This window comes from Algorimicrobium echini (genome assembly GCF_900115185.1).
Taxonomy (GTDB): Bacteria; Bacteroidota; Bacteroidia; order Flavobacteriales; family Flavobacteriaceae; genus Algorimicrobium; species Algorimicrobium echini.
Genome location: NZ_FOVN01000001.1, coordinates 461,135 through 518,805, shown reverse-complemented (window position 1 = coordinate 518,805; position 57,671 = coordinate 461,135). Strand labels below are relative to the sequence as shown.

General features: G+C 34.1%; 43 protein-coding genes (2 of these 43 running past the window's edge). 30 read left to right on the top strand and 13 right to left on the bottom strand.

Annotated features, from left to right (window positions below; translation table 11 throughout):
* Positions 1 to 1,714 carry the 5' portion of a TonB-dependent receptor plug domain-containing protein gene (locus BM239_RS02400; RefSeq protein WP_092206046.1) on the bottom strand. It extends 101 nt beyond the left edge of the window, so only the first 1,714 of its 1,815 coding nucleotides appear in the window; its start codon is at positions 1,712 to 1,714; the stop codon falls past the left edge of the window.
* A gap of 80 nt (positions 1,715 to 1,794) precedes the next feature.
* Here BM239_RS02400 and BM239_RS02395 point away from each other — a divergent pair, with 80 nt between their 5' ends.
* The 6 genes from BM239_RS02395 (at position 1,795) to BM239_RS02370 (ending at position 7,771) form a co-directional block, all read left to right on the top strand.
* Positions 1,795 to 3,288 carry an aminotransferase-like domain-containing protein gene (locus BM239_RS02395; protein ID WP_092206045.1) on the top strand — a complete coding sequence of 498 codons (1,494 nt, stop codon included), beginning with the start codon at positions 1,795 to 1,797 and terminating at the stop codon, positions 3,286 to 3,288.
* Between the two features lie 126 nt (positions 3,289 to 3,414).
* On the top strand, positions 3,415 to 3,921 hold the full coding sequence (locus BM239_RS02390; protein ID WP_143094873.1) for a DUF2975 domain-containing protein: 507 nt from the start codon (positions 3,415 to 3,417) through the stop codon (positions 3,919 to 3,921).
* Between the two features lie 2 nt (positions 3,922 to 3,923).
* Positions 3,924 to 4,130 carry a helix-turn-helix domain-containing protein gene (locus BM239_RS02385; RefSeq protein WP_092206043.1) on the top strand — a complete coding sequence of 69 codons (207 nt, stop codon included), beginning with the start codon at positions 3,924 to 3,926 and terminating at the stop codon, positions 4,128 to 4,130.
* 63 nt (positions 4,131 to 4,193) lie between these two features.
* A complete protein-coding gene (locus tag BM239_RS02380) occupies positions 4,194 to 5,450 on the top strand; it encodes a Y-family DNA polymerase (protein WP_092206042.1) in 1,257 nt (418 codons plus the stop codon).
* 27 nt (positions 5,451 to 5,477) lie between these two features.
* The gene (locus BM239_RS02375) at positions 5,478 to 5,918 is read left to right on the top strand and encodes a LexA family protein (protein ID WP_092206041.1); all 441 of its coding nucleotides are present in this window, start codon (positions 5,478 to 5,480) and stop codon (positions 5,916 to 5,918) included.
* 41 nt (positions 5,919 to 5,959) lie between these two features.
* A complete protein-coding gene (locus BM239_RS02370) occupies positions 5,960 to 7,771 on the top strand; it encodes a sodium:solute symporter family protein (protein WP_092206040.1) in 1,812 nt (603 codons plus the stop codon).
* A 148-nt stretch (positions 7,772 to 7,919) separates the two neighbouring features.
* Here BM239_RS02370 and BM239_RS02365 read toward each other — a convergent pair whose 3' ends face one another.
* The 7 genes from BM239_RS02365 to BM239_RS02335 form a co-directional block, all read right to left on the bottom strand.
* The gene (locus BM239_RS02365; protein ID WP_092206039.1) at positions 7,920 to 8,213 is read right to left on the bottom strand and encodes a F0F1 ATP synthase subunit delta/epsilon; all 294 of its coding nucleotides are present in this window, start codon (positions 8,211 to 8,213) and stop codon (positions 7,920 to 7,922) included.
* Positions 8,214 to 8,290: 77 nt separating this feature from the next.
* On the bottom strand, positions 8,291 to 9,799 hold the full coding sequence (gene atpD / locus BM239_RS02360; RefSeq protein ID WP_092206038.1) for a F0F1 ATP synthase subunit beta: 1,509 nt from the start codon (positions 9,797 to 9,799) through the stop codon (positions 8,291 to 8,293).
* A gap of 170 nt (positions 9,800 to 9,969) precedes the next feature.
* Complete coding sequence (locus BM239_RS02355; protein WP_092206037.1) at positions 9,970 to 11,616, bottom strand: SGNH/GDSL hydrolase family protein; 1,647 nt, start codon at positions 11,614 to 11,616, stop codon at positions 9,970 to 9,972.
* Between the two features lie 4 nt (positions 11,617 to 11,620).
* The gene (locus BM239_RS02350; protein ID WP_092206036.1) at positions 11,621 to 14,347 is read right to left on the bottom strand and encodes a TonB-dependent receptor; all 2,727 of its coding nucleotides are present in this window, start codon (positions 14,345 to 14,347) and stop codon (positions 11,621 to 11,623) included.
* Positions 14,348 to 14,503: 156 nt separating this feature from the next.
* A complete protein-coding gene (gene glmS, locus BM239_RS02345; protein ID WP_092206035.1) occupies positions 14,504 to 16,351 on the bottom strand; it encodes a glutamine--fructose-6-phosphate transaminase (isomerizing) in 1,848 nt (615 codons plus the stop codon).
* 3 nt (positions 16,352 to 16,354) lie between these two features.
* Entirely contained in the window at positions 16,355 to 17,998 is a 1,644-nt protein-coding gene (locus BM239_RS02340) for a BamH family beta-barrel-assembly machinery protein (RefSeq protein ID WP_092206034.1), read from the bottom strand.
* A gap of 21 nt (positions 17,999 to 18,019) precedes the next feature.
* Positions 18,020 to 18,829, bottom strand: coding sequence for a glycogen/starch synthase (locus BM239_RS02335; protein WP_092206033.1), 810 nt, complete (start codon positions 18,827 to 18,829; stop codon positions 18,020 to 18,022).
* Positions 18,830 to 18,935: 106 nt separating this feature from the next.
* Between BM239_RS02335 and panC the strand changes: the two genes are divergently transcribed.
* From panC to BM239_RS02275, 12 genes are all read left to right on the top strand, one after another.
* Positions 18,936 to 19,784 (top strand): pantoate--beta-alanine ligase, encoded by an 849-nt coding sequence (panC, locus tag BM239_RS02330; RefSeq protein WP_092206032.1) that lies wholly within the window; start codon positions 18,936 to 18,938, stop codon positions 19,782 to 19,784.
* 13 nt (positions 19,785 to 19,797) lie between these two features.
* The gene (gene panD / locus BM239_RS02325) at positions 19,798 to 20,148 is read left to right on the top strand and encodes an aspartate 1-decarboxylase (RefSeq protein ID WP_092206031.1); all 351 of its coding nucleotides are present in this window, start codon (positions 19,798 to 19,800) and stop codon (positions 20,146 to 20,148) included.
* A 3-nt stretch (positions 20,149 to 20,151) separates the two neighbouring features.
* The gene (locus BM239_RS02320) at positions 20,152 to 21,126 is read left to right on the top strand and encodes a lysylphosphatidylglycerol synthase transmembrane domain-containing protein (protein ID WP_092206030.1); all 975 of its coding nucleotides are present in this window, start codon (positions 20,152 to 20,154) and stop codon (positions 21,124 to 21,126) included.
* An 86-nt stretch (positions 21,127 to 21,212) separates the two neighbouring features.
* Positions 21,213 to 22,361 (top strand): alpha/beta hydrolase, encoded by a 1,149-nt coding sequence (locus BM239_RS02315; RefSeq protein WP_092206029.1) that lies wholly within the window; start codon positions 21,213 to 21,215, stop codon positions 22,359 to 22,361.
* 88 nt (positions 22,362 to 22,449) lie between these two features.
* Complete coding sequence (radA, locus tag BM239_RS02310) at positions 22,450 to 23,811, top strand: DNA repair protein RadA (protein ID WP_092206028.1); 1,362 nt, start codon at positions 22,450 to 22,452, stop codon at positions 23,809 to 23,811.
* Between the two features lie 10 nt (positions 23,812 to 23,821).
* Positions 23,822 to 24,433, top strand: a complete 612-nt coding sequence (locus BM239_RS02305; RefSeq protein WP_092206027.1) for a hypothetical protein — start codon at positions 23,822 to 23,824, stop codon at positions 24,431 to 24,433.
* Positions 24,434 to 24,583: 150 nt separating this feature from the next.
* A complete protein-coding gene (locus tag BM239_RS02300) occupies positions 24,584 to 29,221 on the top strand; it encodes a LamG-like jellyroll fold domain-containing protein (protein WP_092206026.1) in 4,638 nt (1,545 codons plus the stop codon).
* Positions 29,222 to 29,363: 142 nt separating this feature from the next.
* Positions 29,364 to 32,768, top strand: a complete 3,405-nt coding sequence (gene ileS / locus BM239_RS02295) for an isoleucine--tRNA ligase (RefSeq protein ID WP_092206754.1) — start codon at positions 29,364 to 29,366, stop codon at positions 32,766 to 32,768.
* 4 nt (positions 32,769 to 32,772) lie between these two features.
* The gene (locus tag BM239_RS02290) at positions 32,773 to 33,156 is read left to right on the top strand and encodes a TraR/DksA family transcriptional regulator (RefSeq protein WP_092206025.1); all 384 of its coding nucleotides are present in this window, start codon (positions 32,773 to 32,775) and stop codon (positions 33,154 to 33,156) included.
* 57 nt (positions 33,157 to 33,213) lie between these two features.
* Positions 33,214 to 33,837 carry a DUF4097 family beta strand repeat-containing protein gene (locus BM239_RS02285; RefSeq protein WP_092206024.1) on the top strand — a complete coding sequence of 208 codons (624 nt, stop codon included), beginning with the start codon at positions 33,214 to 33,216 and terminating at the stop codon, positions 33,835 to 33,837.
* A 54-nt stretch (positions 33,838 to 33,891) separates the two neighbouring features.
* Positions 33,892 to 34,506 (top strand): lipoprotein signal peptidase, encoded by a 615-nt coding sequence (locus BM239_RS02280; RefSeq protein WP_092206023.1) that lies wholly within the window; start codon positions 33,892 to 33,894, stop codon positions 34,504 to 34,506.
* 49 nt (positions 34,507 to 34,555) lie between these two features.
* Positions 34,556 to 35,371 (top strand): M23 family metallopeptidase, encoded by an 816-nt coding sequence (locus BM239_RS02275; RefSeq protein ID WP_092206022.1) that lies wholly within the window; start codon positions 34,556 to 34,558, stop codon positions 35,369 to 35,371.
* Between the two features lie 2 nt (positions 35,372 to 35,373).
* On the opposite strand, the gene BM239_RS02270 is transcribed toward BM239_RS02275, so the two are convergent.
* The 4 genes from BM239_RS02270 to BM239_RS02255 are packed head-to-tail and all read right to left on the bottom strand — an operon-like array spanning position 35,374 to position 38,222.
* Positions 35,374 to 35,937, bottom strand: a complete 564-nt coding sequence (locus BM239_RS02270; protein WP_092206021.1) for a 5-formyltetrahydrofolate cyclo-ligase — start codon at positions 35,935 to 35,937, stop codon at positions 35,374 to 35,376.
* A complete protein-coding gene (locus BM239_RS02265) occupies positions 35,924 to 36,922 on the bottom strand; it encodes a succinylglutamate desuccinylase/aspartoacylase family protein (RefSeq protein WP_092206020.1) in 999 nt (332 codons plus the stop codon). Before BM239_RS02265 ends, BM239_RS02270 begins: the two co-directional genes overlap by 14 nt.
* Before the next feature lie 2 nt (positions 36,923 to 36,924).
* Positions 36,925 to 37,800: a 30S ribosomal protein S6--L-glutamate ligase gene (rimK, locus tag BM239_RS02260; protein ID WP_092206019.1), complete on the bottom strand. Its 876-nt coding sequence runs from the start codon at positions 37,798 to 37,800 to the stop codon at positions 36,925 to 36,927.
* A complete protein-coding gene (locus tag BM239_RS02255; RefSeq protein ID WP_092206018.1) occupies positions 37,797 to 38,222 on the bottom strand; it encodes an ATP-dependent zinc protease family protein in 426 nt (141 codons plus the stop codon). Before BM239_RS02255 ends, rimK begins: the two co-directional genes overlap by 4 nt.
* A 135-nt stretch (positions 38,223 to 38,357) precedes the next feature.
* Here BM239_RS02255 and uvrC point away from each other — a divergent pair, with 135 nt between their 5' ends.
* From uvrC to BM239_RS02205, 10 genes are all read left to right on the top strand, one after another.
* Positions 38,358 to 40,151, top strand: coding sequence for an excinuclease ABC subunit UvrC (uvrC, locus tag BM239_RS02250; protein ID WP_092206753.1), 1,794 nt, complete (start codon positions 38,358 to 38,360; stop codon positions 40,149 to 40,151).
* Positions 40,148 to 42,379 carry a patatin-like phospholipase family protein gene (locus tag BM239_RS02245; protein WP_394333909.1) on the top strand — a complete coding sequence of 744 codons (2,232 nt, stop codon included), beginning with the start codon at positions 40,148 to 40,150 and terminating at the stop codon, positions 42,377 to 42,379. Before uvrC ends, BM239_RS02245 begins: the two co-directional genes overlap by 4 nt.
* Before the next feature lie 259 nt (positions 42,380 to 42,638).
* On the top strand, positions 42,639 to 43,799 hold the full coding sequence (locus BM239_RS02240; protein WP_092206016.1) for a homogentisate 1,2-dioxygenase: 1,161 nt from the start codon (positions 42,639 to 42,641) through the stop codon (positions 43,797 to 43,799).
* Between the two features lie 83 nt (positions 43,800 to 43,882).
* Positions 43,883 to 45,046, top strand: a complete 1,164-nt coding sequence (gene hppD, locus BM239_RS02235) for a 4-hydroxyphenylpyruvate dioxygenase (protein ID WP_092206015.1) — start codon at positions 43,883 to 43,885, stop codon at positions 45,044 to 45,046.
* Between the two features lie 142 nt (positions 45,047 to 45,188).
* Entirely contained in the window at positions 45,189 to 45,971 is a 783-nt protein-coding gene (locus BM239_RS02230) for a DUF3108 domain-containing protein (RefSeq protein WP_092206014.1), read from the top strand.
* A 4-nt stretch (positions 45,972 to 45,975) separates the two neighbouring features.
* On the top strand, positions 45,976 to 46,893 hold the full coding sequence (locus tag BM239_RS02225; protein WP_092206013.1) for a tryptophan 2,3-dioxygenase family protein: 918 nt from the start codon (positions 45,976 to 45,978) through the stop codon (positions 46,891 to 46,893).
* Entirely contained in the window at positions 46,851 to 48,164 is a 1,314-nt protein-coding gene (locus BM239_RS02220) for a M23 family metallopeptidase (RefSeq protein ID WP_245758175.1), read from the top strand. The genes BM239_RS02225 and BM239_RS02220 overlap by 43 nt, the downstream gene beginning before the upstream one ends.
* Positions 48,165 to 48,172: 8 nt before the next feature.
* Positions 48,173 to 49,813, top strand: coding sequence for a glucose-6-phosphate isomerase (pgi, locus tag BM239_RS02215; RefSeq protein WP_092206012.1), 1,641 nt, complete (start codon positions 48,173 to 48,175; stop codon positions 49,811 to 49,813).
* 166 nt (positions 49,814 to 49,979) lie between these two features.
* On the top strand, positions 49,980 to 52,532 hold the full coding sequence (locus tag BM239_RS02210) for a TonB-dependent receptor (protein ID WP_092206011.1): 2,553 nt from the start codon (positions 49,980 to 49,982) through the stop codon (positions 52,530 to 52,532).
* 101 nt (positions 52,533 to 52,633) lie between these two features.
* A complete protein-coding gene (locus tag BM239_RS02205) occupies positions 52,634 to 53,074 on the top strand; it encodes a hypothetical protein (protein ID WP_092206010.1) in 441 nt (146 codons plus the stop codon).
* 72 nt (positions 53,075 to 53,146) lie between these two features.
* Here BM239_RS02205 and BM239_RS02200 read toward each other — a convergent pair whose 3' ends face one another.
* Positions 53,147 to 54,199, bottom strand: a complete 1,053-nt coding sequence (locus tag BM239_RS02200; RefSeq protein WP_092206009.1) for an endonuclease/exonuclease/phosphatase family protein — start codon at positions 54,197 to 54,199, stop codon at positions 53,147 to 53,149.
* A gap of 143 nt (positions 54,200 to 54,342) precedes the next feature.
* Here BM239_RS02200 and BM239_RS02195 point away from each other — a divergent pair, with 143 nt between their 5' ends.
* Both BM239_RS02195 and BM239_RS02190 read left to right on the top strand, forming a co-directional pair.
* On the top strand, positions 54,343 to 57,099 hold the full coding sequence (locus tag BM239_RS02195) for a carboxypeptidase-like regulatory domain-containing protein (RefSeq protein ID WP_092206008.1): 2,757 nt from the start codon (positions 54,343 to 54,345) through the stop codon (positions 57,097 to 57,099).
* Positions 57,100 to 57,136: 37 nt separating this feature from the next.
* Positions 57,137 to 57,671 carry the 5' end (the start) of a DUF5689 domain-containing protein gene (locus BM239_RS02190; protein ID WP_092206007.1) on the top strand. The gene runs 863 nt beyond the window's last position, so the window shows 535 of its 1,398 coding nt (coding positions 1-535); its start codon is at positions 57,137 to 57,139; its stop codon lies beyond the right edge, outside the window.

Below are 57,671 nucleotides of genomic sequence, written 5' to 3'. Positions count from 1 at the left end.
CTGAAAACTCAAAAGCCTGTAGTTGGTAGTTTACACTAGCATCATATACATTATAACTTTCGCCAATAGTACGCTCTGCGTAACGATATACAATAGATTGTGATAGGTTTTTGAAAAACTGACTCTTAAACGTTGCTACAAATTGATGTTTTAACGAATTAATAGAATAGCGTGAAAAGTTAGCCGATACATCTTTTAAATCATCTTCCAGAAAGGTGTAATTTAAGCCAATGTTCTGCGTGAAATTTGCCATAAAAAAGGCGTAATTGCTATTGACTTCAAAACCTTTAGTATTCAACTCTGCTATGTTAGTGGCTTGCCAAGGATCAGATTCATTAGCTTTAACGTAATCAATCAATTTTTTGGAATCTCTATTAAAAAAAGCAGCAGATATGCGGAGTCCGTTATGGTTAAATTTAACACCTAGTTCTTCCGAAATAGCTTCTTCAGGATCTAAATTTTCGTTACCCAATTCTGTTGGACTGGTATAGTATAAATCTGTATAGGTAGGCACACGATAGGTATAACCCACGTTTCCATAAATTTGAAAATTATCCCATACTTGATAACCGATATCTACACCAGGAAAGGCATGAAATTTAAAATCAGAGAAATAACTCACAGCAATTCCAGGTGTTACAGAAAGCGCATTATTTAATAATGAAAACCGATGCTCTAAAAAGAGGTTGGTAGTAAAACGCTCATGATTTCCTAAATTATTACTCGCAATAAAGGTTTGTGAAAAATCGACACCAAAACCCGTTATACCTAATCCGGATTTGTAGGATGCATTGACTTCAGCTGCAATTTTATTGGTTTGGTGTAAATTTCTATAAACCGATGGATTATCCCGAATAAACACATACATATCTTGGTTTCTGCGCCAATATAAACGTGGCTTCCAAGTAAATTTATCCGATTTTATTTCAGTTGAAAAACCGACTAAACTCGTCTGTGTTTCTTCATATTGATCTTTGGCAGCTGGTGAAGCATAGAAACCATTGGCTCCAAATTTGCGTTCTTGGTAATTACCTATAAACGTAATAGGTAATTTATTTTTATTGAAAACACTTTTTACAAAATAACTCTGATTGTCATAATCGTTATTATAGCGGTAACCATCAGAAATATTACGAGACACCTGTATGATATGGGACGAGTTCTCCAAGTTGCTTCCAGCGGTAATATCGGCATTTTTCTGACCAAAAGAACCAGCCTGAACAGCAAGCGACACCATATCATCTGTTTGTTTTTTGGTAACAATATTAATAGCGCCTGTGAATGCATTTTGCCCAAATACACGCGCTGCAGGCCCTTTTATAACTTCAATGCGTTCAATAACTTCCAAAGGTAAAGCCATATTTAAGGTATGATGTCCTGTTTGTGCATCTTCTAATTTCATACCATCAATAAGTAACAATGTTTGATCAAAACTACCACCTCGAATGTATAAATCGGCTTGGGTACCATCGGCTCCTCGGCGTCTCACATCTACTCCTGCAACTTGTTGTAATAAATCAGCAACATTCGTGGTTGCGCTATTTTTAATATCGGTACTGGTAATAATAGTAATGGTTCTAGAATTTTCTTTAAATGGCAAATCAATTCTACTAGATGTTATAACAACGGAATCTAAAGCTTGTTGAGATGGCTCTTGAGCATGACTTATAAATGAAAAAAGAACAAGAAAGCTAACAAATGGGAATATTTTCATAATACTGATAATTCGAGTTTTTTATAAGGGTGCAAAAGTCGTAACTTTCCGGATTACTAAAGTAGTCCAGTTTTAAAACAATGAGTAGTCCGGTTAATCATTTATTAAAGAAATTAATTCATTTCGAAAAATCGCAAGTAACGGCTGTATATATTCAAATTTCACAGCAAATTATAAATGCTATTCAGAGAGGTTATTTAATTGAAGGTACGGCTTTGCCAGGAACACGGATATTAAGTAATCTACTAGCTATAAACAGAAATACAGCAGTTGCGGTGTACGAGGAATTAGCATCTCAAGGTTGGGTAGAGATCATGCCTAATAAAGGCACTTTTATTTTAATGCCAGAACAAAAAACGGCGCGTATAAAAGCCACATCTCAAGGTTTAGAAAAATTACACGATTACCCAAAAACCACTGGTTTTCCGTTTCAATCGTCGTTTAATTTAGCATCAACAGAAGAAATAGCCGTTAATAAATATGTAATTAATGATGGTCAACCAGATTTACGGTTGCATCCTACGCATCAATTTTCTAGGTGGTATAGTGCATCTATGAAACGCGCATCGTTAATTTCTAAATGGAATCAGACCAATGAGCAATCTGCAACAACCTTTAATTTACACTTAAGTAATTATTTAAACGCCACGCGTGGTTTTCACATTAAACCACAAAATATTATGAGCACACGAAGTACGGAAATGAGTTTGTATATCGTGTCCCAAATTTTAATAAAACAAGCCGATGTGGTTTTGGTAGCCGATTTAAGTCACTATAAATCGAATATGATTTTTCAACAAGCAGGTGCCAATATCATCACCATTCCAGTAGACGAGCATGGGATTGATGTAGACTATATTAAAATGCATTTTACCAAGCGCAGCATTAGGTGTGTGTATGTTTGTGCCCATAGACATTATCCAACAACCGTAACATTGAGTGCTGAAAGACGTTTAAAATTATTGCAATTAGCAAAGACCTATCAATTTGCAATTATTGAAGACGATTTTGATTATGATTTTCAATTTAACGGCTCTGCCATGCTGCCTATGGCAAGTTCGGATGCGTATGGTGTGGTTATCTATTTAGGAAAATTAGGGCAATCGTTTTTTCCAAGTTTTCAAATTGGCTTTGTAGTGGCACCAGAGACGATTATTAACGAAGCGAAAAACTATTTACAAATATTAGATAAACAAGGCGATTTAATCCAGAAACAAATGCTTTCTGAGCTTATTTCGGAAGGCGAAATTCATCGTTTAATTAAAAAGAATATTACCGTTTATAAACAAAGGCGTGATTATTTATGTAAAACCTTACAAGCGCACTTTAACTCTATTGCTACTTGGGAACTACCAGCAGGCGGTTTGGCCATTTGGTTACAGTTTGAACCACATATTTCGCTTGTTGAATTGGCTAATAAAGCAAAAAAGAATGATTTGTTTTTACCTAAGACCATACTGTATCAAAATAAAAACATTTGTGCTATCAGGCTTGGATTTGGTCATTTAAATGAAACCGATATCGGAATAGTTGTCCAAAAACTAAAAACAAGTTATAATCTTGTGGTAAGTTAACAGTAGTTGATTATAGCATACCAACACCTTTAGCAGTTTTTTATAATTTTTGATTAAAATCATAATTAATTATTGTTTTACGATAATTTTTATACATTTGTTATTGTTAAACAATAATTTTGAACTATGAGAAAACTAATGATTTTAAAATCAGTAATCGATTTTATTTGGATTTTGAGTTGTATTCCTATTTTAATTTTAGGCTTTGCTTTCAGTATTTACATGTTTTTTAATACCGAAATATTAGAATTAACCCGGTTTACTGGATTTGAAATAGAAGCACCAGTGTGGCAAAAACAACTCTTTATTATTTTAGGTTATAGCATTGTTTGTGGTTTTATATACGTTATATTTTTATTTCGAAAAACATTGCGTCTTTTTCAACAACGTAGACCATTTGACAGCTATGTTATAGAGACCTACAATAAAATGGGAAAAGTTTTAATAGGATTAAGTATCGCTAGTATGATAGGTGTTTTTATTTTGAGAATTGTTTTTACTAGTAAAATAGAGTTCACTTTGGGCTTGAGTCCTTATTTATTAATTATGAGTTTAGGCTTGTTTTTTATGGTTTTAAGCGAGTCATTTAAAATTGCCAAACAGGCACAACAAGACAGTGAATTAAGTATATAATTATGGCTATACTTATAAATTTAGATGTGCAATTAGAAAAACGCCAAATGAAAAGCTATGAATTAGCAGACCATATTGGTATTACTACAGCGAACTTATCAATTTTAAAAACTGGAAAAGCACGAGCTATTCGGTTTTCTACTTTGGAGGCTATTTGTAAAACCTTGGATTGCCAGCCTGCCGATATTTTAGAATATGTTCCCGATTAATTTTGTGAATTACTTTTAAGAGTACATTTCAACTAAAAAACAATTTCAGCTATCTTTGTATTTATGTATGCACTGGTAGATTGTAATAATTTTTATGCGTCTTGCGAACGCACTTTTAATCCGAGTTTAAACGGAAAGCCTATAGCTATTTTAAGCAATAATGATGGCTGTGTTATTTCAAGAAGTGACGAAGCCAAAGCTATAGGACTACCAATGGGAGCACCCATTTTTAAATGGGAATCTTTTTGTAAAGCACATCAAATTCATGTGTTTTCATCTAACTACCCCTTGTATGGTGATATGAGTAGTCGGGTGATGAAAATTCTACAACAATTCACTCCAGATGTTGAAGTGTATAGTATTGACGAAGCATTTTTACAGTTTAAAGGTTTTGAAAACTATGACTTTCAAGACTATGGCAGTCAGATGCGGAAACGTATTTTAAAATGGACTGGTATTCCAACTAGTGTTGGGATAGCACCAACAAAAGCCTTGAGTAAAGTGGCTAATAAAATAGCACGAAAATTTCCGAAAGAAACCCAAGGTGTTTATGTTATGGACTCTGAAGAAAAACGCATTAAAGCTTTAAAATGGTTAGCTATTGAAGATGTTTGGGGAATTGGCCGCAGATTAGCTAAACGTTTAAAAGAAAAGCAGGTATATAAAGCGTATCATTTTACACAACTTCCAGATGACTGGGTGCGAAAGCATTTTTCGATTACCGAATTAAAACTCAAAAAGGATTTAGAAGGCATAGAAAGTATGCTTTTGGATGAGGTTGAGAACAAAAAAGCCATTGCAACAACACGAAGTTTTGAATACACGTTTTCAGATATAGATAATATTAAAGAGCGTATTTCAACTTTTGCCACTAGTTGTGCCGAAAAATTACGAAAGCAACAATCTAGCTGTTATGTCATACTTGTAACAATAAGTAGTGATAGACATAAAACAGATGCACCACAACATCGTGCGAGTAAAATAATTAACTTATCTTACCCTACAGATTCAACGTTAATTATAAGTCACGAAGCGGTTAAAGCGGTAACAGAAATTTTTAGAACAGGCGTAAAATATAAACGAGCAGGTGTCATTGTTATGGGTTTAGTACCAAATGATAATTACCAGTTACATTTGTTTGAACATGAAAACCCGAAGCATAAACCATTAATGGCAGCCATAGATTTGTTGAATAAAAAATATCAAACCCATAAAATTAAGCTAGGCAATCAGGATCTAAATCGTACTTGGAAAATGCGTCAAGAGCGTTTGTCACCGAGATATACAACCAATATGAACGATATTTTAAAAGTGCGGTAAAATTAAATAATAAATAATAAAAAAGTTATGCTACTCCATACATCCAAAAACTTAACATTTTACACACCAGATTTATCAGAAAATTCAGGTGCTGTTTTTTTAGATACTGGTATTTCTGCAGGCTTTCCATCGCCAGCAGAAGATTTTAAAGAGGAACGTTTATCCTTGGATACCATGTTGGTTAAAAATAAGATGGCTACATTTTATGCACGTGTATCAGGGCAAAGTATGATTGATGCTGGTTTAGATGATAATGATTTATTGGTTATTGATAGAAGTTTGGAACCAGAAAACAACCGTATTGCGGTCTGTTTTTTAGATGGTGAATTTACGGTAAAACGCCTCCGTGTGGAAAAAGATGGTGTGTGGTTGCAACCAGAAAATGCCATGTATCAACCTATACAGATAACGGAAGATAATGAGTTTATTATTTGGGGCATTGTAACCAATGTGATTAAAAAAGTATAAATTACCACTTGATTCATTTCCAATAAAAACATGATATATCCATGGTAGAATTATCAGTACTTGATATTACGTTAATCCTTGTATTTTTTGCAATTACCCTTTTTATAGGAATCTATGTTTCCAAACAATCTGGAAAATCGGCTTCCGAGTATTTTTTATCTGGACGAAATATGCCTTGGTGGTTGTTAGGGGTTTCCATGGTAGCAACAACCTTTTCTACCGATACACCCAATTTAGTAACTGATATTGTAAGAACCAATGGTGTGTCCGGAAATTGGGTTTGGTGGGCTTTTCTACTAACAGGTTTACTAACCGTATTTGTATATGCCAAGTTATGGCGAAAATCTGAAGTCAACACCGATATTGAGTTTTATGAATTGCGTTATGGTGGAAAACCAGCACGTTTTTTAAGAGCCTTTCGCGCTATTTATTTGGGTATTATCTTTAATATTTTAGCCATGTCTGCCGTAACATTAGCAGCCATAAAAATTGGAGCTATTATGCTGGGTTTACAACCTTGGGAAACCGTTATATATGCTGGAACCATAACCGTTATATTCAGTGCTTTAGGAGGCTTTAAAGGCGTGGTTTACACGGATTTTATTTTATTTTTCACAGCCATGGCTGGTGCTTTAGGTGCTGCCTATTATTTAGTTAGTTTACCAGAAGTTGGTGGATTAAATGCCATGTTGCAACATGAACATGTAGCCGATAAATTAAATATCCTACCAGACTTTACCAATACCGAAGCTTTAATTACCTTATTAATTATTCCGTTAGCGGTACAATGGTGGAGTTCTTGGTATCCAGGAGCCGAACCAGGAGGAGGTGGTTATATTGCTCAACGTATGTTAGCAGCAAAAAATGAAAATCATGCTATTGGAGCAACCTTCTTTTTTAATATTATGCATTATGCCTTACGGCCTTGGCCATGGATTATTGTAGCATTAGCATCATTAGTAGTATTTCCAGATATAGCCAGTATTCATGAGGCTTTTCCTTTAGTAGCTGAAGATAAATTAGGTCATGATTTAGCCTATTCCGCTATGCTAACGAAGTTGCCAAGTGGTTTGCTAGGTTTGGTATTGGCCTCGTTGGTAGCTGCCTATATGAGTACCATTTCCACACACTTAAATTGGGGAGCATCCTATATTGTAAACGACTATTATAAGCAGCAAATTAATCCAAATGCTTCCGAAAAACAATTGGTAACTGTAGGTAGAGTCGCGACCATTATTTTAATGGTTTGCAGTGCATTATTAGCTTTGGTTCTAACCAATGCTTTACAATTATTTGATATTATTTTAATGTTTGGAGCAGGAACGGGTTTGATTTTTATCTTACGTTGGTTTTGGTGGCGCATCAATGCCTGGAGCGAAATTTCGGCTATGTTTGTATCTGGATTTGTTTCAATAATTTTGAATTTTACCGATTTAGGAATCTATTGTTTTGGTAACGATGCACTTATGCCAGGTTGGGCAAAATTCCCAATGATTGTGTTAGTAACGACTATTATTTGGGTTGCGGTAACATTCCTAACACCATCAGAAAACCAAACAGTGTTACAGAAATTTTATAAAAAAATTCAACCAGGCGGTCCAGGTTGGTATAAAGTTGTTAACGACGCACGTAACGATAATTTAGAATTGATAGACACTAAAGAAGGATGGAGTGTGCCATCAGGTATTTTAGCTATGTTGGTTGGCTGTGCACTGATTTATAGTGTGATGTTTGCTACAGGTTATTTTATTTATGGTGAATATGGTCATGCCTTAATTTTAACTGGAGCAGTTATCATTTTTACTTATATTCTTATTAAACTATGGAGAAAAATTAAAGTGAATGTTCTTTAATTTAAAATTATATTATTACCCTTTCCAAGTCATTTAGTATTCAGGGAATGAGGTAAAACTAATTAAACGTTTTCTATAAAAACTTAAAAAGACCTTACGCATTGTAAGGCCTTTTTTATATTTTAATTAATGAAATTGAAATTAGCTTTTAGTCAGCTAATATAATTACTTTATTGTCTTTCATCTCTAGTGTACCAGAATTGATTTTAACGGTCAGTATTTTCTTATTATCCTTTTGTGGAACAACAGATGCATGTAACTCATCAACTACCAATGTGCTTTGAGAATTCGTATTAATTTTAATAGTACCTTCTTTTAAAAGCGAAACGATAGGAGCGTGGTTCTTAAGCATTTCAAATTCACCGTTAATTCCAGGTAAAATAACAGAATCTACTTCCGAACTAAATAATGTTGCCTCTGGCGATACAATTTCTAAATACATATTTTATAAATATTCAGTATTCAGTATTTAGCAATCAGTTGCTACTGCAAACGACTACTGCAAACTGGATACTAGATTTAAGCTTCCGCTAACATTTTCTCACCAGACTCAATAGCTTCTTCAATGGTTCCTTTAAGGTTGAAAGCTGCTTCAGGAAGGTGGTCTAATTCACCATCCATAATCATATTAAATCCTTTTATAGTTTCTTTAATGTCTACTAAAACGCCTGGAATACCTGTAAATTGTTCAGCTACATGGAATGGTTGAGATAAGAAACGTTGAACACGTCTAGCACGTCCTACAGCCATTTTATCTTCTTCAGAAAGTTCTTCCATACCAAGAATTGCAATAATATCTTGTAATTCTTTATAACGTTGTAATAACTCTTTTACACGTTGTGCACAAGCATAATGCTCATTTCCTAAAATATCAGCAGTTAAGATACGTGATGTAGAATCCAATGGATCTACAGCAGGATAAATACCTAACTCGGCAATTTTACGAGATAATACGGTTGTAGCATCTAAATGCGCAAACGTTGTTGCTGGAGCCGGATCCGTTAAATCATCCGCAGGTACATAAACCGCTTGTACAGATGTAATAGAACCTCTTTTTGTTGAGGTAATACGCTCTTGCATAGCACCCATTTCAGTAGCTAATGTTGGTTGGTAACCTACAGCAGAAGGCATACGTCCTAATAATGCAGATACCTCAGAACCAGCTTGTGTAAAACGGAAAATATTATCTACGAAGAAAAGGACATCTTTTCCTTGGCCTTCGCCAGCACCATCACGGAAATATTCAGCAATAGTTAAACCCGATAAGGCAACACGAGCACGTGCTCCTGGAGGCTCATTCATTTGTCCGAACACAAAAGTAGCTTTAGATTCTTTCATAGCAGCTTTATCAACTTTCGTTAAATCCCATCCACCATTTTCCATAGAATGCATAAAATCTTCACCATAACGGATAATACCAGATTCTAACATTTCACGAAGTAAATCATTTCCTTCACGTGTTCTTTCACCAACACCTGCGAATACAGAAAGTCCACCGTGTCCTTTTGCAATATTGTTAATCAACTCTTGAATTAATACTGTTTTACCAACACCAGCACCACCAAATAAACCAATTTTACCACCTTTTGCATATGGCTCAATTAAATCGATTACTTTAATACCTGTGAATAAAACTTCGGTCGAGGTTGATAAATCTTCAAATTTTGGTGCTTGTCTGTGAATTGGTAAACCATCATTACCAGCTTTTGGTAAATCACCAATACCATCAATAGCATCACCAATTACGTTAAAAAGACGTCCGTAAACATCTTCACCAATAGGCATTTGAATTGGTGCACCTGTTGCAACAACTTCAGTTCCTCTGCTTAATCCATCTGAAGAGTCCATCGCGATGGTACGAACCGTATCTTCACCAATGTGAGATTGTACTTCTAATACTAATAAGGATCCATCTGCTTTTTTGATTTCTAAAGAATCGTAAATTTTTGGAAGTTCGATACCAGCTCCGAATTCAACATCAATAACTGGACCTACAATTTGTGCAACTTTACCTGTAACTTTTGACATTACTTATGTGTTTAATATTATGCAATTTAATTCAATGAAAACACCTACTGTTTTCGCGCTGCAAATATATGAGTTTTAATTTAAAAACCATATTAAAAATATCGGCTTTTTTTGTCATAAAAAAAGCCCTCTAATTGAGGGCTTTTTAATACTTATAAAAATGCTTGTTTTTAGCGTAATGTTGGAGGGTAATTTGTTGGTAGTGTTCCAGCATCAATTAAGTTGCCAGAGGCTTCAAAATTACTGCCATAAGTAGCGTCAATGGCTTTCATCATTTCGTTAGCAACAATGGCATATCCTCTTGCTGTTAAGTGAATACCATCCAAGCTTATTAAACCACCTTGTACTAACGCCGTATTATAAATGTAGTTTCCAGACGCATAGCCTGTGGTAGCGGCTTCGTCTAAAATACCTTTAAAATCAACTAATGCTAATCCATTGTCTGCCGCAACGGTTTCAATGGTTGCATTATAGGCATCAGTGGCTGTTTTTATAGCTGCTTGCTCACTTGGTATTAAAGCCCATTTGTCTGCTAATGGTAAAGTAACACCTTCTACAGCAAATTGTCCAGCAACGGCTGGTGATAATCCTTGACTGGCTAAAAATGCGGCGTAATCTTCATTAACTTCGCCTATTATAGAACTACTTGGTAAAACAAATAAATCATTAGCTGTTGCTTGTCTGGCTTGACCATATGTTTGGCCTAATAATCCGGCTACTATTGGAGCGGCTGCTGGAGGTAAACCAAATTGCGCTATAAATGCTGGGAATGTTGGACTGGCCAATAATGCACCTGTAATTTGTGCCGAAAGATCAGTTAAGCTTTCATCTTTTAAAACTACCGCATTTGCTTGTTCAGTTGAAAAAACAATAACGCGGTCCTCTTCTCCTAAAGCTATAAAAATCTGATTTATTGCACCATAAACATTATTTAATGTAGGTATTTGGGAAGCAAAATCAGGGTTTGAAGGGTCTAATGGATTATAAGGAACCGTTGTAAAATGTGCTAAACTGGTAATATAAGGGACATTAGTAACAACACCTTTAGCATTATTAGTTCCAATTAATGCTCCTATTGCTGCTCTAAATGAAGTGTCAAATACAATAGGGTCTGTGATATCGTTTCCTCCGTATGTGGATGGATCAAAATTTCCAGTTTGATCAACACCTGTTCCACCAGAAGTTGCATAACCCAACACATCATTTCCGCCTATTTCAGATAAAGTGAAAAATGTTGGACTTTCGTTAACTGCATCACCTAGAACTGTTGCCATTGGATTAGAAGCCATTCTGCCAAAATATGGATTTGCAAACCCATATCCTGCAACTCCTAAATGAAAACTTTTTAAGCCTGGAATACCATAGTTGTTAAAAGGTCCTGAAAGGACATTTGTTGCTTCTGTTGTTGACATGGCATTTAATGGTGTAGGACCTGTTCCATTAAAAAACAAACGAGGTCCGAATTGCCGGTTTCCATCAGTATCAAATAGTGGCATTCCATTAAATAACAATCCGCCAACATTATCTGCCATTAAAGGCTGCGTGAATGAACCACCTCCTGCTAGCGCAAATTTTTGAGATAGCATATTAGGAAATGAATTGTTTTGTGCTGCAATAAATAGGGCGTTATCTGTAAAACCAGCAGAAAATGAAGCACCAACGGCTATATATTTAGAAAAATTAGCCTCTCCAGTTACTAAAGCTGGTTTTGGTTGTTCAACATTAGATGATGCATCATCATCACTACTACATGCAGATAAGGTAATTGTTGCTGCAAGTAGACAAATATATTTGATATCTCGTGTTATCTTTTTCATATTCTTATAAATTATTTATTACTATTGAGGCATAATACATAGAACCTATATTTCCAGTACCAATGGCAGTGAAGTATTCGTCACCTAATAAGTTGGTAGCACCTACCTTAATAACCGATTTAATTTTTGGAATTGTATAGCTCAACTGTGCGTCAACTGTATGGAATGAAGGTATGTCGCCATCACCAAATGTTGCTTGCCAGAAGTAAGAATCACTCCATCTCCAAGCTAAATTAAATCCTAAATTTTTGATGACATTCGTGTTACCGAAGGACATTTTCACTTTATGTTCTGGTGTATTAAAACTGGTTCTAAAATCTGGATATTTAGCTTGGTCAAATTCTTGTTTTGTAAACGTGTAATTTGCGCTTAAATCATAATCTCCAAAAACTTTAGTTGATAAACCAATGGCTGCACCATAAGATTCAATATTTGCACCTGAGTTTGTGTAAGTCTGATAGGCTTTAAAATCGCCATTTTGTAATGCTGCTAAAGACAAGGTGTTATCGCCAACTTGTCCGTATAAAGGTACAACTACCGTTTCGTTTGAGATAAAATCGGAATATGAGTTAAAATACACGCTAGCATCAATAATTAAGCGTTTTACTTTACCACGATATCCAACCTCTATAGAAGTTACTTGTTCTGGTTTTACAATATCTATATCGGAAGCAACAGGAGCGCCGTTTTGAACAGAGTTTAATGTAAATGAATTCTCATAGGCAGCACGACCAGAAATAACGGATGTAGAACCTTGACCAAGTAATTGACCACTAGTACTTACAGAATATGTTCTTACATCACGATCTAAATTAGACTCGGCTGATCCTACTAAAACCGCACGACCTGCATCTAAACCAATAAATAAATCTTGTGTTGTTGGATTTCTAAATCCTGTTTGGAAAGAACCTCTAATATTGTGGTTTTCGTTAACAGTAAAACCAGCAGAAATTCTTGGTGATAAGAAACCTTCAAATAATTCTGATTTATCATATCTTAAGGATCCAGTTAATTTCAGTTTTAAACTTTCGTTTAAATCTAATTGTTTTTGAATTTGTGTGTAAACACCAAATTCAGAGTATTGGATTGGCCCATCAAAATCTGTGTAGATTGTACCGGAAGAATTTAAATCATATTGTCTGAATGATCCGCCAACTTGAATTTCAGCAAAATCGATTAAATGGCTGAAGTTATAATTGGCATCAGAATGATAGTATTTAGAAGCATCTTGAAAACGAGACCCAACGGATAAATCTGAATTTGAAATTACTTTGTTAAAAGCATTTTGAAAGGCAGCAGTTCCTGGTAACAAACGACCCTGGTCTGCAGCTGTTCTTGCTGCTTGGTGAGCTTGAGCTTCAGATGCGCCACCTAAAGTTGCACCAGCAAAAGTATTTATATAGTCGCCAAACCAGTCTTCATCACTTTTCCATGAACGGTTTATATTTATTCCTGTAAAAACCATATCATAAGAGTCACCAGCTTTATCAGCTACAACATATCCTCTTACAAAGAAATTATCATTTCTAACTTCTATTTTGTGTTGTTGTTGTGTAAAGTTATCAATATTATAACGGTTTGTACCTTGGTAGATTGTTGAACCTGTACCTATTTTACCAACGTAAGCAATTTCAAAATCATTAGCCCATGGTCTGTAATACAAGCCCCAATCTGCTTTAATGCTTTCCGCATTATAATCTGTAAGATCGCGTTCTTCATATCCTGTTCTACTTACATTTACATTAGGAATAAACCCTAAACCACCTGAAGCAGCTCTAATATTTGTAGAAACTTCATCACCATAAATATTGTAACCATCATAGTCTACGGCAGCTCTTGTTGCACCTGTTCCTGGTTTGCCTTCATAGTTAGTGGCAAACCAATCTGTACCACTTAACCAACCAAAATTAACTTTAGCAGCAAACTTGTCTGAAAACTTGTAAGCCATACGGATACCAACATCTGTGTAACTATTATCGCCTCCTGCATCTTGAGACGTAATTCCTTGTTTTACGTAACCACTAATTCCAGTATGGTCAAATGGATTTTTACTACGCATAAACAAAATACCATTGAAGGCATTTGCACCATAAAGTGCAGAAGCAGCTCCTGGTAATAATTCTACGCTTAATACATCAGTTTCTGTCATACCAACTAAATTTCCAATTGGGAAGTTTAAGGCTGGTGTAGAGTTATCCATACCGTCTACTAATTGCATGAAACGCGTGTTTGCAAAAGATGCAAAACCTCTGGTGTTTATAGATTTGAATGTTAAACTGTTCGTATTTACATCCACACCTTTTAAGTTTTCTAAACCACCATAGAAATCAGCAGAAGCAGTATTTTTAATTTCTTTCAACCCGAAACGTTCAACAGTTACCGGAGATTCAAAAATACGTTCTGGTGTTCTAGAAGCCGAAATAACGACTTCATCTAAAGAGGTGCCCTCGGTAAGAACAAGTTTAATAGTGTCACTACTTGAAGTTACTTCTAAAGAAGCAGATTCGAATCCAACACTACTAGCTTGAATGGTAAACGGTGGACTTTGGGATACTGTAAGGGTAAAAGCGCCATCAAAATCGGTAATGGTACCAGTTGTGGTTCCTGAAACTATGACATTTGCGCCTGGAATAGGTTGCTCATTTCCATCTACAACTGTTCCTGAAATTGTTGTTTGTGCAAATGTTATTGCACAAGAAAACAACAATAAAATTGAAAGAATTGATCTCATTTTTTGTTTAAGTTAGTTATTACAGTAGCAATATAGATAATTATAATAAAACTTAACAAAAAATTCTAAAATTTTATGCGTGCATAGTAAAGAATATACAAAAAGTGCTACACTTTATTGAATACTATTGAAAAAAAGGTGCTGAAAATTAGCAATTTACTCTACCGTAACGGATTTAGCAAGATTTCTTGGTTGATCTACATTTTTTCCTAACATAACAGCAATATGATACGATAATAGCTGTAATGGAATGGTTGTTAATAATGGTGATAATGATTCAAGTGTTTCAGGAACTTCAATAACATGATCGGCTAATTGCTTGACATTCGTATCACCTTCTGTTACAATACCGATAATTTTACCTTTTCTAGCTCTAATTTCTTCAATATTACTAACTACTTTTTCATAATGGCCTTTTTTAGTAGCAATAACAACAATTGGCATTTGTTCATCAATTAAAGCTATTGGGCCATGTTTCATTTCCGCAGCAGGATATCCTTCCGCATGAATGTAAGAAATCTCTTTAAGTTTTAACGCGCCTTCTAACGCTACTGGAAAATTATAACCTCGACCTAAATACAAGCAGTTTTTAGCGTTTTTATAAATATCTGCAACGGTTTTTATATGTTCGTCAGATTGTAAAGCCTTCGTTACTTTTTCTGGTATTAATTCTAATTCCTGAAGATGGTAATGGAAATCAGATTTTGAAATGGATCCTTTGTTTTTAGCAAGTTTTAAAGCAATTAATGTTAAAACAGTTATTTGAGTTGTAAATGCTTTTGTTGAAGCTACACCAATTTCTGGGCCAGCATGCGTGTAAGCTCCAGCGTGTGTTTCTCTGGCTATAGACGACCCTACAACATTGCAAACACCAAAAACAAATGCGCCATGAGATTTGGCTAATTTAATAGCTGCAAGCGTGTCAGCAGTTTCACCTGATTGGGAGATAGCAATAACAACATCTTTATCTGTAATTACAGGGTTTCGATATCTAAATTCTGAAGCATATTCGACTTCAACAGGAATTCGTGCTAAATCTTCAAAAATATATTCAGCTACTAAACCAGCATGCCATGAGGTACCACAAGCTACAATGATAATACGATTGGCGTTTAAAAACCGTTCAAGATTATCATCTATACCAGCCATTCTAATAATACCTTCTTTAACTAGTAATCGTCCTCTGTAAGTGTCTTTGATAGCGTTTGGTTGCTCAAATATTTCTTTAAGCATAAAATGTGGATAACCACCTTTTTCTATTTGCTCTAAATTCATTTGTAATTCCTGAACATAAGGTACCACTAATGAATCATCTTTAATTTTTCGGACTTTAATAGCCTTACCTAACCGGATGATGGCCATTTCTTCGTCTTCTAAATACACAGCATTTTTTGTGTATTCAAGAAAAGGAGAGGCATCACTAGCAATAAAAAATTCATTTTCGCCAATACCAACAGCTAGTGGACTTCCAAGTCGTGCTATTACAATTTCGTCTGGTTTGTTTTTATCGAAAACAGCAATGGCGTAAGCACCAATTACTTGGTTTAATGCAATTTGAACAGCTTTTCCAAGTTTAACATTTTCTTTCTTCTTAACGTCTTCTATTAAATTAATTAACACTTCAGTATCCGTGTCTGATTTAAAGGTGTAACCTCTTGATGTTAATTCTTTGCGAAGAGCATCATAATTTTCAATAATACCATTGTGAATAATAACTAAATCGCCAGAGTTGGAATAGTGTGGATGTGCATTAATATCGTTAGGAACTCCATGTGTTGCCCAACGCGTGTGTCCAATTGCAATATTACCGTTTGTAGAGATTTCCGTTGTTGCTAATTTTTCTAAATCAGCAACTTTACCTTTAGTTTTACAGACCTTGAGTTGAGTGCCATCAAAAAGGGCTACTCCGGCACTATCATAACCTCTATATTCTAAACGCTTAAGTCCTTGAATTACTATCGGATAGGCTTCACGATTGCCTATATATCCTACAATACCACACATATTTTAGTTGTTATTTGGTTCAGTATAAAATATTTCGAATTTTACTTTTTTAGTATCTGGAACATTCGGATTACTACCATGTAAAACGGTTCCTCTTGGCGATAAAACAGAACCAGTGGTTGTTTTTTCGCTCGGTACATTTAGTATACTAGCATTTTGAGTTAAATTAATATTAGATGTTACAAAAACACCCAATTTTAAATTGGTAGAATCTCGTAAGAGTATATTATTAACATGTTCCGTTAATCTAAACTTGTATTTTAATCCTTTGTTATTACCATCACGCTTTAGCTTTTCGGAGTAATTAACTCTTGAATTTAAAGGATTTGTTGTGCTAACCGTTGGGTCTAAATAATAATCTACTATAGGTGTATTATTTTCTAAATCATAAATTATAACGCGATCAGGCTCTTGACCTGAATTGTTAACTTCATTTTGGTTGACATAAACAACTAAATTAGCTTCATTAATTAACCATTTACCTTTCTTACCTTTAAAATAGTCTAAAGCTGGAACACTCACGCCATTGTCGTCATCCATATTGCCTGAAAACAAATCTATCACGGCATAACTTCCTTCGCCACCTTTTAAAAAGACGTTTGTATCTCCATTTACCATATTAGTATTAGAAGTAGATGTTGCAGTGTTAATAATGTTTTTTACTGCATCAGAATTTTCAAACGTATTTAGTCGATTTCCTGAAAAATTCATAGTTATTTTTCGTTCATCACGACTTTCTATGGGGTTTCCTTCATCATCAAATCCAGTCGTGATTTTTGAGCTGTAATTTATAACGATTGTTCCTTGAGAAAAATCGAGCATAATCATATTGCCTTCGCCACCTCCGAACTCCTCAACTTTGAAGTATAAACCTCTAAAATAGTTTTTAAAATTATTGGCGTTACTTAATTCTGTTTGAGAACCAGGATTTTCGGTGTTGAAGAAGAATAAGTTGTCCCAAAAGTTATCTGTATTTTCTAACTCGACGTTCAAACTGGGAGCGCTTCTACTAACTTCTTCATTTGTTTCAGTTTCTTCGTTATATTCACTAACAATCGTGGCAGAATTACTTGGGATAAAATCCTCTTTTTCGTATAACAATTCACCTTGAAAATTATTGAAATTTATCGTTTCATTAGCATTGGAATAGTATTTTTGAGGTTCCGTCAAATCTGTGCCAGGGTCAAAATCCCGAAGAAAATAATTGTTTTGATAGATTGACAGCTTGTATGAGTCATTTGAACCAAATGTAGAATCTAATACATATGTATTATTTCCATCTTCATCTGTTCCGTCAACTCTCGAAAAATAGGGAATAGTTAAGTAAACAGATTCCACTTGTGGGTCTTCGCCAAAATTAAATTCAAAATTAGAAGGTACGGCTTGTGTTATAATACTAGCCTTGGTTCTTCCGTAAATTTTGTCAAAATATATACCTAATAAATTAGAAGACAAATTATTAGTTTGAACCGGTTCTAATTTTTTATCATACATAACAGAAGGAAACACTTTTCCGTCCGTTGTAAAGTCTTTAATCCCTTCAATCTCACTCTCAATGGTGGAGAAATCTTTCTCGCATCCGACTACTGTTAGTAATAGACAGCTAAAAACTGCTATTGTTTTATACAGGCTCAATGTTTTTTTCATAGTAAATATTTAGCGCAAAAATTAGTTTAAAACCTCTGAATTATAAAATTCAGCATAGGCTTCACTAAACTCATCTTTAGGCTGGTAATCTAAAACAGGTTTTTTAGAATCTTTTAAATGTTTTGTTAAATCTTCTGGAAGATCTTCAGAGCCAATAATTAAAGCGTCCGAATAATCAATTGCTACTTTCATAACATTGTTATACGTCGGGTCTTTAAGCGTTTTGATGGCCTCTTCGTTAATATTATCAAATTTTATTTTGTTAAACATGTCTTTATTTAACGAACCGTCAAAGCTTTGATTGTATACAGAGGTAACTATTTTACTATCGTTAAACAAGGGCTCGTCTTTATAGTATTCTTTTAGGTAAACGGGTAGTAGCGATGCTAACCAACCATGAACATGAATAATATCTGGTGCCCAGTTTAATTTTTTAACTGTTTCAATAACGCCTTTTGCAAAAAATATGGCACGTTCATCGTTATCAGGAAATAAATTGCCTTCCTCGTCTGTTAGTGTGGCTTTACGCTTAAAATATTCGTCATTGTCTATAAAATATACTTGAATACGCTCTTTTGGTATAGAAGCAACTTTAATAATAAGTGGCATATCCAAATCATTAATAACTAAATTAATACCAGAAAGCCTTATAACTTCATGCAATTGATGCCTGCGTTCATTAATATTACCGTATCGAGGCATGAAAATTCTTATTTGTCCACCCAATTGATTCACCATTCGTGGTGTTTCAAAGGACATGGAAGAAATTTCAGTTTCAGGTAAATACGGAACTACTTCAGATGATACATATAATATCCTCTTATCTTTCATAATATTAATAGCTTTTGAAGTTCAAAATAAAAAACACGCAAAATTACAAAAATTTATGCTAATTGCCCGTAAAATATTAAGTTTGCACGCGTTAAATTTTTATTAAGTGGTCGTTTTTACAGAAAAGAAGCAAATTGAAAAGCATTTACAAGGTCTAAAAGACAAGCAATATCGTATTGGTTTTGTGCCAACCATGGGTGCGTTACACCAAGGGCATTTGTCTTTAGTGGTAAAAGCTTTGGAGCAGAATGATTATGTTGTGGTAAGCATTTTTGTTAACCCAACTCAATTTGATAACGCTACAGATTTAAAAAATTATCCACGTACTTTAGCTCGCGATACAGAACTTTTAGCTACCGTTTCAGATGCTATTATAGTTTATGCGCCAGATGTATCAGATATCTACGAAGTAGAAACGAAAGCCGAACAGTTTAATTTTGATGGTTTGGAATATGAAATGGAAGGCCGTTTTCGGAATGGTCATTTTGATGGTGTTGGTACCATTGTTAAACGTTTATTTGAAATAGTAAAACCTGATCATGCCTATTTTGGACAAAAAGATTTTCAGCAATTAGCCATAATAAAAAAAATGGTTGAAAAGCATCAAATTCCAGTTGCCATACACGGTTGTCCCATATTGAGGGAAACTAATGGTTTAGCTTTAAGTTCTAGAAACGAACGTTTAAAGCCAGATTATAAAAAAGCAGCTCCTTTTATATATAAAACGCTAAAATCTGCCAAAAAGCAGTTTGGCACAAAAAGTGCTAAATATGTTACAGAATGGGTTGAAAAAGCATTTAGCAATCATGATTTATTACAATTAGAATACTTTATAATTGCAGATGAAAAAACACTAAAACCTGTTATTAGAAAATCAAAAAACAAAACGTATAGAGCGTTTATTGCGGTCTATGCTGACGATATTAGACTAATTGATAATATCGCACTAAATTAATTATCTTTGCCACATGCAAATTCAAGTCGTAAAATCTAAAATTCACCGTGTAAAATGTACAGGTGCCGAACTTCACTACATTGGTAGTATTACTATTGATGAAGATTTAATGGAGGCTGCCAATATTATTCAAGGTGAAAAAGTGCAGATTGTCAATAATAATAATGGTGAACGTTTAGAAACCTATTGTATTCCAGGCCCACGGAATAGTGGTGAAATCACCCTTAATGGTGCAGCAGCACGAAAAGTGTCTCCTGGAGATGTATTAATTCTAATTACTTATGCCTTTATGGATATTGAAGAAGCTCGAGTATTTAAACCATCTTTAGTCTTCCCTAACGAAGATACTAATTTATTAAAATAAGTAGTGAATACTACCTTAAAGAAATATCTTAAAATTATACTCCCAATTCTGTTGGGAGTTTTTTTAATAGGGTATTCTTTATCCAAAGTGCCTCTGACAGAATTAATAGATTATTTTAAAAACGCCAATTACTTTTACATAGGTCTTGGTATGTTTTTTGGACTTTTAAGCCATTTATCACGATCTTACCGATGGTTGTTTCAGTTTGAACCCATGGGTTATAAAGTAAAGTTTGGCAATAGTTTTATGGCCGTTTTTTCGGCTTATCTTATTAATTATACCATTCCTCGTGCAGGAGAAGTTGCCCGAGCATCCATTATAACAACTTATGAAGGTGTCCCATTTGAAAAATGTTTAGGTACTATTGTTGCAGAACGTGTAGCCGATGTTATTATGCTGCTTCTTATTATTGGAATTACCCTTGTTTTACAATTCGATTTTATCATGTCTTTTTTTGTAGAGCGCTTTAATCCTAAAAGTTTATTGGTGTATCTCATTATTGCTATAGGACTTGTAGCTGTTTTTATTTATTATATTAAAAAAAGTACATCAGGCTTCGGATTAAAAATTAAAAACTTTATAAGAGGTTTAGCAGAAGGTGCATTAAGCATTTTTAAAATGAAAAAGAAATGGGCATTTTTAAGTCATACTGTATTTATTTGGGTAATGTACGTCCTTATGTTTTATACAACCTCTTTTTCAGTTGAAGCTTTAAACGGAGTAACAATTGGTGCTATATTAATAGGATTCATATCAGCAACCTTCAGTATTGCAGCTACCAATGGTGGTATTGGCTCGTATCCAATTGCCATATATGCAGCATTTTCTATTTTTGCTATTCCCGAAGCGCCAAGTATTGCTTTTGGTTGGATTATTTGGACTTCGCAAACCTTACTCATTATTTTGTTCGGTGGTTTGTCTTTAGTGTACTTACCTATTTTTAATAGGAACAAGCCAGTAATAGAAAAAAATTCCTAGTCTTATTCAGATATTATTTCTTTTTAATACCATTAAATATTTAGGCATATTTTCATAACTTGCCCTAAATATTTTACAGCTTAATCATGAAAAAACTAGCCTTTTTATTTGTTCTTTTTTTTAGTGTTTTTACTATCAATTCCCAAGTTATTTATCACCCTTTGGAGTCTGCTAAACTTGGAACCACACGAGAAATTAAAATTCAATTACCACGCGGTTATGATGCTAATACAGAAAAGGCTTACCCTGTAATTGTAGTCTTGGATGGCGACTATATGTTTGAAGCCGTTGCTGGAAATGTAGATTATTATTCCTATTGGGAAGATATGCCTGAAAGTATTGTTGTAGGCGTAAACCAAGTGGATAGTCGTTCGGCAGATGTCATGTATTCCGAGCAAAACTCATTGCCTATTGAAACTGGTGCAGCATTTTACGAGTTTTTAGGAATGGAGTTACTCAATTATATTGATGACACCTTTAGAACAGTTAATTTCCGTGTAATAATAGGTCATGATCGCACAGCTAATTTCATGAACTATTTTCTATTAAAAGCACAACCATTATTTCAAGCTTATATTGCAATTAGTCCTGATTTAGCACCAGATATGCAAACCTATTTAACGGAGAAATTACCAAAAGTTGAACGGAAGACGTTTTACTATTTAGCAACATCGGCTAATGATATTGCCAAACTTAAGGAAGGGACAGATGCCTTACATACTGCTGTGTCAAGCATTGAGAACAAAAACTTTCTATACACCTTTGATTCATTTGACAAGGCAACACATTACGCATTGCCAGCACATGCTATTCCAAATGCTTTAGAGGATATTTTCTTTGTTTTTCAGCCTATCAGCAAAACAGAATTTAAGGATACCATTTTGAAGTTAGAAGACTCTCCAGTGACTTATTTGACAGAAAAATATCAAACTATTTTAGATTTATTTGACATTGATAAGCCTATTTTAATAAACGATTTTAATGCTATTGAAGCAGCTATAAACAAAACTGAAAAATTTGAATATTTTGAAGAATTAGGAAAAATAGCACGAAAAGAATATCCAGATACACTTCTAGGAAATTATTACATAGCCCGTTTTTACGAAGAAACTGGCGAACCAAAAAAAGCTATGAAAGCTTATCAAACAGCTTACGTGTTGCAAGAAATAGGTGGTATTACCAAAGATGAAATGTTACGTCGTGCAGATGCCATTAAAGCAGATTTTGGATATTAATTTAGAATTTAAACAATTCTAAAGCTAAAAGTAAAATTATTTTTTAATTGTAAATAATTCCTCTCCTTTTGAGAGGATGGGTAAGATAATGGCTAAAGTAAAAACAACATTTTTTTGTCAGAATTGTGGTTCGCAATACAGTAAATGGCAAGGGCAATGTACAGCTTGTAAAGAGTGGAATACGATTGCAGAAGAAGTCATTCAAAAACCTGAAAAAAGTGATTGGAAAACTCCAACATCGTCAAATAATAAGCGCGTTTCCAAACCCTTGTTAATTAACGAAATTGATACCTCACAAGAAGCACGTATGCAAACAAGCGATGCTGAATTTAATCGTGTTTTAGGTGGTGGTATTGTGCCAGGATCTTTAACTCTACTAGGTGGTGAACCAGGTATTGGAAAAAGTACTTTGCTGTTACAAATTGCTTTAAAACTACCTTACAAAACATTATATATTTCAGGGGAAGAAAGCCAGAAACAAATAAAAATGCGTGCGGAACGTATTAATCCAAGTAGTAATCATTGCTACATTTTAACTGAAACGAAAACACAAAATATTTTTAAGCAAATTGAAGAGCTAGAACCCGATATTGTGGTTGTAGATTCTATTCAAACCCTACATAGCGATTATATCGAGTCTTCGTCTGGAAGCATTTCTCAAATTAAAGAATGCACAACCGAGCTCATTAAATTTGCTAAAGAAACCGCAACACCTGTTGTTTTAATTGGACATATCACCAAAGACGGCAATATTGCTGGTCCTAAAATTTTGGAACATATGGTAGATACGGTGTTACAATTTGAAGGTGATCGGAATCATGTTTTTCGGATTTTACGGGCAAATAAAAACCGATTTGGTTCTACCAATGAATTGGGTATTTATGAAATGCAAGGATCCGGATTGCGTGAGGTTTCTAATCCTTCAGAAATACTAATTTCTAAAAAAGATGAAGATTTATCAGGTAATGCCATTTCGGCAACCTTGGAAGGTATGCGTCCATTAATGATTGAGGTTCAAGCATTGGTGAGTACAGCCGTTTACGGAACGCCACAACGTAGTGCTACAGGTTTTAATGCGAAACGATTAAATATGTTATTGGCGGTTTTAGAAAAACGAGCCGGTTTTCGTTTAGGTGCTAAAGATGTGTTTTTAAATATCACAGGTGGTATATCTGTGGACGATCCAGCTATAGATTTAGCAGTAGTTGCTGCCATTTTATCATCCAATGAAGATGTATCATTACCAAAAGATTATTGCTTTGCTGCCGAAGTTGGTTTGTCTGGAGAAATCCGACCGGTTCAACGTGTGGAACAACGCATTCTTGAGGCCGAAAAATTAGGTTTTTCAACCATATTTGTATCTAAATACAATAAAATAGCCTTAAAGAATGCAACAATAAAAATTCAACTGATTTCTAAAATAGAGGATTTGGTTGGGTTTATTGTGTAACAATATTTCTATGAAAGCGATTAAAATTTCCAAACAACACCTGTTTGTTTTGTGTTTGTTTTTGCTGTTTTTCCCAATTAAAACGCAGTTCTATAATATAACCTTTATAACTTTCGATGCCGTTTTAAATTCGGGAGCCCTTTCTGATATTTACACCTATAACTATCTCGGATGGTTAATTGGTTGTCAAGAAATTTTGGAGACTCAAAAAGTTTTAGGACTCCAATTTGATTTCTTTTATTCCGTGGTATCTAACTTCTTCTTTATTCTTTCTATTATAGCTTCAATAATTTTATACAAACGCATTCATACGAAGCAGAATTTTAAATATATGGATTGGATTTTACTTGCTGTTTTTTCTTTCCAATTATTTGAAACTCTAGAACGGTTATTAGATTTTATTGCGTATCCTGAATATTTTTTACTTGAAACGCTATCTCAATGGATAAGTTTGCTGAAAAATTTTGGCGTTTTAATGATGGCTTTTGTGCTGTTTTTCAAAACCTGCAATCCATGTATGCGGAAACAAATTATCATGTATGCTCTTCCCGCTTCGATAGCGAGTTATATATTATGGTTTCTAATTTTAGGACCTATGATTTTACCTATTATTACCCGTTAAATGAATGTAAAATAAGTACTTAAATTAGGCTGTTTTATACATAACTAGCATGTGTTTTCTATCTAAAAACAGATTTTTTTTATTCCTAAAAACCGCAATCTGTAATTTTTCGTAGGTAGGGTGAATAACATAATTTAACTAATTAATACGATGTCCCAAACTACATGCTACAAGTTTACAGTATTTTCTGTTGTCTTTTTTTTAGCTTTTTTTCCATGGCGAATGCAAGCACAAACTTATTGCACACCAAGAAATATAGGTAATTACAATACCTATTATATTTCACAAATCAGTTTCCAAACGATAGTCAAAAACTCCAACGGAACTACTGGAGGCTATTCTGATTTTTCAGCAACAGAGTCTACAAATCTCAATCGAGGTGAGACAGCAAATGGAACAGTCACGGTAAATCTTAATACATGGAATAGTAATAGTGTAAGAAATCAGTTACGAGTGTGGGTTGATTTTAATGATAATGGCAGTTTTGAGGATTCAGGTGAAAATTTTGTTTTTCCTTTCCAAGGAAATAATTCCGGAATAACAACGGTCCCAATCCGAATATCTGTTCCAAATACGGCTGTATTAGCATCTACAAGAATGCGTATTGGACTTCGCGATACCAATGATAATCAAACTTATATTTCCTGTGATATGAATTATAAAGCCGGTGAGATTGAAGATTATTCTGTAAATATTGTTAATGTTACCAATCAAAATTTTTATGACAGCGATGGCGATGGCGTAAAGGATAATATAGACATTGACGATGATAATGATGGTATTCCAGATCGTGTTGAAGAGTTGGCGTGTAACGCAACCAATTCCAGCACAACAGCAAATTATAAATTTTTAAACGAAACATTTGGCGTAGGGCCAGGTCGTGGAAATGGAATAAGCTCATTATATACAGCTTCTACTTCATATTGTATAGAAGATGGCACATCACGTCCCAATACCGCAGATTGTCCATCCTTAAATGATAGAAATTTAAATGATGGTGAATACACCATAAATCATAAAATTACAGATGGTATTGAAGGCGAAAATTATGGTGCAGGAAATTATGATGCTATAGCAAGTTATGCTTGGTTTGCTTGGGGAAATGTAAAGGATCATACACCTGACGATGCCGATAATGACAATAGTGAATTTGGTAACATGGCTATTTTTAATGCCGATGTAGATCCTGGCGTATTTTATGAAACTAGCATCACAGGAACATTACCAGGTGTGCCTATAACCTATAGCTTTTGGGTTATGAATATTGATAATAAGGACAGTGCTTTTCCGGCAAATGGATTGGATCCAGAAACAGGTAGTCGGATTAAACCAAATATTACCGTTCGGTTTTTAAAAACAGACGATACTTTAATTTCAGAATATTCAACAGGTGATATTTTACGCTGTAATTCTGGGAATGACTGCGATGTGTCCGAATGGCAACTTTTTGAACCCGAAGCCATTGTTACAACGGAATCCCAATTTATTGTGCAATTTATTAATAATGCACCAGGTGGTTTGGGAAATGATTTAGCCATAGACGATATTAAAATACAGCAAACACTTTGCGATACTGATGGTGATGGTGTTGCTGATGTTTTCGATTTGGATAGCGATAACGATGGGATACCAGATATAGTAGAAGCAGGGTTTGGAGCTAACAGTAACGGAACGGCTAAAATTGACAGTCCATTAACGGCGAGTAACGATGCGAATAATAATGGTATGTTAGATAGTCTAGAAGGGCTTTCAATTCCAGATACGGATGGAGATGGGATTCCAAATTATCTAGATTTAGATAGCGATAATGATGGCATATTTGATGTTGATGAATCTGGTGTTGGAAACCAAAATTCTACAGATCTAGATTATGTAAATGGTGATGGTGATATATCTGGTAATGGTGTTGGAAATGGAATAGATTCTGAACGCTTTAGAATAAAAGATACCAATGGCGATGGCACGATAGAATATTTTGGTGATGGTATTTTAGACGTTTTCGATTTTTTTGAGAATTATAATGAAGGTGCAGATTTTGCTACGGCTTACGGGAACGATGGACAGGGTTCAGAACCATTCTATACGGCAGATTCCGATAATGACGGTAAACCAGATTATTTAGATGTCTACAATAATATAACACGTACCTATGATATTCATAGCACTATTTATGCCAATTTAGATACTAATAACGATGGGCTAATTGATGACACAGCAGATGGCGATGGTGATGGCGTTATGGGCTCAAGAGATGGAAATGACAAGGTTTTTGGTTCACCACGCGATTTAAATAATAGTTATAGCTTATATTTTGACGGACGAAACGATTATGTAGAAGATGAGAATATCCTTAATTCTGATGATGCAACAATCATGGCCTTCTTTAAAAAAGATGTTGGTAATAATACTCAAAATAATAACCAACGTATTGCCGGACAGAATAGGTTTCATATCAGAATAAATAGAGCCAACCGGATTGTTGCAGTCATAAACGGTGACCGTTTATTTTCAGATCCTATTTCAGAGAATATTTGGACACACGTTGCTGTTTCAACCCATTCTAATAAATCTGTTTTATACTTCAATGGCGTGCAAGTAGATAGTTTGGATTCTGGAGGTGTTTCAAATGACACTTCTAAATTTAGGATTGGAAATAATTTAAGCGATAATCAATTCTTTAAAGGTCAAATTGATGAGGTACGTGTTTTTAATAGAGCCCTAACAACCCTTGAGGTAAAACGGATGGTGTACCAAGAATTAGGGGAAACGAACACATCAAGTAATTTTAACCAAGGCCAAGTTATTCCCCAAGAAATTTCATCAGCTATTAGTAATAGCTTAATCCGTTATTATAAAATGAATGGCTATCAGGATGATATTCTAGATGATAAAAAAACAAATCCAAGTCAGTTGGATACTATTTTAGGGGCTAAAATTTACAATGTAAAAAACATTTATCTCCAAACAGCACCTTTACCATACATTACAAAAGCTAATGGCGATTGGACGGACACAAATACATGGCTGCATGGCTCGGTTTGGGATATCACTTCCAAAGGTAATAATCCAGAAAACGCATCAATTGTCCACATTAAGCACAACCTAAACGTCTCTAAAACGCAAGGCATGGTTGGACTTCAAGTTGACCCAAGTCAGGAGTTTTCAATTAAGGACAATTCCGGGTTGTATAATAGTTGGTATTTGCAATTAAATGGTCAAATTGATTTGGAAGGCGAGTCGCAACTAATCCAAACATTCAATAGCAAACTATACGTTTCGCCATCAGGAAAAATAGAGCGTGATCAACAAGGAACAGTTAATATGTTTACATACAATTACTGGTCATCTCCAGTTCATTCCAGCGCAACTAGTTCAATTATAAACGGAACCGAAACCTTTAAAATTCAAGAGATACTAAAGGATGGAACACAACCAAATACCCCTCAGCCTATTTCATTTGTTGGTGGATATAATGGTGCCACGTCTCCCATGAGAATTGCAAAATATTGGTTATACAAATTTGATAACTTACCAAGCGATAGTTATGCCGATTGGCAACAAATTCGCCTTACAGATGCCTTAAAAGTTGGTACGGGTTACACCATGAAAGGTACTAGTGCAGGGCCGGAAACAGATTATCAGAACTATACTTTTATTGGGAAGCCAAATAATGGAACTATTGAGTTGCCTATATTTTCAGGGAATGATTATTTAGTAGGAAATCCATATCCTTCGGCTATTGATAGTTATAAATTTTTATTAGATAATGAGAATGTCATTTCTGGAACGCTTTATTTCTGGGAGCATTTTGGAGGTGGATCGCATATAACTGCCGAATATCAAGGTGGTTATGGTCTGTATAATTTGTCAGGAGGCACACCGCCTTTAGCTGGAATTATGGCACAACCAGATAACGATGTAAGTCCAAACGGAATGGCTACAAAAACGCCAAAACGCTTTATTCCTGTTGCTCAAGGTTTTTTTGTAGTAGCCAATACAGGTGGGAATATAGTATTTAATAACCAACAACGTGCGTTTGTAAAAGAAGGTTCAGATAACGCTAATTCATGGTTTTTTAGATCAAATTCAGATATTTCTGAAATGGAAAATAACGATACCAGACCAAAATTGAGAATTGGATACCTATCTCCAAATAATTATAAAAGACAATTGCTTTTAACTGTTGATGAAAACGCAACAACAGGAGTAGATTGGGGTTTTGATGGCGAATTAAATGAGGTTAATCCTGAAGACATGTACTGGAAAATTGAAGGCAAAGATTATCTTATTCAAGGTATAGACGCTATTTTAGATACAGTGGTTTTACCGCTTACTATAAAAACAAGTCAAGGTGGAATAATTGAAATTACTATAGATAGTTTAGAACATATTCCAGATAATACAGAAATTTATTTAAAAGATGGCGATACTTACCATAATTTAAGAGCTTCTAATTACCTAACAACCGTAGAATCTGGTGAGATAAACAACCGGTTTAAAATTGTTTTTGATGTTCCCGCAACATTGTCAGTCAATGATTATACTCTCCAAAATGAATTTGTCGTTTTTTACAATTCAACTAATAAAACCATTGTGTTGGTGAATCCTGAAAACTTACAATTAAAAACACTTACAATGTACAATATGTTAGGGCAACAAATAAAACTGAAAAAAATGGACTCAAATGATCACCGAATTACAATACCAGTTACGTTACAAACAGGTGTATATTTATTTAAGATTGAGACAGAATTCGGTGGATTTACAAAAAAGGTAATAATTAATTAGAATGCAACTCATGTAAAATCACTGGAATAATTACAATTAAGAATTAAATTCTAAAAAAACGGTATCGGATTTAATACTAATTTTAGGTCGCTATTTCTCTAAAAATCATTAATTTCGCGGGTCGAAACGAATGAATGAAATTATGAGTAATAAATTCCCTGAATACAAAGGACTTGACTTGCCACAAGTGGCAACGGATATTCTTGATTACTGGAAACAACATAACGTATTTGAAAAAAGTGTCACCACTCGTGAAGGCGCTAAACCATTTGTGTTTTTTGAAGGACCGCCTTCTGCAAATGGACTGCCAGGTGTGCACCATGTTTTAGCACGTGCTATTAAAGATATTTTCCCACGTTATAAAACTATGAAAGGGTATCAAGTAAAGCGTAAAGCTGGTTGGGATACACATGGTTTACCTATTGAGCTGGGTGTTGAAAAAGAATTAGGTATTACTAAAGAAGATATTGGGAAAACCATTTCCGTGGAAGATTATAACGCTGCTTGTCGTAAAGCCGTTATGCGTTATACAGACGTTTGGAACGACCTGACCGAAAAAATGGGGTATTGGGTGGATATGGATAATCCATATATAACCTACGAGCCAAAATACATGGAATCGGTTTGGTGGCTATTAAAAGAAATATATAATAAAAACTTAATTTATAAAGGCTATACCATTCAGCCGTATTCGCCAAAAGCAGGAACAGGATTAAGCTCTCATGAGTTAAACCAACCAGGAACGTATCAAGATGTTACAGATACAACGGTTGTAGCACAGTTTAAAGCGAATGAAAATTCGTTACCAGATTTCTTGAAGAATGAAGGCGATATTTACTTCCTAGCTTGGACAACCACACCTTGGACATTGCCAAGCAATACGGCATTAACCGTTGGTCCAAAAATTGATTATGTGTTAGTTGAAACCTATAACCAATACACGTTTGAACCTATAAATGTGGTGTTGGCAAAACCGCTAGTAAACAATCAGTTTGATGGAAAATTTAAACGTGTTGAAACAAAACCGGAATTATTAGACTACAAATCTGGCGATAAAAAGATTCCTTATTTCGTGGTTAAAGAATTTATTGGAGCTGATTTAGTTGGAATTACTTATGAGCAATTATTGCCATTTGCACTACCAAATGATAATCCTGAAAATGCATTCAGAGTTATAGCTGGAGATTTTGTAACAACTGAAGACGGAACTGGAATTGTACACACTGCACCAACCTTTGGAGCAGATGATGCCTTGGTAGCCAAACAAGCTACACCAGAAGTTCCACCATTATTAGTAAAAGATGAGAATGGAAATTTAGTACCATTAGTTAATTTACAAGGTAAATTTCGTCCAGAAATGGGTGAATTTGCTGGTAAATATGTAAAAAACGAATATTATGCAGATGGCGAAGCACCAGAGCGCTCCATAGATGTGGAACTAGCCATTAAACTAAAAGAAGAAAACAAAGCCTTTAAAGTTGAAAAATACAAACACAGTTATCCAAATTGCTGGCGAACTGATAAACCTATTTTATACTATCCATTAGATTCTTGGTTTATAAAAGTAACCGATGTTAAGGACCGAATGTTCCAATTGAACGAAACCATAAATTGGAAGCCAAAATCGACAGGAACCGGTCGTTTTGGAAATTGGTTAGCCAATGCCAACGATTGGAATTTATCACGTTCCCGTTATTGGGGAATTCCATTACCAATATGGCGTACCGAAGATGGTAAAGAAGAAATTTGTATTGGGTCCGTTGAAGAATTAAAAACTGAAATGGCTAAAGCTGTAGAAGCTGGTGTGCTTTCAAAAGCTATTTTTGAAGATTTTGAAGTCGGAAACAATTCGGATGAAAACTATGCAAAAATAGATTTACATAAAAATATTGTGGATAACATCGTATTGGTTTCGGCTTCAGGAAAACCAATGAATCGCGAAGCAGATTTAATTGATGTGTGGTTCGATTCGGGTTCCATGCCTTATGCACAGTGGCATTATCCATTTGAAAACAAAGATAAAATTGACGAAAACAAATCATTTCCAGCCGATTTTATAGCTGAAGGTGTAGACCAAACTAGAGGTTGGTTCTATACACTACATGCTATTGGAACTATGGTATTTGATTCCGTAGCCTATAAAAATGTGGTTTCTAACGGACTTGTTCTGGATAAAAATGGTCAGAAAATGTCCAAACGTTTAGGTAATGCTGCAGATCCGTTTGAAACCTTATCAACCTACGGAGCAGATGCCACACGGTGGTATATGATAGCAAATGCCAATCCGTGGGATAATTTAAAATTCGATTTAGAAGGTATAGAAGAAGTGAAACGTAAATTCTTCGGAACCCTTTATAATACCTATTCGTTTTTTAGTTTATATACTAACTTAGATAATTTCACGTATCAAGAAGCGGAAATTCCATTGGAAGAACGCCCAGAATTAGACCGTTGGATTCTTTCGGAATTACATACGCTTATTGAGAAAGTCGATAAATTTTATGAAGAATATGAGCCAACTAAAGCGGCTCGTGCTATTTCAGATTTCACGCAGGATTACGTGAGTAACTGGTATGTGCGTTTAAGCAGAAGACGTTTTTGGAAAGGTGATTACCAAACCGATAAATTATCAGCCTATCAAACGCTTTACACCTGCATGATAACGATTGCTAAACTAGGAGCACCAATTGCACCGTTCTTTATGGACAGGCTGTATATGGATTTAAATGCGGTCACTAAAAAAGAAGGGTTTGAAAGTGTGCATCTAGCCGATTTTCCAAAATTTGACTCCAGTTTTGTTGATAAATCATTAGAGCGAAAAATGGAAGCCGCACAAACAATATCCTCATTGGTTTTATCCTTACGTGCTAAAGAGAAAATTAAAGTGCGTCAACCATTACAAAAAATCATGATTCCAGTGGATAGCGAACAGCAAAAAGAAGAAATTTTAGCTGTTTCAGACCTTATAAAACATGAGGTGAACATTAAGGAAATTGAGATATTAGAAGATGCTTCTGAAATTTTAGTAAAACAAATTAAACCGAATTTCAAAACTCTTGGACCGCGTTTTGGTAAAGATATGAAGTTGATTGCGAATGCGATACAGGCATTTGATGCTAATCATATTAAAAAAATCGAGCAAAAGGGTGAAATTGATGTTGAAATTAACGGAAAAAACATTACTTTGGAACGCGCAGATGTAGAAATTACCTCGCAAGATATTGAAGGCTGGTTAGTGGCAAATGAAGGCGCATTAACCGTGGCTTTAGATGTAACAATTTCAGAAGAATTACGTTCTGAAGGTGTTGCGCGAGAACTAGTTAATCGTATTCAAAATTTGCGTAAAGACTCTGGTTTTGAAGTAACTGATAGAATAGACGTTTTCATTAAAAAACATGATGAAATTTTAGTAGCAGTTACTAAAAATTTAGCGTATATTAAAGCAGAAACACTAACAGAAACTTTAGAACTAAAAGAAGAAATTGAAGCTGGTATAGATATTGCGTTTGATGCAATAACAACCAAATTGTCTATTAAAAAACATTAAGAATATGGGAGAAGATGTCAATGTTAGATATTCAGATAAAGATTTAGCTGAATTCAAAACGCTTATTCAAGAAAAAATAGAAAAAGCAAAACACGATTTAGAGCTTATAAAAAGTGCTTACATGAACGATTTAAATAATGGAACCGATGATACATCGCCAACATTTAAAGCGTTTGAAGAAGGCAGTGAAACCATGAGTAAAGAAGCGAATGCCCAATTAGCCATTCGTCAGGAGAAATTTATTCGCGATTTAAAGAATGCGTTAATTCGTATTGAAAATAAAACATATGGTATTTGTCGTGTAACCAACAAATTAATTGCCAAGGAGCGTTTAAAGTTGGTGCCTCATGCAACGTTAAGTATTGAAGCTAAAAACATGCAACAGTAATACTTATAATATTAAAATAATAAGCGCTTCAATATTTATTGAAGCGTTTTTAGTTATATGAAAATAGGTTTAGTAGTCATATGGTTTTTTATATTTTATATTCCAGTTTTTGGACAGAAAGGGATGCAACGGGTTGTTGATGCTTCTGAAGTAGCTACTATAGATATTTCAGGAAATACCATTTTTAAAATAAAAATAGCCACAAAACCAATACAAACTGTATCAATGGATTTACAGGTAGAAGGCGAAAATAATGAACAAGTTGTATTGCAAACACGTCAAGAAAATGATACACTGTTTATTGGAAGTGCTTACCAACCTTTGTTTGTGAAACCAGATGATAAACTGGCAGCTCATAAAAAAATCTCCCTCGAATTAACGATAGAAATTCCTGAAAATTTAACAGTAACAATCACTAGCGATATTGCATCTGTTTTTGCAAAGGGGAATTTTAAATACTTAACAGCCGAATTATTAAATGGTCATTTTTCAGCTGAAAATTATTCTGGAAGTTTGCATGTAGATACTTTATATGGCAATATAGAATTGGAAACACACTCTGGAAAATTGGACTTATACACCAAAAACGGTACTATAAAGCAAGATAAAATACCAGTAAGTACCAAGCAACTAACACTAAATTCTATAAATGGAAATATTAGGGTAACAAAAACCCAATAATAGTGCTATTTTTGTGCTTCAATTTTAAATAGTTCTAACGAACTAAAACCTATTATGTCTTTAAAAAAATCCATTCTTTTCATAATTTTCATTTTACTTATAGATCAAGTAAGCAAAATATATATAAAAACTCATTTTGTTTTGGGTGAGGATGTGACTGTTTTTAGTTGGTTTAAAATTTATTTTATTGAAAATGATGGTATGGCTTGGGGTACTAAAATTAGCGATTTTGTTAGCTTTATATCAGATAGAACAGCTAAAATTTCATTAACTCTTTTTAGGATTGTTGCCATTTTTGGAATAGGTTACTGGCTCTATGATGCTACAAAAAAGCAACAGTCGCAAATACTAATTTGGGCAGTTGCACTAATATTTGCTGGTGCTTTAGGTAATATTATTGATTCCGTTTTTTATGGTGTTATATTTGATGATAGCTATGGTCAAGTAGCTAGTTTTATGCCTGCAAATGGTGGTTATGATGGTTTTTTACACGGCAAGGTAGTTGATATGTTGTACTTCCCCTTGTGGAAAGGCTATTTGCCAGATTGGTTGCCTTTTTATGGTGGTGAATATTTTACCTTTTTTGAACCCGTTTTTAATGTAGCTGATATGGCTATCAGTACAGGCTTTGGGTTGCTAATTGTATTTAATAAACGTGCGTTTGCTTAATTTTATATATTAGATAATTTAGATAAATATTGACTCAAAAACTTGAAACATGAATTTAGAAAAAGCTAGTTTTTTTATCTGGGCGTGTCTTATTTCAACAAGCTTATTTGCACAGTTAGATGTAGCATCTCGTTACGAAAATATAGAAAACGGTTATGAATTTTATGTTGATAATAATGAACCTATTCCAGTTTCAATTCAAGTTAGTTTTAAATTAAAAAATTTAAAATCTTCCGAAGGAAATGATAAAATCTTCCTTCTTCCTGCCAATACTAAAAACATTAAGCTAACAACCTTAACACAAATTAAAAAAGGAAAATATGGTGTTAGTGGAAGTACCACCTATAATTATGGTGATCATTATTTAAAAGATTACGAAAAAGAGTATCCATATGCTTTGCCATTCCAGAAGGGTGAAGCTTATATGCTTTCTCAAGGATATAATGGGAAATTATCTCATGCTAATGAGAATGCTTTAGACTTTTCCATGCCAATTGGCACTCCAATTCTTGCGGCGCGAGGTGGTTTGGTTGTTGAGGTTGTAGATAAATTTAGTAAAAACTGTACAACACAGGACTGCAAGGAGTTTAATAATAAAATTATTATTTACCATGACGATGGTACTTTTGCTGAATATACACATATAAAACGGAAAGGCGCTAAAGTAAAGAAAGGTGATGTTGTTGAAAAAAACCAGTTTATTGCTGAAAGTGGAAATGTAGGTTGGTCTACAGGACCACATTTACATTTTGTTGTGTTTATTCAAACCTTAAAAGGCAGAAAAACACTAGAAACAAAATTCAAGATTAGTGATGATCAACCTATTCAATTTCTAATAGAAAAAACAGAATATAAACGGTTATAAAGCTAAAACCGATAGGTTTTAGTTGGTGTGATACAAAAATCCAAAGGCACATCGTTTTCAAAAATGCCTTCAATATGGCTTTCGGCTTCAAAAAAGGAAAGTCCTATTTTAATCGTTTCGGGTTTACAATCTTTCAGAAAACCATCATAAAACCCTTTTCCGTAACCTACACGATGGCCGTGCTTATCAAATGCTAATAACGGAATAAACACGACATCTATAACATTTGAAGCAATCGGAATCCCATCAATAGGTTCTGGAATGTTGTATGCGTTTTTTTTAATAATTGTTGCATCGGTCAATAAAAAATGCGTCAATTTAGTGGTTTGAAAATCACTTTTTGAAATGATTGTATGTTTATCTTTTCCGGAGAGAATACTTAATATATAATCGGTATTTATTTCTTTTTGTTCGGTAATCGACAGAAAAATATGATAGTAAGAAAACTCCCAAATAGGTAATTCTAAAAGATTATTGGCAATTTGTAGGCTTAAATTGTCAATAGTTTCAGCTGAATGTGCTTGCCGTTTTTGTTTATAGATTTTTCGTAATTCAGATTTCGTCATTTTCAATCTGTTTAATAGGATGCTGCTTTAAGCGTGCTGTAATATGAAACAAAGCATCACCTTGATATACTAATGGCGATTCATTTGCATTGATAATATATCCAGAACTTTCTGCCCGAACAAAGTGATTGAATTTGCCGTATGGATCGGTAATATTTCCTAAGATATCATCTTTCTTAACCTTGGCTCCAGTAGTAACCGAGGCTTTAAACATACCAGAATAACTGGCACGTTGCCATTTACTAGCCATTATAAAAACTGGTTTTTGTTTGGGTTCACTTACTTTAAATTTGGAGCCTAGCATGCCCAAACTATGTAATACGCGTTTGGCACCATTAACACCTGTATTAGTAATATTTATATCAATATGATGCGATTTTCCCCCTTCAAACAATAGTGTCGCTATGCCTGCTTTGTAGGCTGTTTCTCTAAATGATTTTTTTAAATTTTTAGAGTACAAAACAAAAGGGGCTCCAAAAGTTTTTGCTAATGCATCCAGTCTGTTGCTGTTTTTAGCAATACGGACTTGAGGTGCATTAAAGCGTCCAGCACCTCCAGTATGAAAGTCTAATACATAATCGGCTTGATTAAGTACTTCATTTACTAGTTTATAAGCAACTCTACTGGCTAAAGACCCATTTTTTAAACCAGGGAAAACCCGATTTAAATCGCGGCCATCAGGAAATTCCCGACTTAAATTTATAAAACCAAAAATGTTGATAATGGGAATACAAATAATTGTTCCACATTTTGGTTTGTTGATGCCTTTTGCAATGAGTTGCCGTACAATTTCAATACCATTTAATTCGTCTCCATGAATACCAGCAGTCAGTAAAACGGTAGGGCCGGGTTTTTTAGCGCGTTCTATAATTATAGGAACATCAATAGAGGATGCGGTGTGGAGTTTAGCTACATCAAAATTAAGCTCATAGCTTTTGCCTGGCTCAATATTTTCACCCAAAATGGTAATGACTTTCTGCGACATATTTATCTCTTGTTACGCTCAATAAACGAAATAATAGCTTTGGCAATATTTTTCCCTGTAGCATCTTCAATACCTTCTAAACCAGGTGTTGAATTAACTTCTAATAACAAAGGACCTCTTGCTGATTGTAACATATCTACGCCACAAACCGGTAGTTTTAAGGCTCGTGCAGATTCCATAGCTAAACGTAGTTCGTCTTCATTTAATTTAATGATGTTGGCTGAACCACCTCGGTGAAGATTAGAACGAAACTCACCGTCTTTCCCTTGGCGTTTCATGGCGCCAACCACTTGGCCATCTACTACCAATGCACGCAAATCAGCACCTTTAGCTTCTTTAATGAATTCTTGAACAATAACCCGTGCTTCTAAACCATTAAATGCTTCTAATACAGATTCAGCTGCATTTTTAGTCTCTGCTAAAACCACACCTAAACCTTGAGTTCCTTCTAGTAATTTAATGATTACTGGCGCGCCACCAACATGTGCCAAAACTTCTTTAGCATCCCGAGAATAGTTTGTAAATACAGTTTTTGGCATCCCAATTCCTGCTTTACTTAAAAGTTGTAGACTTTTCAGCTTATCCCGAGAACGTAAAATAGAACCAGATGACACGATAGAGAATGCGCCCATCATTTCAAATTGTCTTACAACAGCACAGCCATAAAAAGTAATGGAAGCGCCAATTCTAGGTATAACAGCATCTACATAATCCAAATAACGGTCTTTATAATATATAGTAGGTTTTTCTCTTTCTATAATGATATCGCACTTTAATGGGTCGATAACTTCAACACGATGATCGCGCTTTTTTGCTTCCTCAACTAGACGTTGTGTGGAATATAAATGTGGATTCCTTGATAGGATAACTATGTTCATGATTGTTTTTTATTAAATGATAGATTTTGCAAGTCCACGTCCACCAAAAATTTTTTGGCTAAAAATTGGCGGCCAATTAATACGGGAAATCTCATATCATCTCGTGTGCTTAAAGTTAAGTTAATCTTATATGTTTTTCCAAAGAATATAACTTCAGATTTTATTTTGAACCTATTTTCCTTATATCCATTACTACTTTTTACATCCGTTTGAGTGTATTCCGTAAAAAGGACTTCCTTACCACTAAAATTTGGATGACCTTTACTGTAAAATTTACAGCGTAAGGTGTTATTTTCTTCAATTATTTTAGAGCAATGAATTGCAGATGTGTATGCACCTGTGTCTATTTTGGCATCAATTTCAAATAAATTAAGTAATGGGAAGTCTATTTTATCAACCCTACCTATGAGTTGTTTTGTCATGATTTAAATTTTTTAAAAAAGTGGCTCAAGTTAGTGAAATGGTGATATTTTTAATACATTTTGTATGTGAAAATTAACAGGTTTTTATTTGGCGAATTTAACCTAAAAAATATAGAAATAAGTACCTTTGAGGATATGCCTAAAACTGCTTTAGAAATACAATTAAAAACCTTACCAAATGAGCCTGGTGTTTATCAATATTATGATAGCGAAGGTAAGATTTTATATGTAGGTAAAGCAAAGAATTTAAAAAAACGCGTTACGTCTTACTTCACAAAAACGCATGATAGTGGAAAAACACGTGTGTTAGTAAAAAAAATTGCTAGCATAAAACATATTGTGGTTAATACGGAAACAGATGCTTTGTTATTGGAAAATAACCTGATAAAAAAGTACCGACCACGATATAATGTATTATTGAAAGATGATAAATCATATCCATGGATTTGCATCAAAAACGAACGGTTTCCTCGTGTATTTTCTACCAGACGTGTCATTAAAGACGGATCTGAATATTTTGGACCTTACACAAGCATGAAAACCGTTTCAACTTTGTTGGATTTAATACGAGGGCTATTTTTATTACGCACGTGTACTTACGATTTATCATCTGAAAAAATAAGCGCCGGAAAATATAAAGTCTGTCTAGAATACCATTTAGGAAATTGTAAAGGGCCTTGTGAAGGCCTTCAAACCGAAGCTTCCTATCAAGATAATATTGCGTCTATTAAGGAAATTCTGAAAGGAAATTTTAAAACCTCTTTGATTCAATTTAAAAGTCAAATGAAGGAATTAGCAGCAAACATGCAATTTGAAGAGGCGCAAATAATAAAAGAAAAAATAGATGTGCTTGAAAATTACCAAGCTAAATCAACCATTGTAAACCCAAAAATCAGCAATGTGGATGTTTTTTCAATTATGAGCGATGAAGGCTACGGTTATATCAATTTTCTTCAGGTTTCATATGGTTCTATCATTCGTTCTCATACATTAGAAATTAAAAAGAAATTGGATGAAACCGATAAGGAGTTGTTGGAACTTGCTATAACAGAAATTCGTCAACGTTTTAATTCTAACTCCAAAGAAATTTATGTTCCTTTTGAAGTTGATTTGGGTGAGGAAATAAAAATTACTATTCCTAAATTAGGCGATAAAAAGCACATATTGGATTTATCGCTTCGCAATGCGAAATATTACCGAATGGAACGTTTCAAGCAAGTTAAAATAACCGATCCAGACAGGCATGTAAATCGTATTATGGCACAAATGAAGGCTGATTTACGTTTACAAGTTGAACCACGACACATAGAATGTTTTGACAACTCTAACATTCAAGGAACACATCCAGTAGCAGCCTGTGTGGTGTTTAAAAATGGAAAACCTAGTAAAAAGGATTACAGACATTTTAACATTAAAACCGTAGAAGGCCCAGATGATTTTGCCTCTATGGAAGAAGTGGTGTTTAGGCGCTATAAACGTCTGCTAGATGAAAAACAATCTTTACCACAGCTCATTATTATTGATGGTGGAAAAGGGCAATTATCTTCCGCATTAAAAAGCTTGGATGCCTTAAATTTACGTGGAAAAATTGCGATAATCGGAATTGCGAAGCGTTTGGAAGAATTATTCTATCCAGATGATCCAATTCCCTTATATTTAGATAAAAAAAGTGAAACTCTAAAAATTATTCAGCAATTGCGGAATGAAGCACATCGTTTTGGAATTGAACACCACCGAAATAAACGTAGTAAAACAGCACTGAATACAGAGTTGGAAACCATTCCAGGTGTTGGTGAAAAAACAGTAGTGGATTTATTAAAACATTTTAAATCAGCCAAACGTGTTTCGGAAGCTACTAAAAGTGAATTAGAGGCAATAATAGGAGTTTCTCGAGCAAGTAAAGTTTATAATTATTATCACAGTTTATGAAGTATAGTTTAATTGTCTTTTGCTGGTTTGTCTTCATGACTGGTTTTTCTCAAAACCAGGACACTGATAATGATATTAAAGTCGGCTTGGTTTTAAGTGGAGGAGGCGCAAAAGGCTTGGCACATATTGGTGTTTTGAAGGTTATTGATAGTTTAGGTATTCGAGTAGATTATGTGGCAGGAACCAGTATGGGAGCTATTATAGGGTCTTTATATGCTTCAGGATATTCAGGAAAACAAATAGACACTATTTTTAGAGATGTGGATTTTGATAAAATTATTAATGATAATTTACCACGAGCTGCAAAAACCTTTTACGAACGCGATAATTCAGAAAAATATGCGGTAACCTTACCTTTTGATAAGTTTAAGTTGAAATTGCCTTCAGCCTTATCACGAGGTCAAAATACATTAAGCTTATTGTCTAAACTTACCTTACATGTGAGTGATATAGAAGATTTTAGTAAGTTACCCATTCCTTTTTTCTGTATAGCAACTAATGTAGAAACAGGTCAGGCTGTGGTTCTAGATAAAGGCAGTTTAGCACAATCCATAGTGGCTAGTGGTGCATTCCCATCCTTGTTTCAACCTGTAGTAATAGATAATCAAATATTAATAGATGGAGGTGTCGTTAATAATTATCCTATAGATGAGCTGAAAGCAAAAGGAATGGATGTTATTATTGGTGTAGATGTTCAGGACGATTTAGCTACCAGAGAAGAATTGCGTTCGGCTCCAGATATTATACTTCAAATAAATAATTATCGGACCATTAACGATATGAAGTTAAAAGCAAAAAAAACAGATATTTATATTAAACCAGATATTACAGATTATACCGTTATATCTTTTAGTGATGGGAGAAAAATTATTGAAAATGGCGAGCTAGCTACAAAAAAGAAAATGGACGATTTGAACAACATTGTCAAACAGCAGGTTGTTAAGCCCAAAAAGGCTAGCGTTATAAAAGTTATTGATAGTATCCGGATTAACACCATTAACATTACTGGAAACGATAAATACTCTCGTTCCTATGTTATCGGTAAATTAAAAATAAAACCAGAAAAGAAAATTGAATATACTGCTTTTGTAGAGGGTGTGAATAATTTAGCAGCCACCAATAATTTTGATTCTGTGGTTTATCAGTTGCATCCTACTGAAAATGACGGTGAATATAATTTAGACGTTTCGGTTTTAGAAACACAAACACGTACTTTCTTTAAGGTTGGTTTGCATTATGATGACCTTTATAAAACAGGTGTTTTATTAAATCTAACTAGAAAACGATTAGTATTTAATGATGATGTTGCTTCATTAGATTTTGTTTTGGGTGATAATATTCGGTATAATTTTGATTATTACATAGACAAGGGTTTTTATTGGAGTATCGGTGTCACATCACGATACAATCAATTTAAAAAAAATGTTCCAGCAGCATCCCTTTTGTCAGATGAAGATTTAATGGCTATAAATGTTAATAAATTGGATGTAGAGTTGTCGGACTTTACCAACCAGTTTTATGCCCAAACGCTTTTAGGTAACGATTTTGCCTTAACGTTGGGAGCTGAACACAAACGCCTTAAAATTATTTCTGAAACTATTTTAACAAGTACAAGCACAGAAGAAAGCACTTTTGATAATAGTGATTATTTAAGTGTTTATGGAAAGTTAAAACTGGATACTTACGACAATAAATATTTTCCAAATGAAGGCTTCTTTTTTGATGGCGATTTTCACTTATATCTCTATTCGTCAGATTTTAATAATGATTTTTCAGAATTTTCAATAGGAAAAGCAACCATGGGATATGCTAAAAGTTTTGGTAAGTTTTCTGGAAATTTAACAACGCAAGGTGGTTTTAAGATTGGTGAAGATACCTCGCCCTATTTGGATTTTGTACTTGGAGGATTTGGTAATAATTTAATAAATAATTTTACCTCATTTTATGGATACGATTATTTGTCAATACCAGGGAATAGTTTTGTAAAAGCAACGTTGACTTTTGACTATGAATTGTTTAAAAAACACCACCTGATAGCTGCTGCAAATTTAGCTAATGTTGCCGATAATATATTTGATTCAGGTGAGTGGATAACAACTCCAAACTACACAGGTTATGTGCTTGGTTACTCTATTGAAACCTTTTTAGGGCCTATAGAAGCCAAATACACATGGTCTCCAGAAGTAAAAAAAGGGGTCTGGTTTTTTAATTTAGGTTTCTGGTTTTAAAGTACATTTCAATGCATTAAAAAGTCATATTTTTTTCTCATATTTGTGGAGTTATGACACATTTTTGGATAGATTTATTAACCCATCTTCAGTTTCTTACTAAAAGAAATCCAGAATAATAGACACCTGGAATAGGTGTTCTAATCCAATGTTTATCAGTCTATTCACATTTATTTTAGTATCTTTATGTAGTTTATAATGTGGTGTTCTATTTGTAAGTATTTTTTAAAAATAGCACCCAATTTAAAAATTAAAAAACATGCCTTTTTATCATAAATTAGGAAAAATTCCTCCAAAACGTCACACCCAGTTTAGAAAACAGGATGGTAGTTTATATTACGAACAACTCTTTGGAACTATTGGTTTTGATGGGATGTCCACAAACTCTTACCATGAACAACGACCAACACAAGTAAAAGAAATACAAAAACAATACAGTGTTGCTCCTAAAATAGCAAAAGCAAATAGTATTCAATCGTACCGGTTTAGAGGGTTTCAGGTAAAACCTGAAACGGATTATTTGGAAAGTAGAAAAACCATTTTAATTAATAGCGATTGTAGTATAATTTTAGCCGCTCCGAAACAATCCACCAAAGATTATTTCTATAAAAATACAGATTCAGATGAACTGATTTTTGTGCATAAAGGAACAGGAAAACTACGTACCATGCTTGGTAATTTAGATTTCAAATATGGTGACTACCTCGTTATTCCGCGTGGCATTATCTATAAGATAGATTTTGATACAGAAGATAACCGTCTCTTTATTGTTGAGTCTAAACATCCAATCTACACGCCTAAACGTTATAGAAATTGGTTTGGGCAATTATTAGAGCATGCGCCATTTTGTGAACGCGATTTAAGACAACCACATGAATTAGAAACGCATAATGAATCAGGTGATTTTTTAATAAAAGTAAAAAAACAAGACGATATATTTGAGATGGTTTACGCCTCACATCCGTTTGATGTAGTAGGGTACGACGGATTTAATTATCCATATGCTTTTTCAATTCACGATTTTGAGCCAATAACAGGTCGTATTCATCAACCACCTCCCGTACATCAAACTTTTGAAACCGCTGCCTTTGTGGTTTGTAGTTTCGTACCACGTTTGTATGATTATCATCCAGAAGCTATTCCAGCACCATACAACCATAGTAATATAGATAGTGATGAGGTGTTATATTATGTTGATGGCGATTTTATGAGTCGAAATGACATAGATGCTGGTCACATATCCTTGCATCCGGCAGGAATCCCACATGGTCCACACCCTGGAGCTACTGAACGAAGCATTGGAAAAACAGAAACCAAAGAATTAGCCGTCATGGTTGATACTTTTAAGCCCTTACAAGTTACAGAGGATGCTTTAAAAATAGCAGATGAAGATTATTACAAGTCGTGGCTAGAACATTAAAAATTTTGAAATAAATTTTAAATTAACATCACAAGATATTCGCAATCTAATTAACAAGTTTGCAAATCAATGAAAACACTATTATGAGTAAAAAAAATATAAAATCAGTAGAATACGGATTAGAAAAAATTTTTGAAGGAGCTGAAGACTTCTTGCCATTATTAGGGACCGATTACGTTGAGTTTTATGTAGGAAACGCCAAACAAGCAGCGCATTTTTATAAAACAGCCTTTGGGTTTCAGTCTTATGCTTACTGCGGTTTAGAAACAGGATCAAAAGACCAAGTGAGTTATGTGTTGAAACAGGACAAAATCCGTTTGGTATTAACCACGCCTTTAACGAGTTCATCGCCAATAAACGACCATATTGTTAAACATGGTGATGGTGTAAAAGTTGTTGCTCTATGGGTAGATGATGCCAGAAGTGCTTATGAAGAAACTACCAAGCGTGGAGCCAAATCCTATATGGAGCCAACTGTGGAAAAAGATGAACATGGCGAAGTCGTTCGAGCAGGTATTTATACCTATGGAGAAACCGTACACATGTTTGTAGAACGTAAAAATTACAACGGGAAATTTATGCCAGGATTTGTAGCATGGAATTCAGACTATAATCCTAAACCTACAGGTTTAAAATTTATAGACCATATGGTTGGAAATGTAGGATGGGGTGAAATGAACACCTGGGTAAAATGGTACGAAGATATTATGGGATTTGTTAACTTTTTATCTTTTGATGACAAACAAATTCATACCGAATATTCAGCACTTATGAGTAAGGTAATGAGTAATGGAAATGGTCGTATTAAATTTCCAATTAATGAGCCAGCAGAAGGGAAAAAGAAATCGCAAATAGAGGAATATTTAGACTTCTATGAAGGGCCAGGTGTTCAGCATATTGCAGTGGCAACCGACGATATTATTTCAACCGTTTCTGATTTGCGTTCGCGAGGTGTTGAGTTTTTATCAACGCCACCTGAATCCTATTACAATTCTGTACCAGGCCGTTTAGAAGAATTTAGCCACGAATTGCGTGAGGATATAGAAAAACTAAAATCATTAGGGATCATGATTGATGCTGATGAAGAAGGTTATTTGTTACAAATTTTTACAAAACCAGTAGAAGATAGACCCACGTTATTTTTCGAAATTATTCAGCGAATGGGAGCAAGAGGTTTTGGTGCAGGTAATTTTAAAGCTCTTTTTGAATCTATCGAGCGTGAGCAAGCATTAAGAGGTACCTTATAACAAACTGTAATTTATAAGAATATTATAAAAACTCTATCATAATAACTGATAGAGTTTTTTTGTTTCCTATTTTTGGAATACTATTTGTAATCATTTATAAAAAACAACGTTACTGTTGTGATTTACAATTAGAATCAAGCTTATGAAAAAAATACTAATATTAATAATTACCATTTTTACTTTAAATTCTGCATTCTCACAGATAGAAAGTGCCTTTGATACAGGTGAATGGTTCCGTTTTGAAATGAGTTACAGTGGCTGGATGAAAGCTGGCGAAGCTACCCTTACTGTAAACGAATCTATCTATAAAAATAAGCCAGTTTATCATGTGGTAGGTAAGGGTTGGACAACTGGTGCAGTAAGCTGGTTTTTTGAAGTTAAAGATCGGTATGAGAGTTATTTTGATAAAAAACTGAATGTACCTTATAAATTTATTAGAGATATTGACGAAGGTGGTCACACCAAAAATATTGAAATAGAATTCGACCAAAACAACAATAAGGCACATGTCAATAATATAAAACACAACCGAAAAAAAACGTTTGATACCCAACCTAATATTCAGGATATGGTATCTACATTTTATTATTTGCGCAATAATTTAGATATTGATAATTTAAAAATAAATGATGAGGTTCAAGTAAACATGTTTTTTGATGAAGAAAATTATGGTTTCAAATTACGGTATTTAGGCACTGAAGTTATTAAAACAAACTTTGGGAAAGTAAACACCTTAAAATTTAGACCATATGTTATGGCAGGACGTGTATTTAAGGAAGAAGAAAGCTTAACATTGTGGGTTTCAAATGATAAAAATAGAATACCTTTACGTATCAAAGCAGACTTGGCTGTAGGTTCGTTAAGGGCAGATTTAGATGCCTTTAAAGGACTTAAACATCCTTTTAAAATTATAGTAGAAAATTAATAGCATGAATGACGAAATAACCAATCAACTTAAAGAGAAATTTGATAATCTAGGACAAGACTTACAAGTCCATTTACAAGGTTTATTGTATAGCAAACCTATCAATTACTGGGACTATATTCAAACAGATGCCCTTTTAGATTTACAAACACAACGAACTGTTTTACCCGATGAAATGGTGTTTATCATGTATCATCAAATAAATGAATTGTTGTTTAAAATGATACTTTGGGAAATAGACCAAGTAGCTACAGCAGAAAAGCTAACAGCCGATTTCTTTTCTACAAAACTGATGCGTGTTAGTCGTTATTTCGATATGCTAACCGCCTCTTTTGAAATTATGAGAGAAGGCATGGAAGTGGAGCAATACAATAAATTCCGAACAACTTTAACACCTGCTAGTGGTTTTCAAAGCGCACAATACCGAAAAATTGAAATTTCATCAACAGAATTAATCAATTTAATTGATAATCGTTTCCGTGAAACTATAGACAGAAATACACCATTTGAGCATGCTTTTGAGCATTTATATTGGCAAGCAGCAGGAAAAGACTACAAAACGGGTAAAAAAAGCTATTTATTAACAGTTTTTGAAGAACGATACAAGGAGGAATTTATTAGATTTGCGAAATTCTACAATAAAAGTAATCTTTGGACTAAATTTAAAGAGTTACCAGTAGAGGTTAGAAAGAATAAAGATTTAGTAAACGCCATGCGTCACTATGACCATACTGTTAACATCAAGTGGGTTATGGCACATTATAACACCGCCAATCATTATTTAAATATTGGAGGTAAAACAACAGAAGCAACAGGAGGAAGCGAATGGGTAAAATATATGCATCCAAAATATCAAAGACGAATATTTTTTCCAGAACTATGGAGCAAACAAGAATTAGCAGAATGGGGAGAGAATGTATAATTCTTTTTGCCTTATTAGCAACATTTTTGGGTTGTAAGGACGACAAACCCGAACCCGTTATTGAAGACGAATTTGCAGCTGTTATTCCTCCAGAAGAACTCAAAGAGTTTGGCTTTAACTTAAACGATTACGTAGTAAAACGCGATACTATTAGGAAAGGTGAGAGTTTTGGTGTTATTATGGAGCGTTACAAGATTGGCTATCCAAAAATTTTTCAAATCGCTGAACAAACCAAAAATGATTTCGATATTAGAAAACTACAATTAGGGAAGCCATATACTGTATTATGTTCTAAAGATTCTTTGCAACAAGCCCTAACGTTCATATATCAGCCAAATCGTGAGGAATATGTGGTTTTAAATTTTAAAGATTCTATTCATGCTTTTACTAGCAGAAAACCAATAACCTATGTTGAAAAAGAATTTGGAGGTGTTATTAATAGTGATTTGTCGCAAACACTTTCAGATGGTGGAAAAAGTTTATTATTAGCTTATAAAATGTCCGATATTTATGCATGGACAATTGATTTTACGCGACTACAAAAAGGAGATCACTTTAAAATAATTTACACAGACAAGTATATTGACGATACTATTTACGCTGGAATAGATAAAATTAAAGCAGCCTATTTTGATCATAAAAGTGAACCATTTTATGCGTTCGAGTTTGAAACAGATAGCGTTAAAGGTTTAACCGACTATTTTAACGAAGAAGCTAAAAACTTACGTCGTGCCTTTTTAAAAGCACCAGTTGAATACAAACGAATTTCCTCCCGCTACAATTTAAAAAGGCGTATTGCACTTTACGGAAATAAAATCAGACCACATAAAGGCACCGATTTTTCAGCTAATATAGGGACACCTATTCGCTCTACAGCTAATGGAACCGTTACGAAATCAGCCTATACTAGAGGTAATGGTAATTATGTTAAAATTAGACATAATTCCGCTTATGAAACGCAATACCTTCATATGAAGAAGCAAAATGTAAAAGTTGGGCAATATGTTAAACAAGGCGATGTAATTGGTTGGGTAGGTATGACTGGTAATACCTCTGGACCTCATGTATGTTACCGTTTTTGGAAAAATGGTAAACAGGTAGATCCTTTTAAACAAAAGCTTCCTGAAGCGGAACCTATTTCCGATAGTTTAAAAACCCGATATTTAGACTTTATTAAGCCTTTGAAAACGCAACTGGACGCAATTCAAGTTAAAAAGTCTGAAGGTTTAGAGCATACGCCTGAAGAAGATTTAATTACTCAACTAGATTAAATATACTTATGTCTTTACCAAAAATTAACCCAACAACCACAAAAGCGTGGCAAAGTCTTCGTGAGCATTTTTCAGAGATTAAAAATCAGAAAATGACAGATTTATTTGCAAACGATACAAAGCGAGCAGATACGTTTTCAATAGAGTGGGATGATTTTTTTGTCGATTTTTCAAAAAACAGAATTACGAACAAAACACTTGATTTATTAATTAAGCTAGCCAAAGAAACCAAACTTCAAGAAGCTATTGAAAGTCAATTTTCAGGCGAGATTATTAATGAAACTGAAGGTCGTGCTGTACTACACACAGCCTTGAGAGCGCCTAAAAACACTACCGTTTTAGTGAATGGTGTTAACATTATACCTGAAATTTATGCAGTAAAAAAGCAGATAGAAATCTTCACCAATCGTGTGGTAAAAGGTGATTTAACAGGTTATTCTGGGAAACCTTTTACAGATGTGGTAAATATTGGTATTGGTGGTTCGGATTTGGGTCCTGCTATGGTTGTAGATGCTTTACAGTATTATTCAAATCATTTAACTACGCATTTTGTAAGTAATGTGGATGGCGATCATGTGAGTGAAATTGTCAAAAAACTCAATCCAGAAACAACATTATTTGTTATTGTATCAAAAACGTTTACCACACAAGAAACACTCTCTAACGCTAATACAATTAGGGATTGGTTTTTAAAATCTGCTCCAAAAGAAGCTATAGCAAAACATTTTGTAGCCGTTTCTACAAATGTTTCAAGTGTGCAAGAGTTTGGAATTCATGCTGATAATATTTTCCCAATGTGGGATTGGGTAGGTGGTAGGTTTTCACTTTGGAGCGCGGTTGGTTTATCCATAAGTTTATCTATTGGTTTTGATAATTTTGATAAACTATTACAAGGAGCACATAAAATGGATGCGCATTTTAAAACAACTCCTTTTAATGAAAATATACCAGTAGTTTTAGCTTTAATCAGTATTTGGTATAATAATTTTTTTAATGCTGAAACTGAAGCCGTGATACCTTATACGCAATATTTAAATCAGTTTGCAACCTATTTGCAACAGGGTATAATGGAAAGTAATGGTAAATCAATTGATAGAAACGGCGAGCCAGTATCCTATCAAACAGGAACTGTAATTTGGGGTGAGCCTGGAACGAATTCACAACACGCATTTTTTCAATTAATACACCAAGGCACCAAACTTATACCTGCCGATTTTATTGGTTTTGTTAATTCCCTTCATGGAAATCAAGCGCATCAAGATAAATTAATATCTAATTTCATTGCACAAACGGAAGCATTAATGAATGGCAAAGCGGAAGCTGAAGTGCTTGAAGAATATAGTAGACAAGGTAAAAAACTAGAAACTATTCAATCTTTAGTGCCTTTTAAAGTGTTTGAAGGAAATAATCCAACAAACACCATATTCATTAAACAACTAACACCAGAGAGTTTAGGGAAACTTATAGCACTTTATGAGCATAAAATATTTGTTCAAGGTATTATTTGGAATATTTTTAGTTATGACCAATTTGGCGTAGAGCTGGGAAAACAATTGGCTACAAATATTTTACAAGAAATAAAAAATAACACTTTTGCCAATCATGACACCTCTACTGCCAAATTATTAAAGTATTATCTAAAAAAGTGATTTTTTTTGTTGAAAAACCTGTTAATAGCTTTATTTTTTATCAGATTATCAACGCTAAATTATTAATATCTTCATAAAGAGCATAAAAACTTAACTTTAAAGTAATGTTAATATGCTTTAAAGAGTTAATTTTGCCGAAAATTTAAAAACAAATCTTATTAATACAATGAAAAAAATTACAAGATTATTATTTTTAGCAGTAGCGTTTTTGTTTACTGGTATAGCAATGGCTCAAAGTACCGTTACTGGTACGATTATGGATGCCGAAATGAACGCACCACTTCCTGGTGCCAACATCATTGAAAAAGGTACTACTAATGGTGTGTCTTCAAATTTTGATGGTGAGTTTACAATTACAACTCAAAGTACGAACGCTACATTAGTTATTTCTTATGTAGGTTACGAAACTCAAACTTTTACAATAACAGGGAACAAAAATTTAGGCAGTATTGTTTTAGTTGGCGACAATTCTTTAGAAGAAATTGTTATAGTAGGATCAGGTGTTATTGATTTAGCAGAAGATAGACAAACACCAATTGCTGTGTCTACAATCCGATCAGCAGAAATTCAGGAAAAATCTGGAAATTTTGATTTACCAGTTTTATTAAAATCAACACCTTCTGTACAAACACTTCAATCAGGTGGTTTTGGTGATGGTCAAATGTTTTTACGTGGTTTCGATCAAACAAATATTGCTTTTTTATTGAATGGTCAACCAATAAATGGTATGGAAGACGGAAAGATGTATTGGTCTAATTGGCAAGGTGTTACAGAAGTAGCAAATGCTATCCAGGTACAAAGAGGTTTGGGAGCATCTAAATTAGCAATTTCTTCTGTTGGTGGTACCGTAAACATTGTAACAAAAACAATTGATAGAAAAGCAGGTGGTTTTGTTCAGCAAATGGTAGGTAATGATAACTACATTAAATCTACAGCTTATTTCTCAACAGGTGTGAGTGATAAAGGGTGGTCTTTTTCAGGACTATTAGGTCATTGGCAAGGTGATGGTTATGTGGATAATACACAAGGACAAGGGCAAACCTACTTTTTATCTGTAGGTTATCAACCAACTGAAGACCATACATTCAACTTCTTATTAACTGGTGCACCTCAATGGCATGCAGTAGCAGGAAGTGGATCCATTGGTTCATTTTTAGAAAGTGAAAGAGGTAGACGTTATAACTCTTGGACTTACAATGGTGTAAACAGTCCTAATACATTACACGGAGGAGCGTATCCAGGAGGTCGTAATATTTATCACAAGCCAGTTGCTAACTTAAGTTGGGATTGGACTATTAATGACGATTCTTCATTATCTACAGTTCTTTATGGTTCTATGGGTAGAGGTAGTTTTGCGCAATCTATTACAGATAGAGACACAAATGAATTATTGTATGCTAGAGGATCTAACAATAACCACAACTGGTATGGAGCTGTAACTAACTATAATAATCAATTAACAGAAACTTTAAATTTTAACGTAGGTGCGGATGTTCGTTTTTATAATGGAATCCATTTTAGAGATGTGAGAGAGTTTATTGCTGTTGATGCCGTGAATGCTTCTAGCACGTATAACGGTGGTGCATATCAGTTAACTGAAGCTGGTGGAATCAATCCATGGGAAGTATTCTTTAATCCTAATACGGAGCACGATCAGCGTTTTGGATATGATTACGAAGAGCAAATTAATTATGCAGGTGTTTTTGGTCAATTGGAATATGCTAAAGATAATTTTTCTGCTTTCTTTCAAGGAGCTTTATCTAACCAATCGCATGTAAGAACAGAATTTATAAATGTACAAGAAGCGGGTGTGTCTGAAGATTCTGAAAAAGTAAATAATTTAGGGTATAACCTTAAAGTTGGTGCAGCCTACACAATTAGCTCAATGCATAAAGTTTTCGTTAATGCTGGTTACTATTCTCGTCAACCATTTCATGATACTTTATTTCAAAACAATAGAGGTGGTAACGAGTTATTATCTCCTGAAGTTGATAATGAAGAAATTACTGGTTTCGAATTTGGATACCAATTTAATGGCGGTAGAGCAATTTCGGCAAACTTAAATGCGTATCATACTACATGGGACAATAGAACTTTAGTAAATACGAATGGTGAAAATGCTGAAGATTTTCTAAGTTTCCAAACATTAGGTGTTAAACAGGTTCACTATGGTGTGGAATTAGAAGTTATGACACGTCCATTAGATAAATTAAACTTAAACGGATTTTTATCGTTAGGCGAATGGCAATTTAAAGATAATGCAAGAGAAAGAACATTTGATCAAGATGGTAATCAAGTAGGAGCTGAAGAAGAAATTGTTATTGATGGCTTTAATGTTGGTGGTGCTGCACAAGTAACTGCTGGTATCAATGGTAGTTATGAGTTTTTGCCAAGAACAAGTATTGACGCTGCTTGGAATTGGTACAATGATATTTACTCTACTGGTTCATTAGATAAGGAAACATTATCTATGCCTTCTTATGATACTGTTGATCTTGGCTTTTCTTATAAAATGCAATTGGGCGAAAACAACAAGAGTTCTTTACAATTCCGTTTAAACGTAAACAACGTTTTTGACGAAGTATATTTAGAATCTGTTAATGGTAACACGCAAGCTTCTGCTAACCCAGAAGAGAACTACAAAGGTGTTAACAAAGATAATACAGGTAGATTTGGTTATGGTAGAACTTGGAACACAAGTATCCGCTTTAACTTCTAATCCGTATAATATATTACTAAAAAACCGCTTCAGTTTATGAAGCGGTTTTTTTATAGGCTTTATTTAGTACATTTGTAATACTAACTATTAAACTTTAAAATATGTATAATACCATAAAAATGCTTCATTCCGGATGGGCTTATTTGGTGCTTTTCATCCTTGTTGTAGCTACTTTAAATGCCATTGTTAAAAGTATGGCAGGAAAGGAATATTCTGCTAAAGATTTTAGAATATCACTCTTTACGTTAATCGTTTCACATATTCAACTACTTTTAGGAATTGTGTTTTACTTTGTATCAGATTATATGTCAGTTATTAGCAATATGGGTATGGGAGCTGTTATGAAAGACAGTATCTTACGTTCCAACATAATTGAACATCCATTAACAATGATTATTGCCATTGCTTTAATAACCATTGGCTACTCTAAACATAAAAAGAAATTAACCTCAAAAGCAAAATTTAGAATGATTGCTGTATTTTACACGCTAGCATTAATTCTTATTTTGGCTAAAATTCCTTGGCAAGTTTGGATTGGTTAAATCCAATAACGTTCCAATAAAAAAGCGCCTTCAAGTTAAGAAGGCGCTTTTTTAATTTAAAAATAGGACTGTTTATTTTACTTCTTTAATTAAGTAAATATAAGCCGGAAAGTGATCGCTAAAACCATCGGTAAACCCTCCGTCTGCAAAGCTTCGTAAAGGATAACCTTTGTAACGACCTTTTTTATTAACTAAGTAATTTTTATTAAAAATATGTGCTTGGTAAAAACGTAACGAGCTATAATCTTTTTCTAAAAAAGGTTGTGTTATTAATACCTGATCAAATAAACTCCAACTATCTCTATAGGCATTAGAACCTAAACCCATTTTAAACATGTTTTCCATGGGATTATAAATGCCTTTAAGTGCTACATCTTCTTTTTCCTTTTTAGCTCCCAAAACCTCTTTAACACTTTCATTAGTAGGGTCGTCATTTAAATCGCCCATCAAGATAATTTTAGCATATGGATCAATGGTTTGTAAGGAATCAATAATTTTTTTGCTCAATTTCGCTGCTGCAACTCGTTTTGGGCGGCTTCTTGCTTCACCACCGCTTCTAGAGGGCCAGTGATTTACAATAATATGAATCATTTCACCTTCTAGTTTTCCACTAACTAAAAGTTGGTCCCTGGTATACACACGCTCGCGAGAACTATCATCAAAAATAATTAATTCATGATTACTGGTGTGTAAAGGTGTAAAATATTTTTTCTGGTATAGTAAACCCACATCTATACCACGACGGTCTGGCGAATCATAATGCACAATGCCATAATCTTTTGAAATTAATTGTGGGTCATTAACCACATCCTCTAAAACATCTTGATTTTCAACCTCTGAAACACCAATAATTACAGGTGAATTTTTAGCTGTATCTGTACCAATATCAGCAAGTACACGTGCCATATTAGATACTTTCTTTTTATAAATATCGCTAGTGTTTACCCTCATTTCCATGATAGGGCTAGCCTCATCATTTTTATTAGGATCATTAATTGTGTCAAATAAATTTTCTAGATTATAAAAGGCTACCGTATGAATTTTAAACTTCTTTCCTTCTTGTGCTTTTACAGTTATAGTTAAGCATACAAGGATTACAGTAATCCAAACTTTGAAATTTTTCATGTAGTTGTATTGTTATGTTTAAGTTATGTTATTACAATTCTTGCGCCAAAAGTAGATATTTATTAGAAATAATGTAAATTTGCAGCCTTAATTTAATTAACATTTAACGCAAAGTATCAATTTTTTTAATTATAAATTCTAGCATGAAAAAAAGTTTAATTGTTTTTTTATTTGGATTTTTCGCGACTATTACTGCGTTTGCACAGCAAACAATAGTCAAAGGAAGTGTCACAGATGTTATTTCTTTTAATCCCATCAGAAATGTAACGGTTACTATAGAAGGGACACAAATTTCGACAGTAACTGATGAAAACGGTATGTTTGAATTAACATCAGATTTACCACTGGGTGAGCAGATTTTAAGAATATCGAAAGATGAATACATCTTTAAAAGGTATCCAATTGTTATTAATGAAGGTCAAACGGTAAATATTACAGATATGACTTTAGAACGGGATACATCAGCCGATTTATTTACAATTCAATTAACAGAAGATGAATTGGATGATGATTCTGGCGGACTTGATAATATTTCGGGTTTACTACAATCATCGCAAGATGTGTTTCAAAGAACCGCTGCTTTTGAGTGGAGTTCATCTTTTTTTAGAGTAAGAGGTTTAGATTCTGAAAACGGTTCTGTTTTAGTTAATGGAATTGAAATGAATAAAATTTATGATGGTAGACCACAATGGAGTAATTGGGGAGGCTTAAATGATATGCTACGTAATCAGGAATTAACAACTGGTTTAGCTCCTTCTGCTTATAACTTTGGTGGTATTTTAGGAACTACAAATATGAATGTGCGTGCATCTCAATATCGTGAAGGTGGTCGTGTTACCTATTCTTCTTCTAACAGAAGTTATACCAATCGTGTTATGGCTAGTTATGCCTCTGGTTTACTTGAAGGTGGTTGGTCTTATGCTGTTATGGGCGGAAGACGTTGGGGAAATGAAGGCTATCAAGATGCAACACTATATGATGCCAATTCATTTTTTGTTGCTGTTGAAAAGCAAATCAACGACAAACATAGCTTGAATTTTACTTCTATGTACACGCCAAACCGTCGTGGAAAGTCATCGCCTAATACCCAAGAGGTTTATGATTTAAAAGATATTAAGTATAATGAGTATTGGGGCTATTTAGATGGTGAAAAGAAAAATTCACGAATCAAAGAAATTGAAGAGCCAATTTTTATGCTAAATCATTATTGGGACATTAATAGTAAAACAACCTTAAATACCAATGTTGGTTATCAGTACGGTAAAATAGGTAATAGCCGTTTGGACTTTGGAGGTGGAGGAAACCCAAGTCCTGCGTATTACCAAAGTTTACCAAGCTACTTTTTAGCGGATTCTGATGGTCCTGATTATGCAGGAGCTTATATAGCTGAACAAAATTTTATTAATGATGGGCAAATTGACTGGCCTCGTATCCTGGATGCTAACGTAACTAATGCTTCTGTTGGTGAAGCTGGTGCCTACGCCTTATATGAGGATCGTAGTGATGACAAACTATTAACAGTTAACTCCATATTTAATACCGAAATTAATCAGAATATTATTTTAAATGCCGCTATAAATTACAAAAATTTAAAGTCTGAAAATTTTGGAGAAATTATTGATTTGTTAGGTGCTACTGGGTATTTAAATGTAGATGCTTTTGATGGGTTTCAGTTTGATAATCAAAATCCAAACCGTATTATTGGTGAGGGTGATAAATATCGCTATAACTACAATATTTATTCAGAAATTATTTCAGGATATGCACAAGCTCAATTTAAATATAGTAAAGTAGATTTTTACCTTTCAGGAAGTCTAACAAGTACAACCTACCAGCGTGAAGGACTCTGGGAAAATAGCGCGTTTCTAGGAAATTTATCGCTTGGAAAAGGTGAAAAATTAAATTTTACAGGAGTTGGTGCTAAAGCTGGTTTAACGTATAAAATTACAGGAAAACATTTAATAGATGTTAACGGTGGTTATTTAACAAAGGCGCCAACAATTAGAAACTCGTACTCAAACTCAAGAGACAATAATAGTGTGGTTGATAATATTACAGAAGAAAAAATTACCGCTTTTGATGCTAGTTATATTTTCAGATCACCAATTGTAAAAGCGAAGTTAACAGGTTTCTACACAAAAATTGAAGATGCCAACGAAATTTCATTTTATTATGCGGATGGTATAACAAACGTAGATGAAGCATTCAATGACACTTCTGCTTTTGTTCAGGAAGTGTTACAAGGTGTAGATAAAAAACATATTGGAGCGGAATTAGGTATTGAGGCTCAAGTAACACCAACCATTAAATTAAAAGGTGTTGCATCTGTAGGTCAGTATACTTATGATAATAATCCTGATTTATATTTAACATCAACTAGTTTTGGTACTAGGGGCAGAACTCAAACGTTTACATCTAATTTAAAAGATTATAAAGTGGCAGGTGGTCCACAACAAGCGTATTCATTAGGTTTTGAATATCGTGATCCAGACTACTGGTTTTTTGGTGCAACCGTTAACTATTTAGCAAATGCCTATATAGATGTGAGCCCATTATTAAGAACACAGAACTTTTATTTAGCTAATGATGGTCTACCAATTAACAATTATGATGAAGATATTGCAACTGAATTATTAAAGCAAGAAGAGATTGATGCCTATTTTACTGTAAATTTAACAGGTGGAAAATCTTGGAAAGTTGGCGATTATTACATCGGCCTTTTTGCTAGCGTCAATAACTTGTTGGATGAAATCTATAAAACAGGTGGTTTTGAACAAGGTAGAAATGCCAATTATACAGAGTTGTTAGCTGACAATCAAGCGCCTAAACGTCAGTTTGGACCAAAATATTGGTATGGACGTGGTGCAACTTATTTTGTAAATGTTAACTTTAGATTCTAAAAACGAAAAAGAAAATTAATTAAACGAATTATTGATTATGAAAACAAATAAATTTTTAACCCTAGTATTAACAATAGTTGCTAGTTTAGCTATTGTATCTTGTGTTCAAGATGACGATTACACCATACCTACAAGTTTAGGTGATGAAGAAAATGCACGATTAAACACTTTACTAGCTAATGGAACAGAGATTTCAATAGCTGAAGCAAAAGCAATGTACTCTGTAGGCGATTTTTTAGAGCCAATAGATGAAAACATTTATATTAAAGGGTATGTGTCTTCTTCAGATAAATCAGGAAATTTCTTTAAAGAATTTTATCTTCAAGATAGTCCCTCAAGCCCAACTACTGCTATTAAAGTAATAATTAATCAAGTGGACTTATATAATCAATTTAACTTTGGTCGTGAAGTTTATGTAAGTTTAAAAGATTTATATATTGGTGAAGAACGTGTTGGTAATGGTGTTACTGCTATTGGAGGTGGAATTGAAACAGATCAATACGGAACAACCGTAACAAGTTTAGGACAAACTCGTGCAAGAACACATGTTTTTAGATCGCCTGTTACTGAAG

Bases quoted from the DNA above. Each gene is read 5' to 3' on its own strand.
- BM239_RS02395 (WP_092206045.1), top strand. From the start codon at position 1,795: ATGAGTAGTCCGGTTAATCATTTATTAAAGAAATTAATTCATTTCGAA.
- BM239_RS02390 (WP_143094873.1), top strand. From the start codon at position 3,415: ATGAGAAAACTAATGATTTTAAAATCAGTAATCGATTTTATTTGGATT.
- BM239_RS02385 (WP_092206043.1), top strand. From the start codon at position 3,924: ATGGCTATACTTATAAATTTAGATGTGCAATTAGAAAAACGCCAAATG.
- BM239_RS02380 (WP_092206042.1), top strand. From the start codon at position 4,194: ATGTATGCACTGGTAGATTGTAATAATTTTTATGCGTCTTGCGAACGC.
- BM239_RS02375 (WP_092206041.1), top strand. From the start codon at position 5,478: ATGCTACTCCATACATCCAAAAACTTAACATTTTACACACCAGATTTA.
- BM239_RS02370 (WP_092206040.1), top strand. From the start codon at position 5,960: ATGGTAGAATTATCAGTACTTGATATTACGTTAATCCTTGTATTTTTT.
- BM239_RS02365 (WP_092206039.1), bottom strand. From the start codon at position 8,213: ATGTATTTAGAAATTGTATCGCCAGAGGCAACATTATTTAGTTCGGAA.
- atpD (WP_092206038.1), bottom strand. From the start codon at position 9,799: ATGTCAAAAGTTACAGGTAAAGTTGCACAAATTGTAGGTCCAGTTATT.
- BM239_RS02355 (WP_092206037.1), bottom strand. From the start codon at position 11,616: ATGAAAAAGATAACACGAGATATCAAATATATTTGTCTACTTGCAGCA.
- BM239_RS02350 (WP_092206036.1), bottom strand. From the start codon at position 14,347: ATGAGATCAATTCTTTCAATTTTATTGTTGTTTTCTTGTGCAATAACA.
- glmS (WP_092206035.1), bottom strand. From the start codon at position 16,351: ATGTGTGGTATTGTAGGATATATAGGCAATCGTGAAGCCTATCCGATA.
- BM239_RS02340 (WP_092206034.1), bottom strand. From the start codon at position 17,998: ATGAAAAAAACATTGAGCCTGTATAAAACAATAGCAGTTTTTAGCTGT.
- BM239_RS02335 (WP_092206033.1), bottom strand. From the start codon at position 18,829: ATGAAAGATAAGAGGATATTATATGTATCATCTGAAGTAGTTCCGTAT.
- panD (WP_092206031.1), top strand. From the start codon at position 19,798: ATGCAAATTCAAGTCGTAAAATCTAAAATTCACCGTGTAAAATGTACA.
- BM239_RS02315 (WP_092206029.1), top strand. From the start codon at position 21,213: ATGAAAAAACTAGCCTTTTTATTTGTTCTTTTTTTTAGTGTTTTTACT.
- radA (WP_092206028.1), top strand. From the start codon at position 22,450: ATGGCTAAAGTAAAAACAACATTTTTTTGTCAGAATTGTGGTTCGCAA.
- BM239_RS02305 (WP_092206027.1), top strand. From the start codon at position 23,822: ATGAAAGCGATTAAAATTTCCAAACAACACCTGTTTGTTTTGTGTTTG.
- BM239_RS02300 (WP_092206026.1), top strand. From the start codon at position 24,584: ATGTCCCAAACTACATGCTACAAGTTTACAGTATTTTCTGTTGTCTTT.
- ileS (WP_092206754.1), top strand. From the start codon at position 29,364: ATGAGTAATAAATTCCCTGAATACAAAGGACTTGACTTGCCACAAGTG.
- BM239_RS02290 (WP_092206025.1), top strand. From the start codon at position 32,773: ATGGGAGAAGATGTCAATGTTAGATATTCAGATAAAGATTTAGCTGAA.
- BM239_RS02285 (WP_092206024.1), top strand. From the start codon at position 33,214: ATGAAAATAGGTTTAGTAGTCATATGGTTTTTTATATTTTATATTCCA.
- BM239_RS02280 (WP_092206023.1), top strand. From the start codon at position 33,892: ATGTCTTTAAAAAAATCCATTCTTTTCATAATTTTCATTTTACTTATA.
- BM239_RS02275 (WP_092206022.1), top strand. From the start codon at position 34,556: ATGAATTTAGAAAAAGCTAGTTTTTTTATCTGGGCGTGTCTTATTTCA.
- BM239_RS02270 (WP_092206021.1), bottom strand. From the start codon at position 35,937: ATGACGAAATCTGAATTACGAAAAATCTATAAACAAAAACGGCAAGCA.
- BM239_RS02265 (WP_092206020.1), bottom strand. From the start codon at position 36,922: ATGTCGCAGAAAGTCATTACCATTTTGGGTGAAAATATTGAGCCAGGC.
- rimK (WP_092206019.1), bottom strand. From the start codon at position 37,800: ATGAACATAGTTATCCTATCAAGGAATCCACATTTATATTCCACACAA.
- BM239_RS02255 (WP_092206018.1), bottom strand. From the start codon at position 38,222: ATGACAAAACAACTCATAGGTAGGGTTGATAAAATAGACTTCCCATTA.
- uvrC (WP_092206753.1), top strand. From the start codon at position 38,358: ATGCCTAAAACTGCTTTAGAAATACAATTAAAAACCTTACCAAATGAG.
- BM239_RS02245 (WP_394333909.1), top strand. From the start codon at position 40,148: ATGAAGTATAGTTTAATTGTCTTTTGCTGGTTTGTCTTCATGACTGGT.
- BM239_RS02240 (WP_092206016.1), top strand. From the start codon at position 42,639: ATGCCTTTTTATCATAAATTAGGAAAAATTCCTCCAAAACGTCACACC.
- hppD (WP_092206015.1), top strand. From the start codon at position 43,883: ATGAGTAAAAAAAATATAAAATCAGTAGAATACGGATTAGAAAAAATT.
- BM239_RS02230 (WP_092206014.1), top strand. From the start codon at position 45,189: ATGAAAAAAATACTAATATTAATAATTACCATTTTTACTTTAAATTCT.
- BM239_RS02225 (WP_092206013.1), top strand. From the start codon at position 45,976: ATGAATGACGAAATAACCAATCAACTTAAAGAGAAATTTGATAATCTA.
- BM239_RS02220 (WP_245758175.1), top strand. From the start codon at position 46,851: ATGGAGCAAACAAGAATTAGCAGAATGGGGAGAGAATGTATAATTCTT.
- pgi (WP_092206012.1), top strand. From the start codon at position 48,173: ATGTCTTTACCAAAAATTAACCCAACAACCACAAAAGCGTGGCAAAGT.
- BM239_RS02210 (WP_092206011.1), top strand. From the start codon at position 49,980: ATGAAAAAAATTACAAGATTATTATTTTTAGCAGTAGCGTTTTTGTTT.
- BM239_RS02205 (WP_092206010.1), top strand. From the start codon at position 52,634: ATGTATAATACCATAAAAATGCTTCATTCCGGATGGGCTTATTTGGTG.
- BM239_RS02200 (WP_092206009.1), bottom strand. From the start codon at position 54,199: ATGAAAAATTTCAAAGTTTGGATTACTGTAATCCTTGTATGCTTAACT.
- BM239_RS02195 (WP_092206008.1), top strand. From the start codon at position 54,343: ATGAAAAAAAGTTTAATTGTTTTTTTATTTGGATTTTTCGCGACTATT.